Source organism: Paenibacillus sp. OK076 (genome assembly GCF_900110055.1).
In the GTDB taxonomy this organism is placed as follows: domain Bacteria; phylum Bacillota; class Bacilli; order Paenibacillales; family Paenibacillaceae; genus Paenibacillus.
This window is the reverse complement of sequence record NZ_FOCH01000001.1, coordinates 230,687-288,357: the sequence shown is the minus strand read 5'-3', so window position 1 is coordinate 288,357 and position 57,671 is coordinate 230,687. Positions and strand designations below refer to the sequence as shown.

The 57,671-nt window shown below is 48.4% G+C and carries 44 protein-coding genes (2 of these 44 running past the window's edge); 10 read left to right on the top strand and 34 right to left on the bottom strand.

The features are described from left to right. The 4 genes from BMY78_RS01220 to BMY78_RS01205 all read left to right on the top strand — a co-directional run. Positions 1–1,137: the 3' portion of a DUF418 domain-containing protein gene (locus BMY78_RS01220; protein ID WP_090893912.1), read on the top strand. 12 nt of this gene lie to the left of the window's left edge; the window shows 1,137 of its 1,149 coding nt (coding positions 13–1,149); the start codon falls outside the window, past its left edge; it ends in the stop codon at positions 1,135–1,137. Positions 1,138–1,349: 212 nt separating this feature from the next. Continuing rightward, positions 1,350–1,784 (top strand): MarR family winged helix-turn-helix transcriptional regulator, encoded by a 435-nt coding sequence (locus BMY78_RS01215; protein WP_177185623.1) that lies wholly within the window; start codon positions 1,350–1,352, stop codon positions 1,782–1,784. 70 nt (positions 1,785–1,854) lie between these two features. After that, a complete protein-coding gene (locus tag BMY78_RS01210) occupies positions 1,855–3,576 on the top strand; it encodes an ABC transporter ATP-binding protein (RefSeq protein WP_090893869.1) in 1,722 nt (573 codons plus the stop codon). A 40-nt stretch (positions 3,577–3,616) separates the two neighbouring features. Beyond that, entirely contained in the window at positions 3,617–5,395 is a 1,779-nt protein-coding gene (locus tag BMY78_RS01205; RefSeq protein ID WP_256222187.1) for an ABC transporter ATP-binding protein, read from the top strand. Between the two features lie 99 nt (positions 5,396–5,494). On the opposite strand, the gene lpxA is transcribed toward BMY78_RS01205, so the two are convergent. The 4 genes from lpxA to BMY78_RS01185 all read right to left on the bottom strand — a co-directional run bounded on the left by lpxA (position 5,495) and on the right by BMY78_RS01185 (position 10,082). Then, the gene (gene lpxA / locus BMY78_RS01200) at positions 5,495–6,271 is read right to left on the bottom strand and encodes an acyl-ACP--UDP-N-acetylglucosamine O-acyltransferase (RefSeq protein ID WP_090893865.1); all 777 of its coding nucleotides are present in this window, start codon (positions 6,269–6,271) and stop codon (positions 5,495–5,497) included. Then, positions 6,268–7,293 carry a UDP-3-O-(3-hydroxymyristoyl)glucosamine N-acyltransferase gene (lpxD, locus tag BMY78_RS01195; protein WP_090893863.1) on the bottom strand — a complete coding sequence of 342 codons (1,026 nt, stop codon included), beginning with the start codon at positions 7,291–7,293 and terminating at the stop codon, positions 6,268–6,270. The genes lpxA and lpxD overlap by 4 nt, the downstream gene beginning before the upstream one ends. A gap of 20 nt (positions 7,294–7,313) precedes the next feature. After that, entirely contained in the window at positions 7,314–8,144 is an 831-nt protein-coding gene (gene lpxC / locus BMY78_RS01190; protein WP_090893861.1) for a UDP-3-O-acyl-N-acetylglucosamine deacetylase, read from the bottom strand. 366 nt (positions 8,145–8,510) lie between these two features. Continuing rightward, positions 8,511–10,082, bottom strand: a complete 1,572-nt coding sequence (locus BMY78_RS01185; protein ID WP_256221913.1) for an ATP-binding protein — start codon at positions 10,080–10,082, stop codon at positions 8,511–8,513. Positions 10,083–10,343: 261 nt separating this feature from the next. Between BMY78_RS01185 and BMY78_RS01180 the strand changes: the two genes are divergently transcribed. Beyond that, the gene (locus tag BMY78_RS01180) at positions 10,344–10,679 is read left to right on the top strand and encodes a hypothetical protein (protein WP_090893859.1); all 336 of its coding nucleotides are present in this window, start codon (positions 10,344–10,346) and stop codon (positions 10,677–10,679) included. A gap of 63 nt (positions 10,680–10,742) precedes the next feature. Here BMY78_RS01180 and mglC read toward each other — a convergent pair whose 3' ends face one another. The 6 genes from mglC to BMY78_RS01150 form a co-directional block, all read right to left on the bottom strand. Next, positions 10,743–11,762, bottom strand: a complete 1,020-nt coding sequence (mglC, locus tag BMY78_RS01175) for a galactose/methyl galactoside ABC transporter permease MglC (RefSeq protein WP_062320794.1) — start codon at positions 11,760–11,762, stop codon at positions 10,743–10,745. A 14-nt stretch (positions 11,763–11,776) separates the two neighbouring features. Beyond that, on the bottom strand, positions 11,777–13,282 hold the full coding sequence (locus tag BMY78_RS01170) for a sugar ABC transporter ATP-binding protein (RefSeq protein ID WP_090893857.1): 1,506 nt from the start codon (positions 13,280–13,282) through the stop codon (positions 11,777–11,779). Positions 13,283–13,355: 73 nt separating this feature from the next. After that, the gene (locus BMY78_RS01165) at positions 13,356–14,417 is read right to left on the bottom strand and encodes a galactose ABC transporter substrate-binding protein (protein ID WP_062320799.1); all 1,062 of its coding nucleotides are present in this window, start codon (positions 14,415–14,417) and stop codon (positions 13,356–13,358) included. A gap of 121 nt (positions 14,418–14,538) precedes the next feature. After that, the gene (locus BMY78_RS01160) at positions 14,539–15,765 is read right to left on the bottom strand and encodes a substrate-binding domain-containing protein (RefSeq protein WP_256221912.1); all 1,227 of its coding nucleotides are present in this window, start codon (positions 15,763–15,765) and stop codon (positions 14,539–14,541) included. Further along, on the bottom strand, positions 15,752–17,569 hold the full coding sequence (locus BMY78_RS01155; protein ID WP_090893855.1) for a cache domain-containing sensor histidine kinase: 1,818 nt from the start codon (positions 17,567–17,569) through the stop codon (positions 15,752–15,754). Before BMY78_RS01155 ends, BMY78_RS01160 begins: the two co-directional genes overlap by 14 nt. After that, positions 17,566–19,185, bottom strand: a complete 1,620-nt coding sequence (locus BMY78_RS01150; RefSeq protein WP_090893853.1) for a response regulator — start codon at positions 19,183–19,185, stop codon at positions 17,566–17,568. Before BMY78_RS01150 ends, BMY78_RS01155 begins: the two co-directional genes overlap by 4 nt. 218 nt (positions 19,186–19,403) lie before the next feature. Here BMY78_RS01150 and BMY78_RS01145 point away from each other — a divergent pair, with 218 nt between their 5' ends. Further along, a complete protein-coding gene (locus tag BMY78_RS01145; protein ID WP_090893851.1) occupies positions 19,404–19,922 on the top strand; it encodes a hypothetical protein in 519 nt (172 codons plus the stop codon). A gap of 75 nt (positions 19,923–19,997) precedes the next feature. Here the strand turns inward: BMY78_RS01145 and BMY78_RS01140 are convergent, their stop codons facing one another. After that, on the bottom strand, positions 19,998–20,924 hold the full coding sequence (locus BMY78_RS01140) for a tyrosine-type recombinase/integrase (protein ID WP_090893849.1): 927 nt from the start codon (positions 20,922–20,924) through the stop codon (positions 19,998–20,000). 170 nt (positions 20,925–21,094) lie between these two features. Here BMY78_RS01140 and BMY78_RS01135 point away from each other — a divergent pair, with 170 nt between their 5' ends. Both BMY78_RS01135 and BMY78_RS01130 read left to right on the top strand, forming a co-directional pair. Then, entirely contained in the window at positions 21,095–21,295 is a 201-nt protein-coding gene (locus BMY78_RS01135; RefSeq protein ID WP_062320808.1) for a cold-shock protein, read from the top strand. A 75-nt stretch (positions 21,296–21,370) separates the two neighbouring features. Then, positions 21,371–21,643 (top strand): HU family DNA-binding protein, encoded by a 273-nt coding sequence (locus BMY78_RS01130; protein WP_053783990.1) that lies wholly within the window; start codon positions 21,371–21,373, stop codon positions 21,641–21,643. Between the two features lie 271 nt (positions 21,644–21,914). Here the strand turns inward: BMY78_RS01130 and BMY78_RS01125 are convergent, their stop codons facing one another. The 13 genes from BMY78_RS01125 to BMY78_RS01065 form a co-directional block, all read right to left on the bottom strand. Continuing rightward, the gene (locus BMY78_RS01125) at positions 21,915–22,715 is read right to left on the bottom strand and encodes an ABC transporter ATP-binding protein (protein ID WP_062320810.1); all 801 of its coding nucleotides are present in this window, start codon (positions 22,713–22,715) and stop codon (positions 21,915–21,917) included. 60 nt (positions 22,716–22,775) lie between these two features. After that, positions 22,776–23,912: an ABC transporter ATP-binding protein gene (locus BMY78_RS01120; RefSeq protein WP_090893847.1), complete on the bottom strand. Its 1,137-nt coding sequence runs from the start codon at positions 23,910–23,912 to the stop codon at positions 22,776–22,778. Between the two features lie 4 nt (positions 23,913–23,916). Further along, entirely contained in the window at positions 23,917–24,753 is an 837-nt protein-coding gene (locus BMY78_RS01115; RefSeq protein WP_090893845.1) for an ABC transporter permease, read from the bottom strand. 1 nt (position 24,754) lies between these two features. Then, the gene (locus BMY78_RS01110; RefSeq protein WP_063567843.1) at positions 24,755–25,765 is read right to left on the bottom strand and encodes an ABC transporter permease; all 1,011 of its coding nucleotides are present in this window, start codon (positions 25,763–25,765) and stop codon (positions 24,755–24,757) included. Between the two features lie 89 nt (positions 25,766–25,854). Beyond that, positions 25,855–27,666, bottom strand: coding sequence for an ABC transporter substrate-binding protein (locus BMY78_RS01105; protein WP_090893843.1), 1,812 nt, complete (start codon positions 27,664–27,666; stop codon positions 25,855–25,857). 204 nt (positions 27,667–27,870) lie between these two features. After that, on the bottom strand, positions 27,871–28,557 hold the full coding sequence (locus BMY78_RS01100) for a response regulator transcription factor (protein ID WP_090893841.1): 687 nt from the start codon (positions 28,555–28,557) through the stop codon (positions 27,871–27,873). Further along, the gene (locus tag BMY78_RS01095) at positions 28,557–29,801 is read right to left on the bottom strand and encodes a sensor histidine kinase (protein ID WP_090893840.1); all 1,245 of its coding nucleotides are present in this window, start codon (positions 29,799–29,801) and stop codon (positions 28,557–28,559) included. Before BMY78_RS01095 ends, BMY78_RS01100 begins: the two co-directional genes overlap by 1 nt. A 27-nt stretch (positions 29,802–29,828) precedes the next feature. Then, positions 29,829–30,275 (bottom strand): hypothetical protein, encoded by a 447-nt coding sequence (locus BMY78_RS01090; RefSeq protein WP_090893838.1) that lies wholly within the window; start codon positions 30,273–30,275, stop codon positions 29,829–29,831. Positions 30,276–30,520: 245 nt separating this feature from the next. Beyond that, the gene (locus tag BMY78_RS01085; RefSeq protein WP_090893836.1) at positions 30,521–31,165 is read right to left on the bottom strand and encodes a Vat family streptogramin A O-acetyltransferase; all 645 of its coding nucleotides are present in this window, start codon (positions 31,163–31,165) and stop codon (positions 30,521–30,523) included. 42 nt (positions 31,166–31,207) lie between these two features. Continuing rightward, complete coding sequence (locus BMY78_RS01080; protein WP_090893834.1) at positions 31,208–32,827, bottom strand: glycoside hydrolase family 43 protein; 1,620 nt, start codon at positions 32,825–32,827, stop codon at positions 31,208–31,210. A gap of 52 nt (positions 32,828–32,879) precedes the next feature. After that, positions 32,880–34,856, bottom strand: coding sequence for a YjhG/YagF family D-xylonate dehydratase (locus tag BMY78_RS01075; protein ID WP_090893832.1), 1,977 nt, complete (start codon positions 34,854–34,856; stop codon positions 32,880–32,882). Between the two features lie 16 nt (positions 34,857–34,872). Beyond that, complete coding sequence (gene gucD / locus BMY78_RS01070) at positions 34,873–36,339, bottom strand: alpha-ketoglutaric semialdehyde dehydrogenase GucD (RefSeq protein ID WP_090893829.1); 1,467 nt, start codon at positions 36,337–36,339, stop codon at positions 34,873–34,875. Between the two features lie 21 nt (positions 36,340–36,360). Then, positions 36,361–37,236: a fumarylacetoacetate hydrolase family protein gene (locus tag BMY78_RS01065; protein WP_090893827.1), complete on the bottom strand. Its 876-nt coding sequence runs from the start codon at positions 37,234–37,236 to the stop codon at positions 36,361–36,363. Positions 37,237–37,611: 375 nt separating this feature from the next. Between BMY78_RS01065 and BMY78_RS01060 the strand changes: the two genes are divergently transcribed. After that, on the top strand, positions 37,612–38,526 hold the full coding sequence (locus BMY78_RS01060; protein ID WP_090893825.1) for an AraC family transcriptional regulator: 915 nt from the start codon (positions 37,612–37,614) through the stop codon (positions 38,524–38,526). An 85-nt stretch (positions 38,527–38,611) separates the two neighbouring features. Here BMY78_RS01060 and BMY78_RS01055 read toward each other — a convergent pair whose 3' ends face one another. Continuing rightward, positions 38,612–40,033 (bottom strand): family 43 glycosylhydrolase, encoded by a 1,422-nt coding sequence (locus BMY78_RS01055; protein WP_090893823.1) that lies wholly within the window; start codon positions 40,031–40,033, stop codon positions 38,612–38,614. 117 nt (positions 40,034–40,150) lie between these two features. On the opposite strand from BMY78_RS01055, the gene BMY78_RS01050 reads away from it, so the two are divergent. Beyond that, a complete protein-coding gene (locus BMY78_RS01050) occupies positions 40,151–40,957 on the top strand; it encodes a helix-turn-helix domain-containing protein (protein ID WP_090893821.1) in 807 nt (268 codons plus the stop codon). Here BMY78_RS01050 and BMY78_RS01045 read toward each other — a convergent pair. From BMY78_RS01045 to BMY78_RS01005, 9 genes are all read right to left on the bottom strand, one after another. Beyond that, entirely contained in the window at positions 40,947–41,804 is an 858-nt protein-coding gene (locus tag BMY78_RS01045; protein ID WP_256221911.1) for a carbohydrate ABC transporter permease, read from the bottom strand. The genes BMY78_RS01050 and BMY78_RS01045 overlap by 11 nt on opposite strands. Positions 41,805–41,820: 16 nt before the next feature. After that, entirely contained in the window at positions 41,821–42,714 is an 894-nt protein-coding gene (locus BMY78_RS01040; protein ID WP_090893817.1) for a carbohydrate ABC transporter permease, read from the bottom strand. 99 nt (positions 42,715–42,813) lie between these two features. Then, positions 42,814–44,130: an ABC transporter substrate-binding protein gene (locus BMY78_RS01035; protein WP_090893815.1), complete on the bottom strand. Its 1,317-nt coding sequence runs from the start codon at positions 44,128–44,130 to the stop codon at positions 42,814–42,816. Positions 44,131–44,558: 428 nt separating this feature from the next. After that, entirely contained in the window at positions 44,559–46,541 is a 1,983-nt protein-coding gene (locus BMY78_RS01030) for a CotH kinase family protein (RefSeq protein ID WP_090893813.1), read from the bottom strand. A 227-nt stretch (positions 46,542–46,768) separates the two neighbouring features. Next, positions 46,769–51,100, bottom strand: coding sequence for an alpha/beta hydrolase fold domain-containing protein (locus BMY78_RS01025; protein WP_256221910.1), 4,332 nt, complete (start codon positions 51,098–51,100; stop codon positions 46,769–46,771). 91 nt (positions 51,101–51,191) lie between these two features. After that, positions 51,192–52,742 (bottom strand): extracellular solute-binding protein, encoded by a 1,551-nt coding sequence (locus tag BMY78_RS01020; RefSeq protein ID WP_177185622.1) that lies wholly within the window; start codon positions 52,740–52,742, stop codon positions 51,192–51,194. A 135-nt stretch (positions 52,743–52,877) separates the two neighbouring features. Then, positions 52,878–55,286 carry a DUF4962 domain-containing protein gene (locus BMY78_RS01015; protein WP_090893809.1) on the bottom strand — a complete coding sequence of 803 codons (2,409 nt, stop codon included), beginning with the start codon at positions 55,284–55,286 and terminating at the stop codon, positions 52,878–52,880. Positions 55,287–55,320: 34 nt separating this feature from the next. Further along, positions 55,321–56,088 (bottom strand): SDR family NAD(P)-dependent oxidoreductase, encoded by a 768-nt coding sequence (locus BMY78_RS01010; protein ID WP_090893807.1) that lies wholly within the window; start codon positions 56,086–56,088, stop codon positions 55,321–55,323. A gap of 30 nt (positions 56,089–56,118) precedes the next feature. Beyond that, positions 56,119–57,671: the 3' portion of a cache domain-containing sensor histidine kinase gene (locus BMY78_RS01005; RefSeq protein WP_090893805.1), read on the bottom strand. 286 nt of this gene lie beyond the right edge of the window; only the last 1,553 of its 1,839 coding nucleotides appear in the window; its start codon lies beyond the right edge, outside the window; the stop codon is at positions 56,119–56,121.

Genomic DNA, 57,671 nt, shown 5'->3' with positions numbered 1-57,671 from the left:
GCATTATTGGATATTCTCAGAGGTTTTGCCATTATCGGAACATTGGGGACAAACATCTGGCTGTTTGCATACTTAGGTGATCTGAACAAAATGTTTAGTGATCCGCTTGAGCCGTGGTGGAGTTCATGGGACAAACTGCTGCAAACGATGATGATGGTGCTGGTCAATGGCAAATTTCTCGGACTGCTCACGCTACTCTTCGGGGCGGGCATGGAGATGAAGCGGCAAAAAGCCCAGCGTGAAGGCTATACTTGGCCTGGTGTCTACATCTGGACATGCGTTCTTTTGCTGATTGATGGTCTGCTGCATTACACGTTGGTCATGGAATACGATGTTCTGATGAGTTATGCCATTACAGGCATGATTGTCTCCTTCATCATTAATCGCTCCCGTCGTTTCATTCTGATCATGATGGGCATCGCAGGTGGCGTGCATCTGATTGGGATTACCGGAATTACGGCATTATTGGCGCTGGAATCCGGTTCAGCCTTCAATGGCATGGACACGATCACGGGTCTATACGCCTCGGGCACCTGGTGGGAGCAAGTGATGTTCCGTCTTAGCAACTTCGGTTTCTTCCGCACGGAATCCATTGCCATCATTCCACTCAATGTGTTCCTCTTCCTGCTGGGAGCGCTGCTTATGCGGGCCCAAATATTCTCAGATCATGATTCGGGGCGCCTCAAACGTCGCAACTTAATGATTGTGGGACTTGCCGTAGGCATTCCTCTTAACCTACTTCTACTGGTTCCTGGTGGTATTATGGACCTGTTCGTCCGTTATATTAGCGCTCCCGTGCTTACTCTTGGTTACTTGGGACTGATTGCTTATATGATGAACAAAAATATATTCCCTCGCCTTTTTAACCGTTTTGGCGAAATCGGCAAGATGGCTCTGAGCTGCTATATTTTGCAGAATATCATCGCCTCCGCCCTCTTCTATGGATGGGGTCTTGGACTCGGTGGACAGCTTTCCTCCCTGTTCATCTTGCTAGTGTGGGCCAGCATCTGTGTAATATTAATGATCTTCTCCCACCTCTGGCTGCGCAGATTTCGTCAAGGTCCGATCGAGTGGGTATGGCGTAAATTGTCCATCTCACCTGCAGCTAAAGACACTTCACGTTCCACCCCCATGTAACCTTTGTTCCATATGTAGAATACTCACAAAAAGGATAGGTTCGCGGATTAATACTCCGTTGCCCTATCCTTTTCAATTGGTTTTGATGTTAAAAAATATGGAAGACACCAATCATTCTTTTAGTCAAAAATAAAATAACAACTTTACTTGACGATATGTCAAATGAAACTTATCATTTAGTTAGTCGACTAATTAAAAGGATGGAAGCGCTTATGAAATCAGATCGAAATGAACGGTTAATGGGCCAATTATCAGAACTCGTCAAGCTACAGCGTTACAAGGTTCATGAGAAGCTTGTCAACCACCCTGAGTTATATCCGGGTCAACCGCCGCTGCTATTCCAGCTTGAACGGGAAGATGGTCAGACCCAGAAACATCTGGCCGAACAGCTTCACCGCGCCCCTGCTACGGTAACGGTAATGCTGAAACGTATGGAAAGCTCGGGATTTATACGGCGTGAAGCCGACCCGAAGGATCTGCGCAGCCTGCGTGTCTATCTGACCGACCAGGGCCGTGATGCGCTTAAGGAACTGAGAGAAGTATTCCAGGAGCTAGATCGCCAAGCCCAGAAAGATTTTACACCGGAGGAATCGCAGCTGATGTCGGCGCTCGCCCAACGCATGGTTCAGAATCTGCGAGAATATTAAGTGAGATGTTTCTGTCTGTATGACTATTTGCAACAAGATTATTTCATAACGAATGAGGTGATTTTCCCCATTGTGGACGTTAAAACGATTTCTTACCCCGTATAAGTCAGCGGCCATTCTGGCTCCATTGCTCATGGTCCTTGAGGTTGCCATGGACCTACTTCAACCCAAGCTAATGTCCAGCATTGTGGATGATGGTGTTCTTGCAGGGAACCTGTCCCACATTATGACTACAGGTTTGTTTATGCTTCTTTTTGCGTTAATCGGATGGGTTGGCGGTGCAGGCTGTACGCTGTTTTCAAGCAAAGCGGCTGTTGGATACGGAACCGATCTGCGCCAGGAATTGTTTGATCATATTCAGAAGTTCTCGTTCCGTAATCTGGATACCTTCCAGGAAGGCTCGCTTATTACTCGCCTGACGAGTGATATCACCCAGATGCAGACCTTTGTACAGATGCTTCTGCGTATGTTTATCCGTTCGCCGATGCTGATTATCGGCAGTATTATTATGGCGTTTACGATCAGTGTCAAACTGGCGCTCATTCTCATTTTGTCCGTGCCGATTCTGTTTATCATCTTATATATCCTGATATCTGCCTCCTATCCACTTTTCGCCAGCGTTCAGAACAAACTCGACAAGGTGAACGCGGTTCTTCAGGAGAATCTGGCCGGCATTCGTGTCGTCAAAGCTTTTGCACGCGCACATCAGGAGAAGAAGCGTTTCCAGCAAGCCAATGAAGATTATACCCATACGGCAGTCAAAGCCTGGCGCATCGTATCGCTGAATGCACCGGTACTAAGCCTGATGCTGAATGCAACCATTGTAGCGGTGCTGTGGTTTGGGGGCTTCCAGGTTGTAGGAGGCGATATTGCCGCCGGGGATTTGATTGCTTTTATCAACTACGTAACGGTTGTCCTCTCGTCGCTCACTTCAATCGGCATGATGATGATGAGCTTCTCCCGCGCCAAAGTATCTGCAACACGCATCAATGAGGTGCTTAACACCCAGCCTGATATTCAATCGGGAGATGATATGTCTCGTAAAGGAGCAGGTCAGGTGGAATTCAGGGATGTCTATTTCCGCTATGATGGAGAACATACCCTCTCCGGAATTACACTGACGGCTCGGCCGGGAGAAAAAGTGGCCTTACTCGGCTCTACAGGATCAGGCAAAACCTCACTTGTACAGCTGATCCCCCGCTTGTATGATGCCTCACAGGGTGAAGTGCTCGTGAATGGAGTGAACGTGCGTAACTGGGATCTTCAGGATCTTCGCAGCCGTGTGTCCATCGTATTACAGGAATCCATCCTGTTCAGTGGCAGCATCCGGGATAATATCTGCTTCGGCAGACCTGATGCAACGGAAGCTGAACTACGTGCCGCAGCTCAAGCGGCGGCTGCTGATGATTTTATTATGAATCTGAAAGATGGATATGACACGGAGTTGGGCCAGCGCGGGGTCAATCTCTCAGGTGGGCAGAAACAACGGATTTCTATTGCCCGTGCCCTGCTCATGCAGCCGGAGGTTCTGATTCTGGACGACAGCACCAGTGCCGTCGATCTGCGTACCGAAGCAAGCATTCAGAAGGCGCTTCATTCACTAATGAAAAACAGCACCACCTTCCTGATTGCACAACGGATCTCTTCCGTGAAGGATGCAGACTGTATTTACGTGCTTGATGAAGGCGAAATCGTGGCAAGTGGTACACATGAGCACCTCATGGCCCATTCGTCACACTACCAATCCATCTATTATTCGCAGCAGCGGAAGGAGGACGTTCAATTTGGCTAAAAACACTTCTTCCTCCATTCATCAGACCGTTGTCCCACCGATGATCGGAAGACCTGGGCCACCCGGCCGAGGTCCGGTTCCCAAAGTAAGAGCCAAGAACGCCCGCCACGCCATCATTCGAGTGTGGTCATACATGGGACGTCATCGCAAAGGGGTTATCGCTGCTCTGGTATTGACGGCTCTTGGAACATTACTTAATCTGGCAGGACCTTATCTGCTCGGCCGTGCGGTCAACGAACATATCGTTCCCAAAATGACGGACGGTCTACTGAAAGACTGCATGTTATTATTGACCGTATACGTTCTCGGTTCGTTTATGATGTGGGCTCAATCCTATGTCATGATCGGTGTCTCTCAACTGACTGTGAAGGATTTGCGCCATGCTCTGTTTTCACGGCTGCAGCAGCTGCCGATCAGCTTTTTTGACAAAAATCAGAGCGGTGATCTGATGAGCCGGGCTACCAATGATATCGATAACGTGTCCACAACGCTGAACCAAAGTGTAACCCAACTGATGTCCAGCGCCATCTTGCTGGTTGGCTCCCTGTCGATTATGTTAGCGCTGGATGTCCGTCTGACACTGCTCAGTCTGGTCACGGTTCCCCTGATTACGATCGCCACTCGGCTGATCGCTTCAAGAACCCGCAAACATTTTACCGCCCAGCAAAAGTTGCTAGGTGAGCTTAATGGCTACGCCCAGGAAACCATTGCCGGACAAAAGGTGGTTGCAGCCTATAATCGCCAGGAGCAGGCCCAAAAACATTTTCAGAATCTGAATGAGAAGCTTCGCACTTCCAGTACCCAGGCTCAAAGCGTATCGGGTCTGGTCGGGCCAACGATGAATGTCATGAACAATATCGGCTTTGCCATACTGGCAGCCGTAGGTGGATGGATGGCTTATCATGATCTGACGTCCATCGGGCTGATTGTAAGTTTCCTGGCTTACTCCCGCCAGATTGAGCGGCCCATCAATGATTTGGCGAACCAGTACAACCTGATTCAGGCAGCTATTGCAGGTGCCGAGCGTGTATTCCACATTATCGATACACCAAGTGAATACGTGGAAGAACAGAAGAAACAACTGGAGCAGATTCAGGGTAACGTTGTATTTGAGGATGTATCCTTTGGGTATAACTCCGAGAGGGACATTCTGAAAAAGGTTAGCTTCACCGCCAAGCCAGGCGAGATGGTTGCACTTGTCGGCCCGACGGGAGCGGGTAAAACAACGATCATTAACCTGCTGCCTCGTTTTTACGAGATTACGGGTGGACGAATTACCATTGATGGCTGTGACATCTCCGAACTGGAGAAGGACCAGCTAAGGCGCGAACTTGGCATTGTGTTACAGGATGCCTATCTGTTCTCCGGCACCATTCGTGACAATATTGCTTACGGCAAACCCGATGCAACGGACGAACAGATCCAGCAAGCAGCGAAGTTGGCAAATGCCCACCCCTTCATCCGCAAATTATCGCAGGGTTACGATACCCCGATCATTTCCGGTGGCAGCAATCTGAGTCAGGGACAGCGACAACTGTTAACCATCGCTCGTGCCATTCTCGCTGATCCTGCGATTCTTATTCTGGATGAAGCGACCAGCAGCATCGATACACGCACCGAGATGCAGATTCAGGAAGCGATGCGCACTTTGATGAAGGATCGCACCAGCTTCGTCATTGCCCATAGGTTAAGCACGATTCGTGAGGCCGATCAGATTCTCGTCATTGATGACGGCAAGATCGCCGAACGAGGCAGCCATGATGAGCTGATGCAGCAGCAAGGTTTCTACTATCAGTTGCATCAGGGACAGCTTACTTGATTTGGGTTCGTGTTGATTGACTGGTTAAAAACACAGAACCACAAACTAAAACGCCGCATGAGGTTCCGTTTTATTCCGGACCTTTGCGGCGTTTCCATTTTATCGCTTCATTCGTACAATTCCGCGTGTAGTTTTATTTAGAAAATTTAATGTGTGTTCTTTAAATTCAGAAGGAGGTAGGTTGTTTATTTCTTCAATAGATTGATCGAGAGTTCGCTTTTGGCGAAATAAAATGGTATTAATCTTTTTTATCGTGCTTATTTCTTCATTTGAGAATCCATTTCTTCTTAGACCAACGATATTAATACCATGTATGTACGAACGCGGACCATCTGCTAAAGAATATGGAACGATATCTTGTGAAACTTTACTCCCTGCTCCAATCATTGCAAACCTTCCGATGTTACATGATTGGTGTACACCAGAACCACAACCAAAAGTGATATGGTCTTCAATGTTAACATGTCCGCCAATTTGCACATTATTAACGATGACGTTGTGATCTCCCATCAATACATCATGTGCGATATGAGCATAATTCATAATAAAGTTGTTACTTCCTACTCTCGTGAAACAATCTCCTTTTGATGTGCCTTTACATATGGTGACATACTCTCTCACGGTATTATTATCTCCAATAATGAGATACGATTCTTCGCCCTGGTAACTTTTATCTTGTGGATCTGAACCGATAATGGCACCATGTGAAATATAGTTATTCTCCCCCAATATCGTGTTAGTCCCTATAATAACGTGACTTCCAATCCTGCATCCGCTACCTATTTTAGAATTTTCTTCAATGATACTGAAAGGTCCCACTTCGACATTATCTCCAATTATTGCTGTAGGATGAATAATAGCTGACTGATGTATCATTTAGCACCTTCCTTTGTTTTGGAAAGTTCATCAAGCTTTTCATTTAGTTTTTTTATCGTTTGGGGGAGTCTGGAAAGTGCAGCGGATTCTCGTAGTTGTTTCTTATGTGAACGAGCTGTATATCCTGACACCATTGAGTTCTGGGGCATGTTTTTAGTAACCATGGTTTTAGCTAAAACTACGCAGCCGTCTCCAATCGTGATATTATTAATTACCGCACTTCCACCAGCCAATATGACGCGATTACCAATTTTTGATGAGCCCCCAATTGCACTTGTACCTGCGATAATGCAGTGCTCACCAATTTGAACATTATGGCCAATTTGAATAAGGTTGTCCATTTTAGTTCCTTTACCAATACTTGTTGAATCAATCGTTCCGCGATCAATAGTGGTGTTTGCTCCAATTTCAACATCATCAAAAATAACGACATTTCCGATATGTGGGATTTTAACTTGTTTTTGACCATCCCATTCAAAACCAAAGCCGTCAGCGCCAATTACTGCGCCTGAGTGAATGATGACATTATCTCCGATGAAAGTATCATGTAGAACAGTGACATTAGGGTGGATCAAGCAATTCGTTCCAATGGTCACATTCTTACCAATAAATGAATGCGCGGAAATAATAGTATGATCCCCAATAGATACATCTTCTTTGATTACCGCAAATTCGTCGATCTGCACATTACAGCCTAACGTTACCGAAGGATCAATTGCTTCTGATGATAATACACCACTGCTTTTGGTTTTCTCGCTAAACATTTCAATTAAGCGAATAAAATCAAGTCGGGGATTTTTCACCTTAATAACAGGTACTTTAAATTCTATTATTGTCGTTTCTGGCACAATGAAAGCCGAAGCCTTACATTGATCTAATTTATTTAGATTTTTATCCGTAACAAAAGCAATATCTCCCTCTTTAGCAGCATGTATTGAACCTACGCCTGTTATAACGACATTGCCATCACCTATTAGAATCCCATTTAACTGTTCAGAAATTTCATTCAAATTACATGGCATGATATGGCCTCCTTATGTATTTAGATTAGATTATTTAATAATTCTCGAGCAAAAAGAGTGTTCAAATAATGAGACGTTCCTGATCCTATGATTCTTGCATGAAAAGGAGGATTCAAAGCTAAATCGCCAATAAGATCCAGCAGCTTGTGACGAGACAATTCATCATGAAAACGTAAATTGGGATAAATTTTCTTTTCACCAATAACTATGCCATGCTCTAAAGAAGCACCTTGTATTAAACCTTTGCTTTTTAAGTACATTATTTCTTCTTCAAAACAAAATGTCCTAGCTGGCGCAATATCAGTTAAGTAATTGTTTTCTATAAAATTAAAATTGGATGTTTGATCCGAGAGGTAGGCAATTTTATGTTCATTTTTAAAAGACACGCAATAGGAGGTCATAGAGGAGGGACGAGCTTCAAGAAAAGAATCACCGTGCTCAACTCTAATTTTTTGTTGTAAATGAAGGTACGTTTTTTTGACTTCTTGCTGCAGATAGCCAACTTCTGAAATCTTGACTGCAATATCGGTAGAGCTGCCATCAAAAATAGGTAATTCTTCACCATTAACATCAATAATCACGTTATCGATGCCCATCCCACGAACAGCAGACAGTGTATGTTCAACCATAGATACGGTGTATCCATGCATGTTTTTAAGCTGTGTGCAGCGTTCCGTATTGGATACATTACCGATTTTAGCTTCAATAATTTCATATGGATCTACATCCACTCTTCTAAAAATAATACCTGTGTTTGGTTGTGCAGAATGCAGAGTTATATTTGACAAATTCCCACTATGTATAGCAATGCCGTCTAATGTAAAACGATTACGAATCGTTTTTTGGTACATTGCATCTCCTCCATTTTAATTGAATATTATTTTACTGAAATAATGCAACAGCCCACCCTGTTTATCGTGTAACTCAGCAAACAGCCTCGCCTCCTTTGACATAATTCTTCATCCGAATCCTATTTACATGTATTATATCGATTATGATTAGCTGATGTTGTCGATATTTGGAGGCTCGGCAAATTCACACGGATATGTAGCTGAGAATAAAATGATCCGCAAGTACGCTGAAAAAAAGCGTCACCGAAGAGCAGCATAACAAGAAACCTTAGCACGTTATCCGAGCTAAGGTTTCTAAACGAGCCATTTTTTATTTTCTTAACTGTCTACTTGACGGGATCAGTTCAGCGTTTTTGTTAGTTGGAATTATGCCCCCATAGGTAAATGAAGGGTAAATGTAGAGCCAATCCCCATTTCACTATGAACAGTAATTTTGCCATGATGATCCTGAGCAATTTTCTGACAGAGTGCCAGTCCAAGTCCTGTACCTTCTTCCTTGGTCGTATAGAACGGATTAAAGATCGTTGCCAGAGAGTTCTCTGGAATGCCGCTGCCCGTGTCGGTAATCGAAATAAGTGCTCTATCTCCATCATGTAACAGATCAATATGCACTTCACCAGGGTCTTCCATCGCTTCAAAAGCATTACGGATCAGGTTGATTAGAACCTGTACAATTTTGTCCCGATCCATGTTAACAACGACTGGCTCCCCAGTCATTTCAAGTGTAATTCGGTGGCCTCGTGATGCTGCATCTGACTCGGTTAACGACATGACACGTTCGAGACATTGCCCCACTCGTTCAGGTTTCATGTGATTTGTGTGTGGTTTGGAAAATTGTAAAAACTCAGCCGTTAGCTCTGTTACCCGCGTGATCTCCCCCATGATGACTTCATACCATGGTGCAATATTGAATGCCTGTCCGCGTGAGAGCTGCAGGAATCCGCGAATGGCAGTCAGCGGGTTACGAATTTCGTGAGCCATGCCAGCCGCCAGTTCACCAACGGCTCGGAGTCTTTCGGAACGGAAGACCTCCTCTTCGTTTTTCAACCATTTATTGCGTTGCTGTTGGAATAACCTGTCCTCCGCCACCGTAATAAAGTGCTGCAACGTCTCAGACATTCCCGGATATAAGGAAATACTGTAGTTCACCTGCAATCCCCGCAACTCCCCTGACAGCAGTGACGACATGCGTTCTTCAATGTCTTGTATAACAGGCAAAATGACGGCATAGCGATCTCCTGCATAGCGGGATATACCGTATGCATCCGAAAACTGTGTCGTAATAATTTCGCCTGTATTTCCGATTACGCTGCACCAGTTGTCTTCGACCTCTTTGTCAAACCCGTTAAAATTCTGAATATTCAGGATAATCAGTAGAAAGGATCTGTGCTCCTCCACCGTTTTATTAAGAGCATCTATGTAACCTTCGTAATTCAGCAACCCGGTGAGCGGGTCATGGAGGGTGAGAAAGTGATTTTTCTCCCGAAGCCTGCGCTTCTCTGCCTCGCTGTTAATCAGTGTATGATAAAAAAATATAATGACAATCGCCGTTAACATGTCAAACAGGGATACCAGCAAAGCATATGTATCAATCGGTACATAGGAAAGCCGAATCACTGTATATTCCAGCAATAGCAGCATCGATATGGGTAAAGTCTGCGCAACACGTTGTTTATTTTGGATCATCGACATGATCAGCAGATAATATAACAATTCGCACCAGTTCAGTTCACTGAAATAATGGAAAATGCCGAGAAAAATCCAATGGATGTTACGCAATGCAGGATAACGTTTCTCCCCATATATACTTGCTACAAGTAACACACCAGCACATATCATTAATGCGAGATGGGGAGTAAGCCCTAGAAAATAAGAGGACAGGATAACAAGCAGACATCCCAGCGGGAAAATAAGCATTTTCATCGTGTAACTCAGCAAACAGCCTCGCCCCCTATGACATAATACGCACATCCAGATCCTATTCACATGTATTATATCGATTATGTTTAGCTAATGTTGTCGATTAGTGGAGGCTCGTCAAATTCACATGAATGTATAAATTTATAATTAAAATAGGACAAACGGTTTATAGGAAAATGCATATTGCGAAACGATCTTACATATCACAATGGTCAGTACTGTGTTACAATACATTAATGGATTTATTTAGGATATTACCTTGGTTATGGAGTGATAAGCATGATACAACAAAGAAAACCTTTGGGCATAGGGACACTTTCTCTGCTGATACTTATTCTGGGATTTGCTTTTAATTATGGTTGGGGAGCAGAGAATTTCAGGTTTGGTTATTATCTGTTTGAGCTACTGAAATTGCCGATTTTTAGTAACGGTGACCAGGGACTCCACCTTCCCTTTGTGGCGACGGCAATCTTCTGGATACCTGCTGTAATTATGGCTAGCAAGTATCGGTCGCACTATGGTACACGGGTAGCTTTTAACGTAGCCGGGTTTATGCTGCTCCTCTGCATCGTTGGTCCCGTGGTTGATATTGTGGACAGGTTTGTAAATTCATAAAATAAAGAAGCCAGCACTCTTGTTATTCGAGAGTGCTGACTTCTTTGCTTTATTACTACACTTCTATTTTTTCGCCATATACTTGCGGATATCAAATGCCACCGCAGCCACAATAATCAACCCTTTAATAATCAGCTGCCAGTAAGGACTTACACCGATAAAGGTCAGACCATAGTTGATGACTCCAAAGATCAGCACCCCTGCCATAACACCAGGCACCGTTCCAATCCCACCCGCAGTCGAGACGCCCCCCACGACACAGGCCGCTATAGCATCCAACTCATACATGTTGCCGTAATTGTTCGTTGCCCCGCCCGTACGCGCGGCTTCCAGCACACCGCCCAGTCCATACAGTGCACCTGCAATGGCATACAACGCAATCAGGTTGCGTGCCACATGAATGCCGGACACATGCGCAGCCTGAATGTTGCCACCGATGGCATACATGTTCTTGCCAAGGCGGGTCTTGTTGAAGACGACCCAGCAGATCAGCGCAACCGCTATAGCAATCAATACGATATAAGGAATGGAATAGCCGCCGCCAAGATCGATGTAACCAGACCCAATAACGGTAAAATCAGGTCTCAGTCCACCAATGGGTTGTGACTGATTGGGCTCTGTATCAAAATAAATCGAGTTCAGACCATATACCGCAACCATTGTGCCCAGTGTGGCGATAAAGGGTGGCACATGTAATTTGGCTACAATGATGCCGTTGACGAGGCCAACCGCCAGGCCAGCAATGATCCCGATGACGATCGGCAATCCCACCCATAAGTGTGGCAGATCGGGAAAGAACCGATTAGCATATTCGTCGATTTGCAGCATCGATGCGGATACAACAGCCGTTAGACCCACGACCCGGCCTGCCGACAAATCGACCCCGCCCGTTACGAGGATAAACGCCGCACCCAGTGCAATGATGGCTCGTGTGGAGGACTGTTGTAATATATCCCGAAGTGTAGAGAAAGCAAGAAAGTGCGGATCGGCAATGGCAATGCCAATGACGAGCAGGATCAGCACAATAAAGATCGCGCGCTGCGCCACATACTGCTTCACCTGATTGATAACTTGTGTATTCATGTATTCCCTCCTGACTAAGCCATCCGCTGCTGTGCGGCCAGCCTCATGATATCCTGCTCTGTTGCCTCGGCACCGTCGACGATTCCGGTGAGCCGTCCTTCGCTCATGACCATAATTCGATCCGACATGCCCAGCAGTTCGGGCATCTCCGAGCTGATCATAATAATGCTTTTGCCCTGGCTAGCCAGTTCCGTAATAATGGTATAGATTTCAAATTTGGCACCTACATCAATCCCACGTGTCGGTTCATCGAGCAGTAGAATTTCAGGGTCAGTCAACAACCATCTGGCCAGAAGTACCTTCTGTTGATTACCACCAGAAAGGTTGCGAATCAGCGTGTTAACTGAAGGCGTTTTAGTTCTAAACTTCTGCGTTTGCTCGCGCGCCTCATCTCGGCCTTTCTTCTCATCCAGCAGACCGATCCGATTCCGGTAACGTCCGAGACTCGCGATAATCGTATTTTCATATACAGACAACACTGGAAAAATTCCTGTGACTCTTCGCTCTTCGGTCAGCAGGGCAATGTTATGACGCTTTGCTGCGGCAGGTGACTTGATCTTCACCTTGCGCCCATGAATCGAGATCGTCCCTGAAGCAAGTCCGCGCAAACCGAACAATGACTCGATCAATTCCGTCCGCTGTGCCCCAACAAGGCCGCCGATGCCAAGCACTTCGCCTTTCCTCAATTCAAACGTCACATCCCGGAACGAATTCGGCTGGCTGGAGGTTAAGCCTTCTGCCTTCAAAATCACTTCTCCAGGTATGTTCGTGCGTTCTGGGAACCGTTCATCCAAATCACGTCCAACCATGCGGGTAATGATCAGATCAGTCGTTAAATCGGCAGCATCCCAGGTACCGACCACAAAACCATCCCGCATAATCGTGACCTCATCCGAGATCGTCAGAATTTCCTCCATCTTGTGCGAAATGTAGATAATGGACACCCCGCGACTGCGAAGTTGATTAATAATGGCGAAGAGCTGGTCCACTTCCTTGCCCGTTAGCGAGGACGTTGGCTCATCCATCACGATGACTTTGGATTGAAAAGAGACCGCTTTGGCGATTTCCATCGACTGTATTTTGGAAACGGATAACGTTCCCGCCTGAGCCTTCGGATCAATGTCCAGATTCAAGTCCTTGAACAGAGCCAGTGTATCGGCATACATTCGTTTCTCATCCACCAGCAGCCCCCTCATCGGAAAGCGCCCCAGCCAGATGTTTTCCATCACCGGACGGTGTGGCACCGGGTTCAGCTCCTGATGAATCATCGATATGCCATGCTGAAGCGCCGCTTTCGAACTCGGAATGTCCACCTCATTGCCGTCCATCCGAATCGTCCCTTCATCCGGGCGGTACATACCGAATAGGCATTTCATTAGCGTGGATTTGCCAGCTCCGTTCTCTCCCATCAGCGCATGAACCGTACCCGGCTTTACCTTCAATGTGACCTGACTTAGTGCCTGCACACCCGGAAATGCTTTGGATATTCCGTCCATCTCCAGCAGGTAAGGTGATTCCATCTTTCATCCTCCCCTTCCTTAAACCCGGCAAAAAAGGACGCCATCTCATGACGGACGTCCCTGTTTGCTGCTGTTATTGGGCGTCGGCAATGTTGTCTTTCGTAATTTTTTTGTAGGCAATCCAGACGTATTTTCCATCCGTAATGTCATAACCGGTGTTTTCCTTCGTTGGCGTCTCACCCTTCGCGAGTACGGAAGCCAGTGCAACCGTTGCTGCGCCCTGGTTCTTGGCATCATTCAACACCGTGCCCAACATCGTGCCGTCCTGAAGGGCCTGAATAGCTGGAGCAGTTGCATCCACGCCGACAACAGGCATCGTTTTGCCGTCTTTGAAGTATCCGGCTGCTTTCAACGCTTCAATGGCTCCGAGTGCCATGTCATCATTGTTAGCCAGTACCGCTTCAATCTTGTCTCCATGGGAGGCAAGGAACGCCTGCATTTTCTCCTGGCCTTTGACCCGATCCCACATCGCCGTGTCTTCCGCAAGCGCTTCCACTTCAATTCCGGCATCCTGGATGGCCTGAACGGAATATTTGGTCCGCAGCTCAGCATCCTGGTGGCCCGGCTCGCCTTTCAGCATGACGTATTGCAGTTTGCCGTCCCCATTTTTATCTGCTTCCGGGTGGGCCTTCCAGTAGTCCACAATGAGCTGACCGGAGATCGTGCCGGACTCTTCCGCCTTGGCTCCAACGTAATACACTTTATCCCACTTGTTCATGTCTTCGGCAACCGGCTCACGGTTCAGGAAGACGACCGGAATGCTTGCGGCCTTGGCTTTATCGATGATGACACCTGCTGCGGTCCGGTCAACCGGATTCACGGCCATTGCGTTGTATTTCTTGGATACAAACAGATCGACTTTCTCATTCTGGGTCGGCTGTGCGTTCTGGCTATCCACGATATCGAGTGTGGCTTTGCCTTCTGCTGCTGCGGTCATTGCATTCCGCACACCCGTCATGAACGTGTCATCGAATTTATAGATCGCCACGCCAATCTTCGGCGTTTCCGTTCCTGCCGCCGCCTGACCTCCTGTATCTGTTCCTGTGCTGCCGCCTGCGCTGTCTCCACCACTGCTGCACCCCGCCGCCGCAACCATACACGCTGTAAGCAACAATGTCATCCACGTTTTCTTCATATCCTAATGACCTCCCCCAAGTTCATTCGGCTTTACCGATGTCTTTATTATGAAAGGGTTTACAATAAATTCGAATACAAGATCTTCCTCTGTTTTATCGAAATCTTCCTCAATTGAACCTTCATTGTACAAAAGGGAACAACAGCTTCTGATTATCCATCCAGAACATATTGTCCGTACTGACCAATTTCGTTTCAAGCGTCACCCTCGCTTGCACCTGTTGATTGTTCAACCGTGCAACAGCCTGATTCACACCAAGATAACCTGCACTGAATCCGTTTTGCACGATCAAATGCTGAATTCTGCCTTCCTGTAACTGCTCTAACTGCTGCTGTTCACTGCCAAAACCCACAATCTTCACCTTGTTCCCATTGTTCTCTGACGTACGTCGGTTCAGTTCATCCGCTGCGCCCAGAGAAGCAGATTCCTGAAGTGCAATCAATCCGTCCACCTGCTGCTGGTCAAGCAGCTGCTTCGCCACCTGCCAGCAAGCATCCCGGGTGCTGCATACGGATTGGGCCTCCACATGAATGTCCGGGTATTGAGCCAGTGATTCCTCTACCCCTAGCTCCCGGTTAATCAGAACAGGATTTACAGGATCAGGACCAAGCAGGGCTATACGTCCTCGTCCTCCCAGAAGCACAGCCATGGCCTGACCCGCCTGCCGTCCAGCCTCAACGTTATCCATCGAGATAACACTTGTTATGCCTTTTACAGGAAATTCATCATTCAACAAAATCACGGGGATAACCACTCCGTTGGCATTTTGAGTCTGTGCTTTCTGGATGATGTCGCTGAGTGCCTTCTCACTCAAAGGATCGATTAACAGGGCCGATGCTCCCTGTTCCAGTGCCAGGGATACTGCATCCACCTGGGCTTGTTCACGCTCGCTTAGTGGATAAGTCCCATCTTGCAAGTGCTCTTGCTTGACCTTTCCCTGTCCTGCTGTGAAGTCGGGAATAGATGGCGCGTAAGTTAACCCCTCTGAGGGAAAAGCCTCCACCGTAATGAGCTCCGCTCCCGCTTCTTTCGCAGCCGCTTCGGCCCCAAGACGTATCGCTTCTGCGAGTTCTCCGGTTCCCGCTGGCGTAATCAGTGCAATACGCGGCGGCGATCCCGCCGGATCAGTGGACATACCACACGCCATACATAACAACAGGCAGCAAATCGCTGCTATCATGCCCGTATAACGAAGAGTAAGGATTCTCGGCCGTATGAATTCCACGTGAGTGCAGATTTTCATTTTCATAACCAGATGATGCGCAATCCATTCCGTTCTATTTCTATGGATCTTATTCGACCTGTTGGTTCGCTTGGTGAACATGCTGTTCCCTTTATTGTTCATCATGAGCATCGTCCTCCTCTCGTTCCGATTGGATCGGAATCCGAATCCAGACGGTTGTGCCTTCTTCCAGCTCACTCTCGAATTCAAGACCGTAAGCTTCGCCATAATAAAGCTGAATCCGATCATGTACATTGCGTACAGCTACACCTGATCCTGCACCACTTTTCACGATAGGACTGCCCATTAGAAGTTTTGACATCTGCTCTTCTGTCATGCCGACCCCATTATCCGTAATCCGAAATACCAGCTTGTCGTCCTCCCGGTATACACGAATCTCAATACATCCCTCGTCCATATGATATTCAATGCCATGCACGATCGCATTTTCAATGAGTGGCTGAAGCACCAGCTTAAGTGTCAGGCAGTCCAGCGTATCCTCATCCGCAGTCATGCTAAAATTGAATTTGCGCTTGAACCGCATCTGTTGAATCGTCAGGTAATGGTGTGCGTGCTCCAGTTCTTCCCTGACCGTAATAATCGTTTTGCCCTGACTGAGACTGATGCGAAACAATCGGGATAACGAAGTGATCATCGTAATGACTTCCTCATTCCGACTCATGCCCACCATGCGCACGACCGAATTCAACGTGTTGTACAGGAAATGCGGATTGATCTGAGCCTGCAAAGCCTCCAGTTCGAGCCGACGCTTCTGTTCCTGTTCATGAATGATTTCACTCATTAAAGTACGGATTTTATAGACCATCAGGTTAAATCGACGGGATAAACGTTCCACTTCCAGCGGCCCTTCGATGGGTAGCTCCACGTTAAAATCCCCTCGCTCCACAGCCTTCATCTTTCGCTCCATCCGCCGGATCGGACGTGTCAGACTGGAAGAGAGGAACAGCGAGACGAGGATAACCAGTACCAGCACAACCAGCAGCACCCGAATCAGATATCCATTGACCTCCTGACGAGTTGTCATAATCTCATCCAGATAGGCCACACCAACGATTTTCCATCCGATATTGGCGACAGACTTGACCGTATTCAACCTTTTCTGCCCGTCCGCCTCATCTTCATAACTGCCGGTTGCAACCAGTGCCTGTTCGATATTTTCGCTTTTGAGCCCCATGTACATTAATTGCTGCTGCGGATGGTAGACGATATTGCCTGCACTTTCGTCGATAATGTAGACGTATCCCCGCTGTCCCAGACTGACCCGGCGGCTCAGTTCGTCCATTTGTTTGAAGTTGATATCCACCAGCAGAATGACCTGCCGATCCTGACCATTTTGGCGTACGGTAATGCCTTTACTCATGGAAACGACCCATTTGTATGGGCCTGTGTACATGTTCTGAATATGAGGCAGCGAGAAACTAAGATGATCCGGCACTCGGAGCGCAGATTGAAACCACCCTTGCTGTGTCACATGGGCACTCGGCTTTAATTCGGCTGAAGGTCGGTTCTTGAGCAAATGCCCAGTTGAATCCAGCAAAGTAATAGAGATGATATCTTCGCGGCTGCTAAGCAGCGTGTCGAGCTGTTTGTCTACCTGATCTCCTTCCCACGTGCCGTCCCGCAGCATATGTTCTTCGATGGCTCGATACAGATGCGACATGCTGCGGACATAATCCTCCAGATTGTAACTGACCTGATCCACGATCTGTCTCGTCGTCAGCTCCGCACTTCGTTCCGCGGCCTGCGTGAATTTGTCATGAAGCAGCATCGCCATGATGGTCAGCACCAATACAATGAAGACAGAGAAGGACCACGTAATAATAAAGCGGATACTGCTGACTCTTGATGAACGCAGCCTGGACCGCAGCTTGAGCCAAAGGGATCTTATCCATCCGGCAAACGTTCTCATCGACTTGTGCCTTCACTAGCTGTTAGAGCAGTCTGTTTGCGATATTCTTTGGGCGAGACGCCGATATGTTTTTTGAAGCAAAAACTGAAATAATTCGGTTCCGCGAAGCCTACCTGCCCTGCAATCTCAAACGACTTCATCTCTGTGGATCGAAGTAATTCCTTCGCCGCCTCCATCCGGATCTGCATCAGATATTGCAGGAAGGTAAGCTGTACTTCTTTTTTGAAAATGCCACAAAAATAACCCGAGCTGATATGCAGATGCCCGCATACTTTCTGAATGGACAGATCCGGATCGGCGAAGTGTTCTTTGGTAAACGACAATGCCTGTTCCACAATATCCTTGTATACATGCTGCCTTCCGCTGGCAATGCGATGTTGTACGAGCAGACAAACCTCACGCACCTTACCTTGTGCCTCAGACAACCCAGGCAAACGGAACAAATCGGCATACAACTGGAACCCTGCTCCAAATATATCCTCCATGGCCTCGCCCGATGCCTGAGCTGCCTTCCAAACGTTTGTTAAAACTTCAATCAGATACAGTTGAATGTCACTTCGCCCATGCTCCACCGTAATTTCCCGGAAAATGATCTCCAGTGCATCCTCCAGCTCCGCCTGCGTGCCCGCTTTCAGACAACGTGTCAGCGTTTGCTGCTTCAACTCGTCAAAACGCAGTTTGCCCGCCGTCTGCCGCTCCACATCTGCAATATAGATAAGCGAATCAGTCCCCGGTACAAGCCGATAATCCAGAGCCAGTAGTGCATCCTCATAGGCATGCTTTACACCTGCCAATGTGTTCACGATCGAGCCCGATCCAACAGTAGCAGGAATACGCAGATAGTGATTGATGCTGCGCATTACATTTTCCAGCGCTTGCTGCTGTCGTTTCTCTCCATCTTCTCCACCCCACTGATCTACATAGAGCAGCACAATCGTCTCCTGATGCATAAAAGCATGTCCGGCCCCATGTTCCGTCCATACCTCTGCGGCAATGTTCAGCGCAGCGAACTGCTTTAGCTCCGCATCCGCGGATTGTTCTCCATCCATATGCAGAGTCAATACGGATACACCATAGCGTTCACCATGCAGATCCAGTCCGCATTGCTTTGCTTTGCCATGGATATATTCCGGTGATTTCTGCCGATGCAGCAAAGTTGCCATCAGGTCCGCCTGTAACAAGGGCAGGCTTGTATAATAATGGTCGCGCAGCTGCTGTACATCCTCTCGTACGGCCACATCCGCCGCCATTTGCGCACGCAATCTTGTAAGCAGTTCTGTCAGATGTCCCGCCGAGAAAGGCTTCAGTAAATATTCATCCACACTCAGCGAGACCGCTTGCCGGGCGTAGTCGAATTCATCGTATCCGGTCAAAATCACCACTTTCACAAGCGGATTGCGTTCCCGCAACCTTCGAGCAAGTTCAAGTCCATCCATAAATGGCATGCTGATATCCGTTACCACAATATCCGGCTCCACTCGTTCGGCCATCTCCAGTGCTTCACGTCCATTCTCCGCCAGACCCACTATGCGCAGATCGAGTGCTTCCCAATCTACCTCTACAACCAACCCTTCGCGTACATCCTCTTCATCATCCACCAGCAATACCCGGTACACGTCAGATTCCTCCTTTTATTTAAGGGGCCATAAGCCCAAGCAATAATGTATATGTAAATATGATTCAAGGTTGCCATCATAATATACAATATAAATTTAATTATGTAATCGCTTACTTTTAAGATGATAAGATTGATATAATAGGCGCTCACAAACGTAATATATGGTAAATTATTGAAAGGGGTTAATTATGAAATAGGATAGGAGTCTATTAACTGATGAATTACTTGAAATCCGGAATTTTAACGACCGGCATTGCCGCAATATTAATTTGCAGTGGTTCAATTACAGAGATGATTCGAACCGATCGATCTGAAGCATCCACCGAGTCTTCACGCTGGGAGAACCAACCTCAAGAACTTCAGGAGAAGTTAACAAAATCATGGAGCAGAGGAATAGAGGCGATACGTAACACGCTGAATGAGAATAGTGAGGAGAATATAACTGAATGGAAACTGTTTTACAGTTTGGAGGATTCATTAAACACCCTTCCCCATCAAGAGCACTCTTCCTTCATCACTGCCTTTTATAGTAACGAACGAAGAAGCATGCTGGAAACCGGGGATATCATGCCTGCCTTGCTTTTACATCCCGATCATACAAAGGCAATACTTTATTGGGAAAAGCATGATGGAACTTATGCCATGATTACATTAGAATCGCAAATCAATGCAAACAACAAACCCGAATGGGATGTAAGTCATTCTTGGATAACCAAACAGCCCTCATCCACTTGAAGTGGGTCAGGGCATCATTGATCCTCATTGATTTTATATCCGTTCGTAATCCTCATAAAGAGTTCTGCATGTACTTTAATGCGTTTCCGTTTCTCCATCCTCTTCTGCTGATAAAGATAGGTTGGCATTTAACCCCTTCACATAAATCATCGTGGTATCCGGATTAACATGCCCCATTATTTCTGCCAACCGATGCAGTGGTGTATGCTCGGCCATGGCGTATCCGAACCGATGACGCAGATCATGGGAACTTAGCCCTTCCAGACCGGCTGTAGTCATCACCCTTTTGATCAAATGGCGCAGCGCCCTCTCTGTTAAGCGATCACTGGTTTTCTCGGAAGGAAACAGATAAGGACTATCCGGTGCTAGGCCAGCCATGTACATCTTCAACAAAGCAATACATGTCATGTTCAGCGGAATTTTCCGTTGACCGTTTCGTTTATCGGCCCGCACGGTAAGTTGCCCGCTTCTTTTGCCCAATTCAATATCATCGGGAGCGAGATTGCATATCTCCTTCGTTCGCATACCGGTATGAAACATGAGCGTTAGGATGGTCTGATCCCGAAGTGAGTTGCCATTTTCGACCGCAGATAGGAATGATCGTTCTTCCTCGGTGGTCATTCGGCGGGGGCTAACCTTGTCTTCCGGAATGAATTTCAAAGGTTTGGAAGGGTCACTGTTGATTTTGGATTCCGATGCAGCCCACTTGAAAAAACGCTTCAATGTAATCAGTCTGCGATTAATGGTAGATGGCTTCAGCTGCATCACCTGTTGTGAATCTTCACGGTAACGGACCAAAGTCGAGGTATGCACGTCTTCGATTCGAAAAGAAACTTCTTCACTCCGAGAATCGTTCGCCTTATACCATTCGGTAAAATGCTTCAAATCACTCGCATATTCTTTCAAGGTTTTGGGAGTCAATTCTCCCTCAATCGTAAGCATATGTATGAATTCCTGAACAACCATTTCCCCTTGTACCGAAGTACCAGAACTCTTATCCATTAGAAAAAACCTCCAAATCTTGACTTATATTAGCGGACATGGTATTATCATATTAATCGATACATTAGCGGACATCAAGTCTGTGGGTTTGAATATACCTGATTAGCGTTGATTTTTAAATTAGCCTTTTCAAAATGGTCGTTTAAAAACTTATTTTTTGGAGGAACTACATGCAAACAGGTACAGTGAAATGGTTTAACGCGGACAAAGGATTTGGCTTTATCGAAACTGAAGAAGGAACAGACGTATTCGTTCATTTCAGTGCAATTCAAGGCGACGGTTTCAAAACATTGGATGAAGGACAACGCGTCCAATTCGAAGTAACTCAAGGTAACCGTGGTCCACAGGCTGAGAACGTTACTAAAGTTTAATCATATTAAAGCTGCCTTGCACAAGGCAGCTTTTTGTTTTATTTCATCCAAAAACGAAAAGCGGAGGTATGACAAATGGATAAAGAACAATTGATCACAGAAGTAGCCAAAAACGGCGGATTCTCCAAAAAGAACGCTGAAAAGGCCGTAACGGTTGTACTGGATTCGATTTTGGAAGCATTGAAAGAAGGCAAAGAGGTTCAACTGGTTGGATTCGGCAAATTCGAAGTGCGTAATCGCGAAGCACGTATGGGTAAAAGCCGTAGAACTGGTAAGGAAATTCAACTTCCAGCAGGTAAAGTTCCCGTATTTACAGCAGGATTAACCATGAAAGAAGCTTTAAACTAAACAGCAACAACAGGATTGGAAAAGAGGTTTTTATTCAAACACACAATGAACATTTTGATGTAAATTTCGTGTTTTCTACGGTTGATGATATCATTAACTTTTATTCCGGCAAGCAGACAAACCAGAATAACGCGGAAGATCACACCCATTCAACACCCCCATCAACAGAGTCTGCACAGACGCCACAACCACCCACTCGCTAAAACGAACCTTTCATCTTGGACAATAAGAAGCCCTGTTCCGCTCAAAACGGTCCAGGGCTTGATTTGTGTCAATCCAGCACCCAGGGAGAATGAATTTTGGGTACGTCATTGATTAATTGCTTGGTATAGGGATGCTCCGCATGGTGAATGACCTCCTCGGCTCTCCCTGCCTCCACCATTCGTCCATGCTCCATAATACAGATCGTGTCGCTCACATAATACGCCAGACCAACGTCGTGCGTAATAAACACAATAGTCATGCGGTTCTCATCGCGCAGCTTGAGCAGCATATCCAGAATCGTTGAGCGCGAGCACGCGTCCACCATGGACGTTGGTTCATCGGCGATCAACACCTTAGGATGCAGCATGAAAATGCGGGCAATCATGAGCCGCTGCATCTGTCCACCGGACAGTTCAAACGGATATTTGTTGTATAACTCTTCGAACTTCAGGTTGACGAAAGAACAGGCTTCCTTCATTTTGGCATATTCCTCGTCCTTATTCAGCTTCAGCCCCTGAAGTTTGATACAGTCCACCAGCAGCTTTTCCACCCGGTGAAATACGTTGAATGAAGAGAACGGGTCCTGGAAAATGGCCTGGATATCCTTCCAATAAGCTTTACGCTCACGGTACCGCTTCAGTTGTCTGGGCTTGCCATCGTATTCGATCGCTCCACCCGTTTCCTTGAGCAAACCCATGATCATTTTCGCGAGTGTCGTCTTGCCGCTGCCGCTCTCTCCGACAATGGAGATAATCTCCCCTTCATGAAAATCAAAGCTCACATCGTCCACCGCTGCCTTTTTGCGATTGCCTGTACCGTACACCTTGGTCAGATGGCGGCCGCTGATCAGCACCTTTCCCATCGCCATACTACCTCACTCCTTTCGGGGAGCCTTGATCCGAACCCGTTACGCCCGGAAAGAATCATTTCATTGGTCTGCGATATCGTCTGTGTCAGCTCGAACATCTCGGACATCTTCTTTATTTAGGCCGCTTTCCTCCTGGTTTTGTTCACTCTCCTGGGACTCTTCGTTCACAGCCTCCTGCTCTACGTGACCGTCCTGCTCCTGCTCCCTGATCTGCTCCAGCATCTCGGGTGTCAGGAGACAGCGATATATGCGCCCATCGACATGAATGTTCTCAATTTTCCCCTGGCGGCACTCGTCGGTCACCAGTGTACATCGCTCTGCGAAGCGGCATCCTTCCGGCACATTCTTCAGATTTGGTGGTGCACCAGGAATGGCAGCTAGTTTGTGCTCCTTCATGCCCTCTTCCGGCACAATGATGGAACCCATCAGCTTGCGAGTGTACGGATGCAGCGGATTAAAAATCATCTGCTCTGCCGTGCCTCGTTCCACAATCTCTCCGGCATACATCACCATAATTTCATCCGTGACATGGTACAGCAGAGGCAGCTCATGCGTGATGAACACCAGTGATTTGATTACCTTGCGTTTCAACAAATCCTTCAACAGACGAATAACTGCCTTCTGAGAAGTTACGTCCAGAGCCGAAGTAGGTTCATCCGCAATAAGCACGTTAGGATTCAGAATCGTTGAGATGGCGATAACCGTTCGCTGCTTCATGCCGCCGGACAATTCATTTGGATACATATCCAGTACATCCGGCGACAAATTCAGTGATTGGAAGCGCTCCGTAGCCATCTTCCGCACATCCGACCGTTTCATCTCCGGACGATGCTCCTTCATAATATCTTCAATAAACCTGATTATACGCAGCGTTGGGTTCAGTGCATTCATAGCGGCCTGCGGAATATAAGCAATTTCCTTGCCCAGAACGCGCGAACGAAGCTGCTCTTTGTTCAGCTGCATAATATCGGTACCATTAATGCGGATCGAACCACTGCTATAATGAAGCGGAGGGAAATAAAAGCCCATCAGGCTGAGCGCCAGCGTCGATTTGCCACAGCCCGATTCACCTGCAATGCCCAGCGTCTGCCCCTCTTTCAGTCCGAACTCCACCCCGTCGACGGCAAAGACGTTCTCCTTGAGCCGGGTACGGTAATAGGTTTTGAGACCGCTGACCTGAAGTATAGGTTGGTTCATGGTCTTAGCTCCTTATTTTCGGATTGAAAATTTCGTCCATGCCCGTATTCATCAGATAAAGCGAGAAGGTAATGACCGCAATCGCCAGCGCCGCAGGAATGAAAGCCCACCACGCCCCTGCTACTGGCGCTTCAAACACAAGTGCCCAGTTCATCAGAATGCCGAGCGAGATCGTATTATACGGCCCCAGGCCCAGCATGGAGATGGAAGCTTCGGACAGAATGCCCGATGCCGTCTGGAGCACAAATGCCATCACCACATAAGACGCGATATACGGCAAAATCTCATGGATAATGATACGCGGCGTACTGTGTCCCGAAATTTTCGCAATATGCACATGATCCCGGCTGCGCAGAGATGTCGTCTGGGCTCGCACAGCCCGGGCCGTCCAGGGCCAGCTGGTTATCCCGATAATGATCGCCGTCACCAGGGAACTGCGTGAATCAATGCTGACGGAGATCAAGATCAGAATAATGAATGAAGGAATAACGATAAAAATATTGGTAATTGCCGTCAGAAAGTTATCCAGCATTCCCCCGATATATCCAGACACCAGACCCATAACCAGACCAATAACGGTCGCAAACACACCTGCAATCAGCCCCACACGTATGGATGTCTGGATGCCATACATCAATTCAAGGAAAATGTCCCGTCCAAAATTGTCCGATCCTAGCAGCAGGCCATCACCAGGTGGCTGGAACGCCATCGCAATCATCTCGAGCGGATCACTGCGATTGATGAGCGGATAGATCGTAACCAAGAGCAGCATGCCGACAAAAGTCACCGCACCGATCATGAATTTGGGTGACTTCAGCAAAATAGAGATCGAATGCTTCATATCACTGTTCCTCCATTTGAGCGGCCTTGATGCGCGGGTCAATGAAGCCGTAGATGACATCAATGGTAAAGTTCGCAAGCAATACAGCAATGGCAATCAGCAGCGTACACCCCGAGATTAGTGGGTAATCCAGCTGCCTTATGGCCGTGAACAACCATGTGCCGATGCCCGGATAACTGAAGACAATCTCACAGATAAGTGATCCGCCGACCATCGTACCGATGGAGAGCGCAAGTCCCGTAATTTGCGGCAGCATGGCGTTACGGAACACATAACGCGCGATTCGGCCGTCGCGAATACCCAGCAGTTTGCTGTATAACACATAGTCTGAATTCAGCTCATAGATGGACATCTCCCGCATGCCAATGGCCTGACCACCAATGGTCACAAGCACAATGGAGAGAAACGGTAAGGTATGGTGGCGAACAACGGACATGATGAAGTCGAAGCTCAGCTGCGGCACCATCTGGAAGTCATATCCGCCTGATAAAGGGAACCATTTCAGTGATAACGCAAAGACATACAGCATAATAATAGCCAGAGTAAAAAAAGGAATGGAATTGATAAACAATGCTACCGGAAACAGCACTTTATCAAAAACACCCTTCCGGTACGCTGCAATCGCACCGAGCAAATTACCAATGATCCAGCCGACCAGGATGGCCGGAAGTTGAAGCCCCACCGTCCAAGGGACGGCGGAGGCCAGAATGTCCGTCACAGGCTTCGGATACAGTCCAAAGGACGTGCCCAGATTACCTGTGAACAGATTTTTTAAATAAATGCCGAATTGGGTCCATAGCGGCTGATCAATGCCGAATTCAACCGTAAATGTCTCATACACCCGCTTGATGGAATCCGAGTCGGTCATCCCTGACGTCATTTTGGAAGCAATCATACTCACCGGGTTACCTTCTATCAGTCTTGGCAAAATAAAATTCAGTCCGATGGCGATGACCAGGGTCAGGCCGTACCAGAATACTTTTTTGGCGACATATCTGGAATAGGCATTCATAGGATTTAGCACCCCCGAGTTTAGCGGATAAGGGCCTTATGTCTGAAGTGACGGTTCACTTCATCGCGTCCTGATTCAATATGAGTTCCTTAATTGTGAATCTGATACAATGCCTTAATACCTGCACCGTCCATCGAGATTTGCGGCGGAATGTTGGTGCCATCTCCTTCGGTCGGGAAACCTTTCCAGACTGATTCGTTCACGGTGTCAAATACCCATGGTCTGTACATCAGCGGAATGGAAGGGATATCTTTCAGCCAGATGGTATTCAGTTCGGTATACAGTGACTTCAGCTTCGCCTCGTCAGACACAGATGGAATCTCTTCAATAATGGCGTCTGCGCGGTCATTCTGGTAACGTCCCCAGTTCCAGAATGCCATCTCACCCATTGGGGCAACCCCTTTGGAGTACATGATCGTCATCGCACGGTTCCATGGCTGGCTTGGGCTGACCCCGCCTGCAGGTGTGTTCATGATGATGTCGAATTTGCCGGTTTGCAGATCATTGGTCCATACCGGGGATTCCGGGAATTTGGTGCGAATTTCAATTCCTATGGCCTTGGCGCTCTGCGCTACGATCTCCAGGGCAGCGTTCCAGTCAGACCAGCCGTAAGGACATTCAACCTCGAAAGGTCCAAGGCGTGTGCCGTTAAGAACACGGATGCCGTCTTTGCCTTTCGTCGCTCCAATCTTGTCGAGCAGCGCATTGGCTCCTTCAATATCCATCGTCCATTGCAACGACTTGATGGCATCCTGGTCAATATATTTGGACTCTGCGTCTGAGTTCAAGGTCAGAGAAGGCTGCATTGGTGCGGAATATCCGCTCATGGCCAGCTCCGAGATTTTTTCATAGTTGATGCTCATGGCTATTGCACGGCGAACGTCAGCATTATCCAGTCCGGCTTTGGACAGATTGAAGAAAATGCTTGGCATGGAACCGGGTAGATAATACGGTGCATCCTTCAGATACGTTTTGACAGCAGCCCCGCCTTCCCACATCTTCCACACTTGAGGGATAAACTGCTGGGAGACGTCCACTTGCCCACTCTTGAACGCCAGATCACCTGCAGCATTATCCTTGTAGATCACGTGGGTGATATACTTCGGTGCAGGCAGCTTGCCGAACAATTTCTGACCCCAGTAGTTGTCATCACGGACAATCGTAATTTTCTGGTCGTTGTAAAAATGAAGCTTATATGCTCCGGTTCCCACCGGATTGTCATTAACCTCTTTACGAATCGCGGTCAGATCATTATTGTTCTTCTTCTCGATCTCTTCCCAGATATGCTTCGGCAGCATCGGGATCAGTTCAATGCTGTCCAGAACGGTCAGCTTGTTAGGGTTATCGGGGTTCAGCTTAATTTCCACAGCTTGCGCTCCATCCGCTTTCACTTCACTGATGTAGGTCCAGAAGCTGCTCCAGTTAATATCGTATTTTTTGCCCAGTTCATAGGTATATACAACATCATCTGCCGTAAAAGCCGTTCCGTCGCTCCACTTCGCATCCGCATTCAGCTCGATACGCAGAGTGGTTTCATCCGTCCATTCATACGACTTGCCCAAGAGCGGTTCAAGACCGCCGTCCAGCTGGTTCACCATGAACAACGTCTCGTACACCAGTTCCCTGGAGTTGCCGTAATTCACTGGAAATGCGGAATTTCCGCTCAACAGATTGAAGTTGGTTGGTGGCCCCCATTGCAGCCCGTTGATATACAAGGTCTCATTACGTGGTGTTTCCTTGTTGGTCTGTGGTGCAGATTCGTTCTGGGTTGTCGTGGTGGGTGTATCCACCGTCCCTTGTGGTTCACTTACAGATGGTGGCTGAACACTTTGGCAACCGGCAAACAATGTGACCGACATGAACAGAGCGACGAGCGGTGTGGCAGCTCTTTTAAATCGCATTCTGAACCCCTCCGTGAATTCATATTGATGTTATTGGAAGCGCTTACTTAAAGTTATTCTATGACTTATCTCACACCAAACATTCCATCTCTTTTCTCAATTTTGAGACATTATTTATACGGACACACGAAATAACCAGCTCCTCAAGAAGCAGCTGGTTATTGGCTGAATTATATTATTACTCCACATTAGATCAAGAACAGTTTACTTGACGAATCCATTACGAATGGCAAAGACGACCGCCTGTGTGCGGTCTTCCACCTGAATCTTTTGCAAAATACGATGCACATGCGTCTTGACCGTACTCTCTCCAATAAAAAGCTTACGAGCGATCTCCTCATTCCGTAATCCATATGCCATCTGCTGCAAAACCTCCAATTCCCGTCCGGTAAACGGTTCCGGCAATGCTTCATATGCTACTGTTTCCTTCACCGAATCCGAATGACTCGGGGTTGAACGAATGGCGAGACCGATCACCTTGGCTGCCACAGCCGTGCGGTAGATCGCCTCCCCCCGGTATGCAGCACGAACCGCATCAACGAGTTCGTTCGGCGCCGCATCCTTAAGCAGGTAACCGACAGCTCCGGCACGTATTCCTTTGTACACATAATCCTCATGATCGAATGTGGTCAGGATCACCACTTTGCAGTCAGGCAGTATCTTCATTAGCTCCGCTGTCGCTTTCAGTCCGTCTCCTGCTTCCATCTGCACATCCATCAATACGACATGTGGACGAACCTCTGCTGCCAGACGGACTGCTTCATGTCCCCCGCCCGCTTCGCCTACCACTTCCATATCCTGCTGTGCATTAATAATAAAACGTAAACCATGCCGGACCAGATGCTGGTCATCTACGAGGAGTACACGTATTTCCTGTATGTCCTGCTCCATTACTGTTCATCACCTCCCATAATCTCCTTCACATCTTGAGGAATGGTAAGGGTTAACCTCATTCCATGTGGATCGACTGCATCAATCGATAAGGAACCGCCTGCCCTTTCGCATCTTGCTCTCATACTTGATAGTCCGAAACCGGGAGAGATCGGATTTTCTTTGCGATACATTCCGTTATCCTCCACAATCATATGCAGCTGCTGCTCCTTCTCCAGGATGTTCACCTTCACTTGCGAAGCCTGGGCATGACGAATAATATTCGTTAACGCCTCCTGAAGTACACGATACAATAATTCGGACGTTTCTGGCGTCCAATGACTCGTCTGCTCTTGGGGAGTGAGTTTGATCGTAAAACCTGCCATCTCCCGTATCTCATTCACCAGACTCGTCAAGGCGACCAGCCCGAGGCCTGCTTCATTGCTGCCCATCTGATGAGCAACGGTCCGAACCTCCTGGAGACATTGTCTGACTACTTCAAGCACCGTCCCCATCGCTTTGTCCGCTTCTGCTGCGTCCATCTTCATCATATACGGCAATGCCTGAAGCTGAACAATAATGGAGGTCAATCGGTTGCCAACACTGTCGTGCAAATCCATCGAGATCCGGCTTCGTTCTTCAAGTACGGCATACTGCATCAATCGCACGGTAGCCTGCTCCAGCTCCTGATGTGTATCCTGAAGCTCCTGATGGGCATGTGTCAGTTCAGCGTGCATCTTCTCCAATTCCTCATAATGTCGTTTGCTGTCCTGTCTGCTTTCCCGTCTGATTCTCGCAGCCCAGCATAGAATATAGGTTCCAGCGTGAGCCATCGAATACACCAGAATCTGATTGGGTTCATATTGATCCACATAGAGCAGCCCCGCATTCCCGATGATGATAATGATACCAAGCAACGAAGAACGATGGATGGGCAATTTCAGCGCAGTATATCCGATGAGATAAAAGGTTAATTCAAAGATGCGATACTCGGCCTGGAAGAATTGGGCATAGAGCAGCGTCACCATCCAAATCGCCAATATCCCTAACGTTCGCATCCGCTCATTTCGAAGTGACTGCGGAACCCAAACCAACATAAGGTAGGGCAGCCTAACGATCAGCCCTGCACTCAACTCGACCCACGCCAATTCTTTGAAGGGCTCGATCAGACTGTAAAGCAGCAGCACCGTTAAAATAATATCTGCTAAATGATCCAGTACCACCTTTTGAATCTGCATCCATTTCGAATCGTTCTGCATAGCCATCCTTTCCTATCCTAAAGTTTGAAACGATTATACACCTCTGCCTTGAAAACGCTGGACTTTGGCATACAGAAAATAGCGCCGGGCAACGATGCTTCCCAGAGGCAGAAACAACAAAGCACTGCTCAGTGAAACCACCGTATGATGCACATCCCATTGGCTGGCGAGCTGTCTCAGCACCATAACCACGATCAGGAGCAAGCTGCTCGCCAGCGATCCCTTGGACATCAATTTACCTGTAGTTGGATGGACTCGAAGCTGCTCCAGATGTACCCGCCACGCACCAATCCCGCAACCGATGAGGAGAAAAACAATATATAACAGGATGTTACCCACTGTTAATGGTGTATTTACTACGCTCGACAGCACCCAATATGCAATGATCGCTGGAAAGACCCATAAACGGGATGTCTTCACTTCCTTCTCCCTTAAAGATAACAATAGAACAATGACGGCTATTATCACAAGATTCATCATGTTTGTTTCCTCACCTTCTTCACGTGTTCTCTGATCTACAATCAGTGTAGCCGAATTCAGCGGGAGTTAAGTCCACCTGCGGATGGATTGGCTCTCTTAATCTCTTCCATCCAGAAGATTAGTGTGGATATGCAAGGTTGCCTGAAATGTGATGTAGATGAGCATTTGTAGTCCAAAATAAAAAACTGGCTCCGTAAGGAACCAGCCATAGTCTCGTTTTTGCACATTAATTCTCGTACACCAATCTACTTGCTCTTCAAAAGCTCACGCAATGTCTGCCGATCATATGTAGAGACCAGTCGTTCCAAATGTGTGTCCAACCACGCCTCATCCTGATCCCACCATTTCAGTTCCAGCAGTAAAGCAATGATTTCATCGTCGAAGCGCTTTTTGATTGGCTTGACCGGGTTGCCACCCACAATGGTATATGGCTCGATGTCCTTGGTGACTGTCGCATTGGAAGCAACGATGGCACCGTCTCCAATCGTGACACCCGGCATGATGGTTACATTTTGACCAATCCAGACGTCATTCCCCAATACAGTGTCTCCCTTAAAAGGCAGCTGATCCAGCGTAGGGGTCACTCTCTCCCAACCACCACCAAAAATATTGAAGGGATAGGTCGTCATGCCCTCCATCCGATGATTAGCACCATTCATAATGAATGTCACGCCTTCGGCAATTGCACAAAACTTACCGATCACCAGACGATCACCCAGGAAATCATAATGATGCTGAATGCGGTCATAAAATTGCTCGGGTGGACGACTGTTGTCACTATAGTACGTATAATCACCGATCAGCACATTAGAGCGCGGCGGCAAATTTTGAATGTAACAAACGGTACGAATATTGTCGTTAGGGAAAAGTTTTGTTTTATCGGGAGCCATATATATTCCCTCCTTTTCCACCATTGTAACAGATATTAGATTTTAAACGGACGGAGTTCTATCTATCACTCTTACCGTTTGGTTGTTCATTTCTTTATACACAAAGTAATCGAAATCAGCGTGTTTACGGGTCCCGCCAAGATCCTGCACACAGAGACCGATATAGGTACCGGTAAACCGGATATATTCCGGAGATTCATCAGACAGATGTGTGATATCAAGCCACCCGCTTACCCGACACCAGGATGGATCATCATCTAACGCATAGTAAAAGCAGGCACGATCGTGATTGACCACAACCTTTAAGCGGATTTTGTTCACTGATTCTAACGGAATATCCTCCAGCAGCAGTTCGTCGTATATCCCGTACCTGGACTGAATAATGCCCAAGCACAATCCCTTCTCTTCATGACAAGTAACCCGTAAATAAAGATAGTCTTTGGTATCGTAGTACAGAATCAGTCCTGCCATTTGCTGTGGATGGTCCGGCGCAAATTCCAGACAAGTTTCAGCTTCACACTCAAACGCCTGCAATCTCCGGGCGACCATGCTCTGCCTGTGCGTCGAACTCATAGACTCCATTCCGTGCAAGCGCAAGTAACCGGGACGTTCTGTCAGGCTGAGCCAAGTCGGATCGGGTGGTATACGAAGTGTATTCCAATCGTTCTGAAGCTCGAATTGATCAAAGTGGTCCATTTCTGCTGCTGGTTCAAATGGATGTGCCGTGATCTTCGGTGCGGGCACCTGAACCTCTGGATAACGATCTCCACTCGCAAGCCTCAGCCAGCCGTCCTCGCTCCAAGTGCACTGCTGAAGCGCCGTCTCGCGTCCAAGTATGCAATATTTTTGATTGATGGGCCGCCCGACCAGATGAGCCATGTACCACTCGCCGGTGTGCGTTTCGACGAGGCTGCCGTGACCGGCCTTTTGCAGATCTAGTTCCGGCCTGCCGTATGAAGTGAGGATGGGACTATCAGGATCGACCTCATAAGGGCCTTGTAACGTACGGGAACGTGAAACCGTAACCGCATGCTCATAACCGGTTCCCCCTTCAGCCGTTATTAAATAATAATAGTCCTTGTGCTTATACAGATGCGGCGCTTCCGTCAGTCCTAGTTCCGTTCCTTTAAATATGTTAACTGCAGGCCCGACCATCTGTTGTTCTCGGACAGAATATTCCTGAAGAACGATGCCTGCAAACCGGTTTTTACCCTTACGATGATCCCAGATCATATTGACCAACCACTTCCGTCCGTCTTCATCATGAAATAAGGAAGGATCAAAACCGCTGCTGTTCAGATACACCGGTTCGGACCAGGGCCCTTCAATATCTGTTGCTGTCACAAGGTAATTGTGGGTATCTTTAAAAGCGCCTACCCGGCTTTTGACATCTGTGTAGATTAGGTAAAATAAACCGTTGTCATAGCTAAGGCAGGGTGCCCATACACCGCCGGAGTTAATGTTGCCCTCCATGTTCAATTGCGTTACACGGGTCAGTGGAGAAGCGATCGGCCGCCAATGAACCAGATCCCTTGAATGTTGTATCCGAACACCAGGGAACCATTCAAAGGTGGAGGTGGCGATATAATAATCTTCCCCCGCCCTGCATATAGACGGATCGGGATGAAAACCGCGAAGAATGGGGTTCGTGATCATATTCATGTAAGAAACCTCCGGTATGAAAGTAATGATAGGTAATCAACAAAGGTTGATTTCAATACCAGCCTAACGCTTTTTTACCAGCTTCCAAGGCGGTTATGATCCGCTCTACATCGTACACATTTCCTCTCCATGTCCCACCGCTGACGGATTGCAGCGCAGCCCACAGCCGGGTATCATCCGGCAGAGCTTCATCAGGTCGCATATCCGGATGGAAAGACCTTTGTGCCAGAGTAAGAGCACCTTCTTCCGGTGAAACCTCCGTCTCTCCTTCTCCGACAAAGTTAATGCTGCCCTCCAGTGTATTGCGATCCACAACGATGTCAATTAAGTCTCCGTTCCGTAGCTTGCCAATCGGTCCGCCTGCCAGTCCTTCGGGTCCAACATGGCCAATACACGCTCCGGTGGAAACACCAGAAAACCGGGCATCGGTAATGAGGGACACGTATTTACCAAAAGACAAATGCTTGAGCGCAGACGTCAGCTGGTACGTCTCTTCCATGCCGGTCCCCGTTGGACCTCGTCCGAGAAGCACAACAACGTCGCCAGCCAGAATACCGCCAGTCTTAATCGCATGGATCGCCTCACGCTCGGTGGTAAACACCTTGGCTCTGCCACGATGACGATATACGCCATGCTCATCCAGCACAGCAGGGTCAATAGATGTGGATTTGATCACAGAACCTTCAGGAGCGATATTCCCGGTTGGAAATGTCACGGTCGAAGAAATTCCAAGACGCTGCGAGTGTTCCATACTCATGATGACACTGTCCGGATCAATGCCATCCTGCTCTTTCAATTGCTTCCGCATGAGATGACGGCGTTCTGACGATTCCCACCAATCAAGCACTTGACCCAATGACGTACCTGTAACTGTCGGTACAGACTCATCCAGCAGGCCGAGCTGTCTGAGGTGGAGCATGACCTCCGGTACGCCTCCTGCCTGAAAAACCCGGATGGTCGGGTAGAAGATCGGTCCGTTCGGCAGGGCACTAACCAGTCTCGGAACATTTTTGTTGACCTGTATCCAGTCCTGTACCGCAGGCACGGTTAAACCAGCCGCATGAGCAATAGCCGGTATGTGAAGAAGCAGATTGGTTGAACCGCCAAACGCAGCATGAACGGTCATGGCATTGCGAATCGACTCTTCTGTGACAATGTCCGCCATCTTCATCCCCTGGGATTCCATGTGGATCAGTGCGCGTGCGGATTGGCGCGCCATTTCGATCCAGATGGGCTGCCCGGAAGGTGCAAGCGCGGCATGCGGCACCGTCATGCCCATGGCCTCAGCTACGACCTGGGCTGTTGCCGCAGTACCTAGAAACTGACAGCCTCCTCCAGGTGTAGCGCAAGCCCGACATCCTAAATCCGATGCCATTTCCAGAGAAATTTCCCCGTTGACGTATCGTGCGCCGATGGTCTGAATTTTACCCGCGTCCTCTCCATCTATAGGCGGAAGTGTGACGCCACCGGGAACGATTACGCCAGGCAATTGCGGCATACCGGCAAGCGCGAGCATCATCGCTGGCAGACCTTTGTCACACGTTGCGACACCAAGCACGCCTTTACGCGTCGGCAGGGAGCGAATCAGTCGGCGAAACACCATAGCGGCATCGTTACGGTAGGGAAGCGAGTCGAACATTCCGGTCGTTCCCTGTGATCTACCGTCACACGGATCGCTGACATATCCGGCAAACGGGATTCCTCCCCGGCTTGACAGCTCTTCTGCAGCAGCCTTCATCAGCAGGCCGACCTCCCAGTGGCCCGTATGGTAACCAAGTGCTGCCGGGCTGCCGTCCTCATTGCGTATGCCGCCTTGTGTACTTAAGATCAGAAACTGTTTACTGTTCAATTCCCCGGGTTTCCAGCCCATTCCAACATTTTGAGACATGCCGAACAAGTCGCCGCTTGGAGCATTTCGCAGCAAATCATCCGTTAAAGGAAGACTTCCGGCAGCCCCTGGAGCATGTGCTATGATATCGAAGCAGTTGGATGCCGTCTCCCCCATAATCGACGTAATCTGTTCGTACATGGTAGCCTCCCAATGTTTATGACTTCACGAAGACCGTTTTGATGGCGGTGAAAAACTCGACAGCCGCTTGGCCCTGTTCCCTGGAATGCGAGCTAGACATCTTCATTCCACCGAACGGAGCCTGCAGCTCTACGCCAGCCGTTTCTGCATTAATTCTGACCAATCCTGCATCCATATCCCGGATGAAAGACAGCATAGCTCCAACATTTTGAGTATAAATGGATGCACTTAAACCATAATCGGTGTCATTAGCCACCTCTATAGCTTCTTCCAGGGAATCCACTGGCATTAATGCAAGTACCGGGCCGAAGATTTCTTCCCGGGCGATGGACATGTGCGATTCGACACCTTCAAATACGGTCGGCTGGACATAAAATCCCTCTGCAAGCCCCGGGTCGTCCGGTCTTTTTCCACCTGCCAGCAGAACAGCACCTTCGTCCTGTCCTTTTTGAATATAGCTCAGCACGGTGTTGAGCTGTCCTTCGTTTGCACATGGACCCATCCAGCTGCCGGAAGCCATGCCATCACCCAGTCGGATTTCCTGAATTTGCGAGAGGAGCTTTTCTTTAAAGGCGTCATATATTTTTCGTTCAATAATGACCTTGCTGGTGGCCGTGCATTTTTGACCAGTCGATTTCAAGCCACCGCTGATGGTGGCCTCAACAGCCAAATCCAGATCAGCGTCTGCCGCGATGATAATCGGGTTCTTCCCACCCATTTCAAGTTGATACTTGGCCCCTCGTGCCAGTGCTGCTGCGCCGACGCGCTTTCCCACTTCATTGGAACCCGTGAATGTAATTCCGCCCACATCCGGATGCTCTGCAAGCGCATTTCCGATCACCGAGCCTCTGCCACATACCAGATTAAGAACGCCTGCCGGAATACCTGCCTCTTCAAAACATTCCATTATTTTAGCCGCAGTAACTGCCGTTTCCTGTGCCGGTTTTAACACAACGGTATTGCCGTAAATCAAGGCCGGAGCCGTCTTCCAAATCGGAATCGCTACAGGAAAATTCCACGGAGCAATAACGCCCACAACACCAAGCGGGACGCGGGTCGTAAACATCAGCGCTTCGCTGTCCGTCGAAGGAATAACATCGCCTGTTTTGCGCATGCCTTCTCCTGCGTAATACCTTAAGATCGCGACACCGCGCATCGTCTCTCCTTTGGCTTCAGGAAGGGTTTTGCCCATTTCCCTGGTCATCGCTTCCGCAACCTCATCGGCCCGGCGTTCCAGGACGTTTGCGGCCTGAAATAGATAGTTACCACGCTCCGCACCGGTTAACCTCCGCCAATCCTTGGCTGCTGCCTTCGCCGCTGCAACAGCCTGGTTCAGATCCTCTACGCCGGAAGTGGGGACGTAGCCGACTACCTCCTTCCGATTCGCCGGATTGATACTCGGTTCGGTCTCACCGGTTGTGGCCTTCACCCATTCTCCGTTAATGTAATTGCTGTATGTCTGCTCTACCTGAAATGTGGTCATCGCATTCATCCTCCTTATAAACTAGTTTGAAATGACTGGATTGATGAGTGTCCCGATATCGCTAATAGATATTTCAATACGGTCCCCAGGTTCAAGTGTAAAATCATTGGGTGGTACGATGCTTGTGCCTGTCAAAAGCACCGTACCGTCAAACAAATCGTTATCCCTAGCCAGAAAGGAAACCAGCTCATCCAGCTTTCGGTTTAATTCACTCGTGCTCGCCTCACTCTTGACAACCACTTCCCCTTCGCGATAGATCTGGCAGACGATGCTGAACGCATACGGATTCTGCACCGTTTCCGCTAGTCGAATGGCCGGACCTATGGAGCAGGAATTGCGCCACATTTTTGCTTGTGGCAGATACAGCGGGTTTTCCCCTTCGATATCACGGCAGCTCATGTCATTGCCAACGATGTATCCCACAATGCTGCCATCCGCGGCAAGCACCAATCCAAGCTCAGGCTCCGGGATCTGCCAATTGGAATCGCTGCGAAGCGTGACTGCCTCATGCGGTCCAACGGTGCGGGCAGCTGTGGATTTAAAAAAGATCTCCGGTCTTTCTGCATCATAAACCTTATCGTAAAAAGTCTTCACATCCAGCTTGCCATCCGTGGCTTCATAATTTCGCGCTTCGCGGCTGCGCTGATATGTTACACCCGCCGCCCATACTTCCGGAGCTTCCAATGGAGTGGTTAGATGCAGGGAAGTCCAATCGTCAGTCAGCTCGTTCAACGGCTTAAGAGCGCTTTCAATAAGTTGGACTGGAGAAATTCCCTGCTCTCTTGCTTGATAGATCAAAGTCATAAAATCGGCTTGCGGCAAACGATACGCTTTTTCATCATCCGTAACGGCTGCCAGCCACTTCTGTTGTCCATCCAGAAATCGAATAATTCTCATTCAAGCTTGCCCCCATTCTCCCCCATCGGGTTGATAATACTACCATAGCACCAGCTATGGTTCATGACGATGCTCTAATCACTCCGACGATTTACCCTTTTCACGCATTCTTTTTCTGTTAAGATGGATCTATATCAGTTGAACTAAAGATGATTTACACGGACACTCCGATGACAGAATAACCTTCCAATCACTGTTATCCCCAGATTTTTTTGATTCCCTCTTCACAAGGGAAAATCCGGTGATAAAGGCGACCGCTTCGCTTTTTCAGGTTTTTTCTGTCCTCTCCGTTTCTGTGTAAATAGTTAGTTCAATTGATATAGACGAAACGGTAAGATGTTGGAATATAGAACATTACGAGGGGGTTGGGTTGCTGTGACCAAGCTTTCAGAAGCCGTGTATTTAGGTCGTCTGCCCGATGTTCGCATGTCTTTTCAATTATTGGGGCTGCATGCACGAAAAGTAGATTCCAACTGGACTTATCCGTCCCATGAGCATTCGATGTATGAAGTCCACTGGATGATGGATGGCCAGATGAACATGGTCGTTAACGGGCAGTCATACAGCCAGTCTGTTGGGGACCTTCTGTTTATCCGTCCTGGTATGACCCATTCCTGCACCGGTGCCGGACCGCAGGGGTTCACTTATTTTTCCGTACATTTCAGCATACACGATACTTCTTTTTGCAGAGAACTCAACCGCTGTAAAGACATCTATTATCCGGCAGATTCCGATCTGGCTATTGGTCTGTCCTCTTCCCTGTCTACACTCTATGATCTGGCCACAGAGCATTTGTTGAGCTCGCTGTCTTCCTCCAAACAAATGAAGGTTCATGCCGCCGTATTTGAACTGCTTGGCTCCCTGGTCGGCCAGTTATCTCAAAAAGCATCTGTTACTTTATCCCGAAAAGAAACCATCGCCCATCAAATTGCCGAGCACATTGAGGATTCCGTAAGATATATCCATCTTCATGGGGAAATTCAGGAGAGCGAGCGAACCTGGATTCAAGACATCGCCAAGTCACTGAACATTAGCCCATCCCAGGTCAATCGCATCTTTCGGCAGATCTACGGCATTGCCCCGCGCAAATTTTTATCCGAAACCCTGTTGAACGAAGCCCAGCGGCTGTTAAAGCAAACAGACCTGAACATTGACCATATTGCGATGATGCTGGGGTATAAAACCAATGCGCATTTCAGCCGTCAGTTCAAGCGGTGGACAGGCATCGCGCCAAGTGAATTTCGCAGCCATTCCCAGCAGGCAACGGCAGCCGATCATCCTGATGATTGACTTTTTAGTGTTCACATGAAATAAGCAGCTGCTGAATGATCAGCAGCTGCTCTGTCTTTACACACGTCGAATCTGTTCAGCCGGTTTATTCTAATGTAAAGGAGGCCAAACTCGCGCCTCCGGCTCCCCTGTAAGTAAAATACAAAGCCTGTCTACCGTCCGGAACGGTAATCTCGGCTGTGTATTTTTTCCAATCATTTGTAAAATGTACCGGAATCACTCCCAGAACAGGACCGTCCCAGGCCGTTTTGACCTCGAAGACTCCATTACAATATCCGCGCACCTTGATCCTAACCTGGCGAATTCCGTTACAATCGAAATATTTAAACCCTGCCGTTGCGGATTCAACCATGTTGGCAATATATCCGGTCTCTTCATCGCCGTCTCTTCCATCCTGAGTAATCTTCGGAAAGCGGCTGTCCAGCCACGCTCCCTGTCCGAAGCCACCTGTATACAGTTGATCATCTTTCGTAAAAAGATTGCAAGCCAGGTAAGCCGAGTACTCCCCTTTTCCTTCAAGAGGTCCCCCATTCAAGCCGAGGGAAGTCATTTCCACTTGAGGAATGCTTCCGTCCTCCTCAAAAGAGATCTTTTCAACGCAGCCCTGACGGTTAAATGCGTCCCCATTGGTGTGGCGGTGATAGAAAATGTACCAGTCCCCGTTTATCTCCACAACGCTGCCATGGTTATTCCCGCCATAATACATCGGCTTGTCAGCTGGTTTATAGGCGTCGATATGAAGATCGCAGTTGCTTACGATAACGCCCTGATATTCAAACCCTTTGTTTGGAAATGTACTGGTGGCATAGCATAATTCATGCATGACGATAGAGGAATAAACCAAGTAGTAGATGTCCCCTCTCTTCCGGATGGAAGGTGCTTCAAAAAATTCATGTCCTTCAAATCCGCTGCCCTTGCTGTATGGTTGGCTAGGAGCTACGAATGCGGGTTCATCCACAATCATCAGCATGTCCGGACCAAGCACCGTCACCATCGCGCCATGTCTCGATTGATCCCCGGGCGCACAGAAGCCGGTATACAGGTATGTATGCTCCCCTTCAGTCAACACGCCGGGATCGAATTGTGGCTCGTCCCCGTCTCTTTCTCCCAGTCGAGTGCCATCGGCATATTTCACGTAACCGTAGAATTCATATTGGCCGGCAGGTGTATCGCATACAGCCACAGAAACAACCGGCACTTTATCCAGCACATAATACAGATAATACCGTCCATCAGGACCTACCGTAACATCTGGCGCATAGAGGCACATACTGGCATCCGGATTCAGCGGATCATCTGTTTTTCGGTAGATCACACCTTCATTTCGCCAATTCCCCAGGTCATTCACTGGGGCCGACCAGCATACATAGTCATTCAAGCAAAAGACATGTCCGTTAAATCGATCATGCGAACCATACACATAAACTCTGCCGTCAAATACATAAGGCTCACTATCAGGAACGTACTCCCAGGATGGAAGGTATGGATTTAACCCCTGTTTCTTCATTCAAGCTGCACTCCTCGCAAAAGTAATTAGGCAATATGATTTGAAAATAAATCCCGTATAATAGAAAACAACTAAAACGCTTACTGACTTTTCAACTCTAATAATAAGGTGAAGACAATGACAAACATTTTTTACGTTGAGTATGACGCTGCACATAACAGCAATTTTGTTTTTGATATTCCCGAAGGGCACAACTGCTGGCTTTTGGTTATTACACAGACTCCTGCTCAGTTCTGGGTAGATGGAAAACTGAAGGATTACCCTCCCCATTGTGCCGTTTTTTTTGAACCGCATCAAAAAGTGTATTATCGGGCTTGTGGAGAGCAATATATTAATGATTGGATTCGTTTTGAAAGCGATGAGCCTTACGTGACCGAAACCTCGCTTCCATTTGGCAAACCTTTTCCTTTGGATGACCCCGAATATTGCCACATGCTATTCCAACTGCTTGTCATAGAGAATTCATTCAAAAAAGATTACAGGGAATCATCCATAGATTGTCTGCTCCGGACCCTGTTCAATAAACTGCTTGAGTCTTACTTTCAAGAAAAGATTAGTCCTCAACACTATAATCTTTTAAAACTTCGGGCGGCCGTCCACAATAATCCCAGCCACCCTTGGACCATATCGGAAATGGCTAAAATCATTAGCATCAGTCCGGGATACCTGCAATTCATTTACAAGAAATTGTTTGGCCTCTCGTGTATGGATGATGTTATTCATAGTCGAATTCGCTTAGCCAAAGAATACCTTCGACATAACCTCTACACGGTTTCAGAGATTGCAGACCGCTGCGGTTACCGTAATGTGGAGCATTTTTGCAGGCAGTTCAAACAAGTGACTGGTTCGACACCAAAGAGATTTCACAAACGGATCGTCGACTTGCCTGTTGGCACAGCCGATTTCGATGGGGTCAACCCTTGATTCCCGTCATCGTAATCCCCTGAATAAAATACTTTTGTCCGATGAAGAAGAGAATCAGCACGGGGATCACTGTAATCAAGGAAACCGCCATCAGCATCTGTATTTGGGAAGAGCCAAAAGAATTCTGAAAGAACTGCAAACCGATAGCCAATGTAAAATTCTCATCGCTATTCAAATAAATTAACGGAGACATGTAGTCATTCCAGTGAAAGGTAATTGACATGAGACCAACCGTAATCAAAGCCGGTTTGATGGCTGGCAGCAGTATTTTGTAATAAATCTGGAAGGCATTTGCACCGTCAATATAGGCGGCTTCATCCAGATCTTTCGGAATGGTTTTGAAGAATTGTCTGAGAAGGAAAATGTTAAATGCTCCTCCCCCAAAAAAGGAGGGAATGATCAGAGGCATCAACGTATCAAGCCAGCCAAGTTTGGTGAACAACAGATACGTAGGAATGAGAGTCACCTGACTGGGGAGCATCATGGTAGCAAGCACGACGGTAAATAACAACCCGCTGTATCTGGATTTGAAGCGTGCAAAGCCAAAGGCTACAAATGAAGCGGAAAGAACCGTTCCAAACGTTGCCAGTCCCGTTACGATTAAGGTATTCCATGTATACCGTGTGAAATCCGCATACTGCCAACCCTGAATGAAATTATCCCACGTAAAAGTTCCCGGGATGATTTTGGGAGGCAGCGTATAGGCTTCCGAGGGGATTTTAAAGGCGGTGGAAAGCATCCATATAAACGGAAAGATAAAAACGACTGCAACAATTGTCAGTATTATATAACTCAAGCTGACTCTGATTCGATCGCTGGTTCTTTTACTTTTATAATAAGCCTCCATGGCTGCACCTCCCAAATTAGTTATCGTAATAAACCCAGTGTCTGGAGGTCCGGTTTACGATTAGAGTGATGAGCATAATAACTAAGAATAATAACCAGGCCAAAGTTGAGGCGTAACCCATCTCGTTATATTTAAATCCGCTGTTATAAATATGCATCATGTAAGTATAGGTGGAGTAACTTGGGCCGCCTTCGGTCAGGATGAAAGGTTGCATAAAGATTTGAAAACCACCGATAATCCCCATGATCAGATTAAAATAAAGCGTAGGCGTTATCAGAGGCAGAGTAATCCGCGTAATTTTCACTAAACTGCTCGCTCCATCCATTTCAGCACTCTCATATAGGGCTTCCGGAATATCTTGCAGCCCCGCAAGTGTAATGATAATGGAATTCCCGATGGTCCAGACCCCCATAATAATAATTGCCGGCATCGCCCATTTGGTATCGCTTAACCAGTTCGGTCCTGTAATGCCGAATAGAGAAAGGAAATAGTTAACGAGTCCGTATTGAGCATTAAAAATCCACCCCCAAAGCAAGGTAACCGCAACGCCGGATGTGATATAAGGGATATAAAAGCTGGTTCGAAAAAAACCAACCCCCTTAATTTTTTGATTAAGCAGAAGAGCAATCAGAAAGGACAAGAGCAAGCTGGCCGGAACGGAAACCAACACAAAATATAGCGTATTCAGCAACGAACGGTAAAATAGCGGGTCCTGTGTAAAGGCTCTGACGATATTATCTAAGCCAATAAATTGACCTGAGCCGGTCATATCCATATTTGTGAAAACCAGAATGATGGAATAAACCATGGGATATAAAGTGAATATTAAAAAGCCCAAAAGCCATGGCGAGATAAAGAGGAAAAATGATTTTTCCTCCCTTTTTTCAATGCTAATGTTTCGAGCCTTCATTCTTTCGCCTCCATAAATGCCTGCATTTGCAAGACCGATTATGATAGAGATGGGGGGACTGCCCCCCCATTGTTAAACAAACCGTACATTGTTCTTCTATTATTTGTTTTGATGGATCGAGTCAAGAGCGGCCTGAATTTGTGAGGTATAGGCTTTAGCGGCTTCCTCAGCCGATTTCCCCTGAACGGTGACCTGCTGCCAGGTCTGCTTGTAAAGATCCCCTGCCTTAGCAATGGAGCCTCCCCAAGGGAAAGTTATGGCATCCTGCAGTCCAGTTACAAAATCCACCATGGAGATATCTGTACCTTCAATTTTCAAGTTGGCAAACGTACTTTCAGCCGATTCTTTCGCCGCAGGAAGATTTACCTTGCTGTACAAATCGCCTACCTCTTTATTCAGGGATACTGTTTTTATATAAGCCCAAGCCGCTTCTTTATTTTTAGAATCTTTATTCATGGCGAAGCCGGTCTGAAATTTAATGTTGACTGTCTTTCCGGACGGATCTTTTGGAGGCATCACAATTCCCCATTTGAAATTTGATCCAATATTTTTGGAAATCGTCGAAGCTTCAAACACACCTAGCGGATACATCGCAGCCTTGCCTGCAGCGAACATTTGATCCATGGGCATGCTCTTGGCAGCAGCATCATCCGGCATTGCTTTTGCGTTCACCAGGTCGCCAAACAATTGGTACCCCTTAAGCGTATTGGGATCATCCAAAGTCTGTTTGGTCCAATCCTCGTTATATGGCATCCCTCCGTATATAAATGGAGCAAAGCTTTGCAAAATCCAGTGGGACACAATACCGTAGACCCGGTTTACTCCTTCACCCGACGAGATCTGTTTGGCTGTTGCCGAAAAATCATCCCAAGTCCAGTCATTTGTTGGATAAGGGATCCCCGCCTTGTCAAAGATGTCTTTATTGTACGCAATCATAAAATCCGAGGCTGTTGTCGGCATACCTTTGCGTGTACCGTCCGGATCAACATATCCTCCGTCAACTCCCTGCGTAAACAAAGCTTCCAGGTCTAATTGATCCTTTTCAATATAAGGGTTTAAATCTTCGAACCATTTAGACCTTAGCCCTTTCCAGTCCGGGGACATCATAATCACATCACCAGCATTTCCCGCAGCGAGAGCTGCATCCAACTTAACATCGATGTTATCTGCCGGGAGCCAAACTTCATGCACCTTCACTTTTGGATAGAGTTTCTTGAAAATTTTAGTTGCTTCCTTCCGGGACTGGAGCTCCTCACCGCCGCCCCACCCGAAAATGGTAAGGTCGCCGGAAATTTCCTGCCCACCCGGATTAGAACTGCCCCCAGGGTTTTCCTCCGCCTGATTACCGTTTCCTCCGCAAGCTGTGAGCGCTGTCATTAATATCCCGATGAATAGAATGGCTGAAAATCTTCTCATATTTATCCTCCTTTGTACTTAGGCCATGGCTAATGTTATAACCCGATGAATGAATTTAACATCCTGACTACATTCGAAAAACGGGGGAGGGGATTACTGATCAATCCTTATTTAATACAAAGATCCTATGACCAACCCAAACCTGAATCTGTCCTAAAATTGCACGGTGAAACTTCCCAGACATCGCATATCGAAACACCACTCCTTCTGCTTTGTTAGCGTTTTCTTTTGTTATTTAAAAGTAAGGTTTCTCACGGTTTGATTCAATGACCTATCCTAAAGAATTATTGATCAATAGTCACATTCAACTATTTGTTGTTACGGGCTGTGGTAAAACTCTTGCAAGAAAAGAAGATGTCTTAGAGGAATGAGACGAACAAAAAAAAGGGACTCGATGTGCTCATCGAATCCCTTTTATTCCATCCTGATTATTTAGATGTAAGACTTACTTTTGCAGCCGTTTGATCCCAATCCACGGTCATTCCCAGTCCTTCAGAGATGAAGCGTACCGGTACAAGTGTGCGACTGTTCTTGATAATGGCTGGTGCATCAATTTCGAGCGTTTCACCATTCACCGTTGCCGTGCTGCTTCCGATCTGGAGCACAAGCGTCTGGTCATTCAGAACGGCTATTACCGTTTTCGCTGTTTTGTCCCACGTTACTTCTGCACCCAAAGCTTCAAGGATGGCGTTCACAGGTACCATAACTCGTCCGTTTTGCTCTAACGGGTCCTGATCCGGGAACGTAATCGCTTGGCCATCCAGGGTTACCGTAATCGCTTTGTCTGTTGTTCCTGTTCCGGTATCCGTACCTGTATCTTCCGAAGTCTCAGGCAGAGGTGTTACTTCACGTCCAAGCTGCTCTTGCAGATTGGCAAGTCGGTTCAGGGCAAACGTCGTCAGCGATCCCGCTGCCATGGAGCCCATACCTCCGCCAAAGTTACCGCCAGGACGTGTCTGGGTATTGCCTGTGCTGGCTGTTGTTCCCGTTCCTGTTGTGCCATCCGGCGGTGTCGTACCATCGGGAGGTGTCATGCCTTCAAAACCTTCCGGAGGCGTCATACCTTCCATGCCCTCTGGCGGTGTCATACCTTCGAATCCTTCTGGTGGTGTACCACCCATGCCACCCATACCGCCTGCTGCATCAGCGTTGGCTGAATATGCGATGTTGGATTCAAACTGCTCTGCTGTGTAGAACTTCGTTGGATCTGCTTCTACATATGGACGAATGATGTCAGCCAGATCTGTGATACGGTCCTGAATGTCTTCCAGATAGTCCGTTAACTCATTGACGTAGCTCAAGTATTTTTCCTTATACTCAGGCACAGCCAGCAGGTTGTTGATCATCGGTACATTTTCCATGCTAATGCCCAGTACTGGCTCGTCCACAGATACGTTCGTTGCGTTGGTGTTGGTCATCGTTGATCCAGTTGTTGTTGTTCCACGTCCGCCTCCACCGGCGTATCCATTAAAAGACATGTTAAAGTCCCAAGGGACAACGGTGAATTTGCCATCTGCGTCGCCGTAGAGCATGTAGTTATGCCCTTTGTCACCGCTATAGCTATCATAGTTGCCAAAGACCATGTTGCCCGCGATATATTTCAGTGCCGAATCCACGTCCAGCACACTCTCGATATCGCCTTTTTCACCTTCAGGCATGTCGTTCAGCGTTTTGATGAAGTTTTTGAGCTTGGTTTTATTCTCGTCCGTACCCAAATCTTCGGTGATGGTGCTGTAGTCACTGCCTTCTGAATACTGCAGATAACTCTTCTCCTCCGTATCGTAGAGGACGCCGTCCTCATAATCTTCGCCGTAATTGCGTTCCAGGTAGCTGTCATCTACTGCTTCGACCCCGGTATAGAAACCAACCAGTTCGCCGTTGATATACAGATTAACGTAGTTCGTCATCGGTACATCCATGCCAATGCTGCGCAGCGCTTCATAATGAAGAACTTCACGCATGTACGATGGATCGGCGTAGTTGTTGTTCAGGACCATTTTATCCAGACCGAGCAGGGTTTGTGTTTTGTCGTATTTATCGAACTTCAGTCTGAAGCTGTAACGGTCGGAATCTTGCATCGAGGCTACGGATTTCAACGTCAGATTACCCTTGGTGGAGAAACCAACGTTATCCAGCTTGTTGCCGTCCACTTCCACACTTACCTTCTTATAATCCTTATCCAGCGGGCTTTCGAGCATGCTCTTCCAGTCTGCATCATCAATCGTAACATTCACATCAATGATGTTGTCCGTTTGGAACAACGATTCATAGGCTTGAGTGACACCTGTGCTGGTAGTTGTATCCTCAGCGGCAAACGCAGCGTTCGGGCTTCCTAGCAAAACAAAAGAAGATGATGTTACCATCGTCACGGACAAGGCCGTTACTGCAACTTTACGTAGTAAACTATTCAAACGATGAATCCTCCTTATTGGTTTCTGTTAAGCAACGTAGGCTTATGAAACCATGGTAGAGGACAAACCTTTAATGAATCTTAAATCAATGATTCACAACAAAAAGTAGCCCATCAGGCTACATAAGTTGAACTATAAATGGTACACCTTATCACTCCGATTACAGTACGGTGTACAATTGAGCTTCAACTTATATAGACGCCTGCCAGGCTACTTGTTCTGATCCTTTATAGCTCGGTAACGGTCACACCTGCTGCTTTGTAGTAGTCCTCATCTACATTGTTTAGAACGTTGGCCTTCATTAGGATGCCGACTCCGGCAAAGAGTCCGATTCCGTTTGTGTTCCCTTCGATTCGGTTATTTTCAATCAACACATTCTCGGGGTTCCCTTCGCCAATATTGCCGGCTCCGGCATCGCCTTTGTCGCGTTCAAGACGCACGCCCCAGTATCCGCTTGCGGTATTGTTACGGATCACATTGCCTCGAATCACCGTACCCGGTCCATTCAACACTTTGATTCCTGCCGCATCTGCAATCGTGGTTGTATTCTCGATGAGGTTATCCTCGATTAGAGTATCGGGGGTGCCCATAGTTACCGAAATGCCGATTTGGCTGTTCCTGATCGTGTTGTCATGAATGTAGTTTCCTTTACCCGACTTGCTGTGATTGCTGGGTGCTGAACCCCCTGTATTGCCAAGTCCAATCCCTGCGCCTGTCAGCACATCCGTAATGACATTGCCGGAGATTTCATTCAAATACTCCAGTTCACCATGAAGATCAATAGCATCCAGCTTGGTTCCGTTAAATGTATTGCCACGCAGCACGTTGTTATGAGCGACAAACTGAATCAACGCTCCATGTCTGAGATAAGGGCCCTCAAACGTACTATCCTCAACCACATTCCATAACGTATCATTGTCAAAACCGAGTCGATCAGTCTTGGCCGTTCCCTGAATGGAAATTCCGTAGCCTGAACCCCCAGGGCCCAGATCTGTTGCATTACGGAATGTTGCATGCTTCACAACGACATCTCGGCTGTGTTCGATGCGGATCGCCATTCGTTTGAATTTCTCCACAATTACGCCGTCGATCGTAATGTCATACGATGGAGCCTCACCATAGTTGGCGATGTGAATTAGGCTATCCGGCCCCCCTGCGGAGGGATTGTTGGATTTGTGATCGGTTGTGTAGCTGCCAGACCAAGATGATGTTATGGTCATATTGGATACGAGAATGCTGTGCTGAGCCGATGCTTTCAGGACCGCGCTGCCCGTCACCTGATCCAGCGATGTCTTGAGCACGGTTCCGCCACTGCTCTCTCCTCTCAGATTCACCCCGGATTTGAGCTTCAGGTTGGTGGTTCCATCCGGCCCGGACAACAAATTGTACACTCCATCAGGCAAAAACACTTCATCACCAGCGTTCGCCTCATCAATAGCAGCCTGTATTGCGGGTCGGTCATCACTCGTATGATCAGCCAGATCTGCTCCGTAATCCCGTACATCAATCGTACGTCCGGTTACAGCATGAGGAGAATGGATAGTATGCGGTGCTCCATCTGTCTCCGTCAGTCCTGGAGCGATAAAGGGCACCGTCCCTTCAGGTGGTTGTGGCTCAATGTATGGAATCAGGGCAACAGGCGTTCCTCCCCCTGCATAAGGGGCATACAGATGCACATCGGTCAGACTCGTGTAAATACTTGAATCAGAATTGCCATGCCCGGTGATCCGTACATAACGTGCAGACGTGTCCGGGATATCAAATGCCTGCATTTCGGTTGTATCCCCACTGCTTTCGCCGCCATATACCTGGGTCCAATGATTCCCGTCAACAGACGTGTCTATCTCAAAGAAGGTCTTTCGGACATCCCCTTTGTAAAAACCAATCCCAACATAGCTCACTTGCTGAACCTGACCCAGATCATACATGATCCATTGCCCCTCTCCGGCAACTGACCAGCGTGTATAACTGTTATTGTCGAGGGTATTGGTCGCCAGGTTGCCGTCGCTACCGCTTGCCGAGACGGAGGCAACAGGCAGGGACGATACCGGAACCGCAAGGGTGGTCATACCGGTTGATAGAGCACTGCTGACGTTGCCGGCTTCATCAATCGCCCTCACTTGAAACGTGTACGATGTTTCGGCTGCAAGTCCGCTGTCACGAAATGACTGCTTACCTTGTTCAGCCAGCATAACTCCATCTCGATAAATCCGGTAGGCAGATACAGCTGTATCATCACTGGCAGCGGGCCATCTCAGTTCTGCAAACTCCGTTCCCCAGTTGCGAATCTCAAGCTCAGCTTCCTGCTGCCATTCTGGCGCGCGCGTGTCGCTTCCATCTTCGATTAATGAGATAACAGATAACTGTGGACGCGGATTGCTCCTTCCGTTGGCTTCCTTGGTGTATACGTTCACGGAAACACCTGTTGATCCCGCATCCGCGAGGAAAAATGCAACCTGATCCGCATCTGGACGACTCTTCAAATAATCGGTTACATCCACTTCATAGACGGCCGGGCTTCCACTACGATCTGCCGTGACCTGGAATGTGCCAAGCAGCGAACTTTCGCTGAGACTTTGGACCGGGGCATTCGACCAGGTTAACGATGATTCGCTCCAGTCTGTTTTATTCAAACCGTAAAGAGACAACTCTGTATCGATATTCGATGTGCCTTTTTTGGCGGCAATCCGTAGTCGATACCGATCTCCTTCGACCTCATTTCCGGTCATGTCAAATTTGAAGTACACATATTTCTTGGTCGATGGCGTGGAAGAAATGCTTAGCAATCCGGTGCTGGAGCCCGTGGCCTGATTGAAATTCAAGTCAGGCTTGCTGCTGTCAATCGCCGCATCGTCGCTTGGCAGCTTGCTGGCGATGACCTTTTCAATCAACGGTTTTTCTTCTTCCTCTTCTTGATCTCCAGGCGAAGTGTCTTCGGGATTGTTTTTGAAAATAATGGGCTCCGTAACGATCCGGTTCTTCACATGTTCATCAAGGAAGGCCCATGCCTCCGCATTGGCAACCTCGGAAGCCGTCCCTGTAAATCCATGGCCCTGACCGGGTACGACTTTCATATCCACAATCGGGACACCCGCCGATTGAAGCTGTCCCGCGAAAGTAACACTGTCGGTATAGGGAATGGTGGCATCAGCATCACCGTGCCGAATCCAGAACGGTGGATCATCCGGTGAAGCATACGTGCCCGGCATGGCAAGTCTGGCCTGCTCCGGAACATCGAACGCACGCTGCCCGCCAAGCAGAGCTGTGACCGAGCTATAGTTATTGGCAAATGTCGTCGTAAAATCAGCAGGTCCGTACCAGTCGGCGACCGCCTGCACTTTGTCGGAATACTCAGGCCATCCGCCAGAACCTTCAAGATCAGGTACATCTACCGTCACCCCTGTATCGAGCTCTACAGTGTCCCCAGCGACCATGTCCCCTGTTGTGCCGAGTAATGCAGCCAGATGGCCGCCCGCTGATGATCCCCAGACGCCGATCCGACTCGGGTCCAGATTGTACTGGGCTGCATGGGCCCGCAAATATCGGATAGCGAGCTTTACATCCTGAATCTGGGCAGGGAAAGGCGCCTCAGGTGTCAGCCGGTAGTCCAGAGATACACCGATATAACCGCGTTTGAGTACATAATTGCATATGGAGTTTAATGCCTGCTTCCTGTCCCCGTGATTCCATCCACCTCCATGGATATAGACCATGACCGGCATCGGTTCAGCTGCCGCTGTCTCGGGAACAGCAATGGATGAATAGATTGCTCGCCCACCAGCCGTGCCAATCTCCACATCCTCGTATAAAGTTACTCCTTGTGGTGGCGTAAACTCCGTATTCTCCTCTCCAGGCGGAACTGGGGATGGGGCAGGCGTTATACCGGGAATAGCCTGACCGTAAATGACAACATTGTCGATATACATGTTGGCCTGCATGGCATCTCCTGTTCGAAAACGAATTTTCACTGTGCTGTTATTGTTCGCTTCCGAACCCAGCGTCCAGTTTTTCAACGTATTTCCTTGCTTGTTCTTCACATCAGGAGTGCCTTGGGGAAGTTCAAATGTCTCCAGCGTTGCCCAGGAACTGCCTCCGTCCTTCGACCATTCGATAATGATGCTTCCGCTGATATAGGACGAGGCGCGAGTGTAGTAGTTCAGCCGGATATTTCCGTATCCAGTCAGATCAAGCGGCAGTGCGATTGCATCGGTTCCGTCAATTTTGATCATGTTGGGCAGCGAGGGGGCGGTTGTGGAAGATGACGTTTTGGCCTTGCTCCCTCCTTCTCCTTCCTGAAGCCAGGGGGCTCTCAGTGCAATTCCGCCTGTAGAGCCAAAGTTGTCCGGATCATCAAAGTTTTCCGCGTAAATCTCCAACTCTGGGCCCTCCGGATCCGGGATATTTTCTTCCTGCGTACTATTTAAAATAGAATGAGGAACAGCGTCTTCGATCGCCCGGACTTCATGCACGGGAACGGTAATACCGCTAATGAGTATGACAGACATGGCAACAAGTACAACCCGCTTCTTCCACGTTTTGAACACGTCATTCACTTGCATCCCCTCCGTATTCAGCTGACTTGCCACTCCGATGACAGAACAACCTTCCGATCGCTGTTATCGTGTAAAATGTATAGTTCAACTTAAATCGTTAGCGACGCGGTGCGGACACGCCTTCACCCTTATTGAATTTCTCGGTGGCTTCTTTGATTGCCTGATCGCCGCCTTTGGATTTCCATTCCTCTACCACTTTCGGCCAATCGGAGATCGGCTCCTTACCATAAACCATCTTGATCATGTGTGTGAGCAATACCTGAGGAGGTGTATCCGAATTGGGAGCAATCTCGGGATTCTGTACAAAAGCTTCCAAACGCGGATCAAAGTTGATGCCATCCCGACCTTCTTTGGCTAAGATGGTATCGTAAATATTCATCAGCGTTCTGCCTTCTTCTGTCAGCGATAACGAGCCTTTATTGTACGTTGTGTCCTGTACGAACCATAAGAACGACTGACGGTAACGCTCTTCGTCTACACCAGCGGAGTCTGTTGGAGCTGTGTATGAAATCACGCCATTATCCTCTGTGTAGGTCTCTCCTTCTGTGCCGTATGTGAAAAACTTCTCCGCTTCGTCAGACACCATCCAGTTGAAGAAACGGATAATGGAAGCCGGATCAGCCGCATCCTTATTAATAAAGTAGGCACGTGTCACCGGACCGTACAAATAATAACCGCCCTTTCCGTCCGGGCCGACAGGGGAAGGGATAATCTCGATTTTGGCATCGGGAACCGACGCTTTAATCTGCTTCTCCCATTGGATCAGTTCGTTGGCATTCATGGACCACATGCCCGCCTTGCCCGAGAGAATCGTATTTTTGAATACGGTGGAATTGATGGTCGCGAACTCTTTGTTGATCAGCCCTTCCTCGTACATCGTCTTATAGACCGTTAGGGCTTGCTGCATATTCTCGTTATCCATAAATTTAGGAACAACCTGGTCGCCCTGCTGCTCCATCATGGACAGGAATTGCTGTACGTCATAGGCACCGAAAAAGGTATCCGCATATTTGAAATCCTCACGCCCCATATACGGATTCTCCACGCCGAGCTTCTTAAAGGCGCGCAAAACGTCCATAGTCTCCTCAACCGTCGTGGGCACCGGCAGTCCCGTTTGATCCAGCAGATCCTTGCGAATCCAGGTTGCCCGGCGGGATGGATTGGATAAATATTCAGGGATAGCATAGATATGGCCGTCATGAGTTACCTGGTCCCAGGCTTCCTTCGGCACGGTTTTGAGCAAATCTTGCCCGTACTGCTGCAGCAGTTCATCCAGCGGCTGAAATACTCCAGCTTCGACCGAGCCTGCCATCTCTTTGCCGTTGACGCCGCCGTCACCCTGCACCACGTCAGGAATATCATTGGTGGCAAACATCTGGACCATTTTCTGTTCATATTCCTTATGGGGGACCAGGACAATTTTCAGATCGGTATTCGTCAGATCCTCCAGTTTTTTCACCCATTGATCCTTGTTAATGTCTGGTGACTTCTCCACATACGTATACGCCAGCGTACGGAGTGAAATGGAGAATTTCGTTTTGCCGTCTCCCCCGCCTTCACCGGATGCCGCTCCGCTGCCTTTGTTGCACCCGGTCATAACAGCTGCTGCCAGCAATAGCGCCATGCCTGAGACCATCCACTTTTTCATGCTACCCCTCTTTTCATCCTGATTTAGGTACCACTCGTTGGTGAAGCGCTTTCAAATAGATGTTAAAACATCCCCACCGCCTGCAACAATGGGGATGTTTTAGATGAGATTGCGTTTTCTTTAGGTCCGCACTCCCTAGTACGTCTTGGATACCTCGATCTTCTTCGTTACACCGTTGTCGGTAAAATAGAGATGGATGCCGTGATCCTGGTCATCGATGAAATAGGGGACATACTTCGGCTCCTCGATTTTATATGGTACAAGCAGTGTTACAATTCTGTGGCTTGAGGCCGGCCGCGTTTCTGCGGTCAGATGATAATGTCTTTCCAGCCCTTCGTACTCTGCCGGGTCCACCTCTGCGAATTGATCCGTCTGGCTGAGCGCCAGCTCACCGGAGGAAGCATATACAAACGTGCCCTCAAGCCCCGCCATATTCCCGTTCAGACGGAAGCTCTGCCCTTTCAGCTGTAGCGGGTGCAGTGCATGGAACAGCCATTGAACGCTGTCCGGCTTCTCCAGGTCAATGTGGTCCACAATGACGAAGTAGGATGATTGCAGAAAATGAATCTCCCGTACAACACGCTTCACATGAGGTACGGTGCTGGCATATGCATCGGTCGCTACCGCGCGCACATAACCATCGCCGTCCCGCCAATAGGCCTCTTCGATCTGCCCGGTGGCGGCCATATTCAGCACCTTGTTGTTCTCAGCATACTGCCCTGCTCCACCAATCAGCAGGTTGTTTTTGGAACGTGTCTGCCTGCGCCATTCCCGGTGAAAGGAGCTGCCGTGCGCGATATAATAGCCTGTATCCGCCGCAAGCGGCTCACCGAATGCGTGCAGGGTAAAGCTGTTCTGATCCGCATGACTGTGGCTGATGGAGCCATAACGGCTCGACTTGAGCAGCAGCATAACATGCTCATCCGGATCGTCCATCCGGTGATGCATGGCTACCCATCCCACATCACGGAACCACTTCAGCGGCTCGATGTCCACAGGCGACTCTTCCTCCACCTGCGGATAATCGTGGCGGTATACCAGATCGTCAAAGCTAAAGTCCCACCAACCGTAGTTATAAAAAGCTCCCTCTGTTCCCGGATCGGATTGGCGTACACGCTCAAAGTACCACTGGTACCAGCGGTTGCCTGTAACACCTGCCAGTTGGCGGACAAGATAGCCTGTTTTCAAGTTTACCGGGTCACCCAGCGTAGACTGATCTCCAAAGCTGGCGCGCCGTGCATCGGGCGGGTACACGTAGAGTGGAAAATCCCCAGTACGCTGGAAGAACGGCCGACGAAAGAAATCGATGCCAGCATAGTTTCGTAACAAATTCATCGCTTCTGTCACGTAGGCCATACCTGTTGTCCAGTACATCGGGCCTTCAGCCCAACCTCCATCACTTCCTCCCCAAGGGGAGTACAGACAGGCATAATAATCGATCGCATAATCCAGCCACACTGCAGCCTGCTGATGCTCATGCAACAAGGCCATACAGCAGGGCACAAGCACGGAAGACAATGAACGCACCGCATGGCTGTCATAAGGCACATGATGGATCTTCGAGCGAACCATCACATGCTGGGCTACCTGTTCTGTCCGCCGCAGCAAACTGCGCCTTACCATCTCTTGCTCTTCACTGTTCAACTCATCATGCAGCCAGTCATAACCCCAAGCAAGCGCAGCGGCAACCCGAAAGGCCGCCTCATCGTTATAATCACGAGAGGTCGTTCCCTCTGTATCCCAAGCCGCCACATGCAATAACCAGGTTTTCGCTGCTCCAAGCAACCGTTCGTCACGTAGCACCCGCCCCGCGATGCTGAGATGTCGAATCGCATATAACGTTTCCTGACAATCAATATACATTTGCCTCCAGAGCGCGGCGACACGTTTGTTCTCCGGGTAAGGCAGCGGTTCAAGAATTGGTTCGCGGTTGGCCCATGGCTCCACGGAATTTGCCATAAATACATCCCAGCCGCAATATGTAGCATCTGTCGCAATGGCATCCGCAAGTGCCTGCAGCCCGCTCTCTCCGAGCCATAACCGGGGGTGAGACGTGTCTGTGGAAATGTACCGCTGCGCCCGGGAAGGTAGCGGTGTCTCGGGTAATCCCGCTGGCACAGTGAACTGCCGCACCTCACTCCAAGCCGACATTTCCCCTTGCTTCCTTTGCGAGGCATGCCCTTTGGCTTCACTCCCTTGCTTCCCCTGAGAGACATATGCTTCGGCTTCGCCCACTTGCTGCACTGGTTGATCTACAAGCAGCGCATATCGCCAATAGTACTCCCCAGGTTCAAACACCCGGTCCGGCGTGAAAAAGTTATACGGGAGCGGCGCAAAGGTCATCGTCTCTCCTTCCTGAAAAGAAGACCCCACCGATACTTGCAGCATATAGGCATTCTCGTCTTCTTGCTGTGCCGCCATCCAGGTAAACCTCGGCGGATTTTCTCCTAGAACGGTGTGCTCGTCAGGCGCATAGTCCACATGGAACGGCCCGCTGATTGGTTGGTACAACGGTCTTTCTGCAAGCTTCCGCTTCACTTCCATCGTATCGTTCCCTCCTTATCGCAATGGTGTAGCATCAACGCATGTACATTCCGCCATTAATTTCAATCGTTTCTCCGGTTATAAAAGCACCCAGCTCGGAACACAGGTACAGCGCCGCTCCTGCGACATCATCGGGAGTCCCTTCCCGTCCAAGCGGAATGCTGCTTACCGCAGAAGATCGGCCTTCCGCCGAGGTGAACGTAGCATGGAATGCCGTTTGCCCGATGAAGCCCGGTGAAAGGGCATTGACCGTAATCCCGCCAGGAGCCAGTTCTTTGGCAAGCCCTTTGGTTAACGCAATGACCGCCGCCTTGGAAGCTGCGTAAATCGCTGCACCCGGGCCGCCCCCGTTATGAGCCGCTACCGAGGTAAGATTGATAATTCGGCCGCCTCCAGCTGCCTTCATGCCAGGGATGACCGCTTTGGAGACAAATACGGCGCTCTTCAGATTGACATCCATAATCCGGCTGTAAAGCTCCTCGCTCATCGTTTCAATAGGACTCCGTTCCACCAGATGCCCCGCATTATTAATCAACAGATCAATCGGACCGCCGAAGCGGAGCGTGATATCCCCAACCATCGATTCTATGGCATTCGTATCCGTCACATCCGCCCGAAATGCCGCTGCTTCACCGCCAGCATCCCGGATCGCGGCCACAACCTCCTCCGCCCGATCCATATTATGCAGGCCATTGACAGCCACCTTTGCTCCGCAGCGCGCCAATGCCCCTGCAATGGCAGCACCAATTCCTCCGCTGGAGCCGGTAACCAGCGCAATTTTGTTGTGCAAGTTGATATTCATGTTCGATCTTCCTCCCTGATATAGGTTCAATTAAATCCGTTTACTATGCTGATCAGCCGGAAGCGCCATCGTAATGGTCGTTCCCAAGCCTTGCTCACTCTCAATCATCAAGCCATACGTTTCTCCAAATACCAGCTGAATCCGGCGATGGACATTCATGAGTCCGATGCCTCCGCGATGGTAGACATCATCGGAATCTTCGCCTGCCAGACGATTCAATTCCAGACGGTCACGCAGCTTCTCTAGGCGTTCCTCGCTCATGCCCATGCCGTTATCCTGGACGATGACAAGAAAGCGATCTTCCAAGCGCCGAGCATCGATGCGGATAAAGTGACCGGGCTCCATGCCTCGCGGAAACGCATGTTGTAACACATTTTCCACCAATGGCTGAAGGGTGAGTCGAACCATTTTTTCCAGCAACAGATCCGGCGCAATGATGACCTCAACTTCAAGCTCCCGATCCATGCGATGTTTCATGATGGAAAGGTAGGCCAGCACATGCTTAAGCTCGTTCGCAACCGTAATTTCCTCCAGATTGGTCTGAATGGAATACCGGAGCATATGAGCCATGGATTCCACCATCTGTGCAATTTCTTCGGAGTCCTGTACGACGGCATAACATTTGATCGTTTCCAGGGTGTTGTAGAGAAAATGCGGATTGATCTGCAATTGAAGCGCCTGAAATTCCGCACGGTGCCGTTCCAGCGCCTCCTGCTGAAGCTCGATTTCCGACTTCTGGCGGCGCAGCTCCGACTCGTATACACTCTCAATCATGTCCGACAGACGGCTGACCATCAGATTATAGCTGCGGATCAGCACACCAATTTCATCGCGCCTTTCCTTCATCTCCACCTTGTTCCAGATTCCCTTCTCCGTCTGTCTCATTCCGTTCATCAGCACACGAATAGGTTCCACCTGAGATGCTCCGATCCGGTAGGCCACAACAAGTGCAGCGAGCAAGGTTCCTGCACCAACCCATAAGGTGGCCGAACGAATCGTTGCAATCGGTCTTTGCAGCTCCGACAGCGGCACGGAAGCGACAAAGCGCCATCCCGAATATGCAGAAAGCTCCGATATGAGCAGCCGTTTAGTGCCATCCGTGTTCTGTTCCAGTGATCCTGCCTCCATGTGCATAAGCCTGTTCACCGTGCTGGACGGCATCGCTGTCTGCGCCTCTTCGTCCCCGGGTGTGTAGATTACCGTTCCGTTCTGATCCATCACATACTGATACCCACCTTGACCGAGGTCGAGTTCTCCCCATATTTTGTCAAGCTCCAGCACATTTACTTCCATCGCCAGTACTCCGTTGGGCGTATAGGAGGACACTCCTCTGATCCGGCGCGCGATCGTAATCACATTGGCGCTCTGTCCACTGCGAATACTGCGGGTAAGCAGCGTCGATTCGCCATTTGCAGGGGTTGCAGCCAGCAGCTCCTTATATTGCTGTGCCGCGTCGATATCCGGTATGCCGGCTGAATTCTGATTGTCATCAATCACAACACGCCCGTTATCCCCGATAACATATAGAAACTTGATCTGTGGGTATAACATAAAAACAGGCGGAAACACGTTCGTCTTAATCT

Bases quoted from the DNA above. Each gene is read 5' to 3' on its own strand.
- BMY78_RS01100 (WP_090893841.1), bottom strand. From the start codon at position 28,557: ATGGAGCAGGACATACAGGAAATACGTGTACTCCTCGTAGATGACCAG.
- BMY78_RS01120 (WP_090893847.1), bottom strand. From the start codon at position 23,912: ATGAACCAACCTATACTTCAGGTCAGCGGTCTCAAAACCTATTACCGT.
- lpxA (WP_090893865.1), bottom strand. From the start codon at position 6,271: ATGATACATCAGTCAGCTATTATTCATCCTACAGCAATAATTGGAGAT.
- BMY78_RS01055 (WP_090893823.1), bottom strand. From the start codon at position 40,033: ATGAAGAAACAGGGGTTAAATCCATACCTTCCATCCTGGGAGTACGTT.
- BMY78_RS01095 (WP_090893840.1), bottom strand. From the start codon at position 29,801: ATGGCTATGCAGAACGATTCGAAATGGATGCAGATTCAAAAGGTGGTA.
- BMY78_RS01130 (WP_053783990.1), top strand. From the start codon at position 21,371: ATGGATAAAGAACAATTGATCACAGAAGTAGCCAAAAACGGCGGATTC.
- BMY78_RS01025 (WP_256221910.1), bottom strand. From the start codon at position 51,100: ATGCAAGTGAATGACGTGTTCAAAACGTGGAAGAAGCGGGTTGTACTT.
- BMY78_RS01110 (WP_063567843.1), bottom strand. From the start codon at position 25,765: ATGAATGCCTATTCCAGATATGTCGCCAAAAAAGTATTCTGGTACGGC.
- BMY78_RS01080 (WP_090893834.1), bottom strand. From the start codon at position 32,827: ATGAATATGATCACGAACCCCATTCTTCGCGGTTTTCATCCCGATCCG.
- BMY78_RS01065 (WP_090893827.1), bottom strand. From the start codon at position 37,236: ATGAGAATTATTCGATTTCTGGATGGACAACAGAAGTGGCTGGCAGCC.
- BMY78_RS01015 (WP_090893809.1), bottom strand. From the start codon at position 55,286: ATGGAAGTGAAGCGGAAGCTTGCAGAAAGACCGTTGTACCAACCAATC.
- mglC (WP_062320794.1), bottom strand. From the start codon at position 11,762: ATGAATACACAAGTTATCAATCAGGTGAAGCAGTATGTGGCGCAGCGC.
- BMY78_RS01050 (WP_090893821.1), top strand. From the start codon at position 40,151: ATGACAAACATTTTTTACGTTGAGTATGACGCTGCACATAACAGCAAT.
- BMY78_RS01165 (WP_062320799.1), bottom strand. From the start codon at position 14,417: ATGAAGAAAACGTGGATGACATTGTTGCTTACAGCGTGTATGGTTGCG.
- BMY78_RS01085 (WP_090893836.1), bottom strand. From the start codon at position 31,165: ATGGCTCCCGATAAAACAAAACTTTTCCCTAACGACAATATTCGTACC.
- BMY78_RS01205 (WP_256222187.1), top strand. From the start codon at position 3,617: ATGATCGGAAGACCTGGGCCACCCGGCCGAGGTCCGGTTCCCAAAGTA.
- BMY78_RS01155 (WP_090893855.1), bottom strand. From the start codon at position 17,569: ATGAGAACGTTTGCCGGATGGATAAGATCCCTTTGGCTCAAGCTGCGG.
- BMY78_RS01020 (WP_177185622.1), bottom strand. From the start codon at position 52,742: ATGAAAAAGTGGATGGTCTCAGGCATGGCGCTATTGCTGGCAGCAGCT.
- BMY78_RS01115 (WP_090893845.1), bottom strand. From the start codon at position 24,753: ATGAAGCATTCGATCTCTATTTTGCTGAAGTCACCCAAATTCATGATC.
- BMY78_RS01035 (WP_090893815.1), bottom strand. From the start codon at position 44,130: ATGAGAAGATTTTCAGCCATTCTATTCATCGGGATATTAATGACAGCG.
- gucD (WP_090893829.1), bottom strand. From the start codon at position 36,339: ATGACCACATTTCAGGTAGAGCAGACATACAGCAATTACATTAACGGA.
- BMY78_RS01145 (WP_090893851.1), top strand. From the start codon at position 19,404: ATGAATTACTTGAAATCCGGAATTTTAACGACCGGCATTGCCGCAATA.
- BMY78_RS01215 (WP_177185623.1), top strand. From the start codon at position 1,350: ATGAAATCAGATCGAAATGAACGGTTAATGGGCCAATTATCAGAACTC.
- BMY78_RS01090 (WP_090893838.1), bottom strand. From the start codon at position 30,275: ATGATGAATCTTGTGATAATAGCCGTCATTGTTCTATTGTTATCTTTA.
- lpxC (WP_090893861.1), bottom strand. From the start codon at position 8,144: ATGTACCAAAAAACGATTCGTAATCGTTTTACATTAGACGGCATTGCT.
- BMY78_RS01170 (WP_090893857.1), bottom strand. From the start codon at position 13,282: ATGGAATCACCTTACCTGCTGGAGATGGACGGAATATCCAAAGCATTT.
- lpxD (WP_090893863.1), bottom strand. From the start codon at position 7,293: ATGCCATGTAATTTGAATGAAATTTCTGAACAGTTAAATGGGATTCTA.
- BMY78_RS01010 (WP_090893807.1), bottom strand. From the start codon at position 56,088: ATGAATATCAACTTGCACAACAAAATTGCGCTGGTTACCGGCTCCAGC.
- BMY78_RS01125 (WP_062320810.1), bottom strand. From the start codon at position 22,715: ATGGCGATGGGAAAGGTGCTGATCAGCGGCCGCCATCTGACCAAGGTG.
- BMY78_RS01140 (WP_090893849.1), bottom strand. From the start codon at position 20,924: ATGGATAAGAGTTCTGGTACTTCGGTACAAGGGGAAATGGTTGTTCAG.
- BMY78_RS01075 (WP_090893832.1), bottom strand. From the start codon at position 34,856: ATGTACGAACAGATTACGTCGATTATGGGGGAGACGGCATCCAACTGC.
- BMY78_RS01160 (WP_256221912.1), bottom strand. From the start codon at position 15,765: ATGATGAACAATAAAGGGAACAGCATGTTCACCAAGCGAACCAACAGG.
- BMY78_RS01180 (WP_090893859.1), top strand. From the start codon at position 10,344: ATGATACAACAAAGAAAACCTTTGGGCATAGGGACACTTTCTCTGCTG.
- BMY78_RS01045 (WP_256221911.1), bottom strand. From the start codon at position 41,804: ATGGAGGCTTATTATAAAAGTAAAAGAACCAGCGATCGAATCAGAGTC.
- BMY78_RS01040 (WP_090893817.1), bottom strand. From the start codon at position 42,714: ATGAAGGCTCGAAACATTAGCATTGAAAAAAGGGAGGAAAAATCATTT.
- BMY78_RS01135 (WP_062320808.1), top strand. From the start codon at position 21,095: ATGCAAACAGGTACAGTGAAATGGTTTAACGCGGACAAAGGATTTGGC.
- BMY78_RS01105 (WP_090893843.1), bottom strand. From the start codon at position 27,666: ATGCGATTTAAAAGAGCTGCCACACCGCTCGTCGCTCTGTTCATGTCG.